Raw genomic sequence first — 56506 nt, forward strand, 5'->3', positions numbered from 1 at the left:
GCACGGTTTCCGGGCCAAGGCTCGGCATGTCCACGCGCATCTCCTGCCCCGCCTTCGGAGATTTGAAGAACACCCCGCGCGCGCCGCGTTTCAGATGCGCGGGCGTTTGCGCCACGAAAGAGAGCAGCGCGTCGGTGCCCTGAATGGTTTCGATACCAAGGCACTGGCCCGCCGCCACTACGCAGCCCTGCCCCACATCCACCGGCGAGAGCGCCGCGTGGATCGCGGCGGCGCGCGCGCCGTCTGTGAGATCGACCTTGCCGGGTTTGACACCTATCAGCATGCTGCGCTCCGGCGTCAGGCCGGGCACCAGTTCATGTGCCCCAACAACAGTAAAGCCTTCCGCTTCAAAGACTTGCACCACGAGGCTCAGCAGCGTGTCATCACCCCCGTTCATCGCCTTCAGCAGGCGCGGGGCGAGCGCGAGCATCTTGGTGTCAAAGCGGATCGGGTTCAGCGCCGGGCGCTGCATGGCCCCGGCAAGGCAGATACGCTCCACCCCTTCGGCGCGCAGCAGGCGGAACAGCCCGCCGATCTTCTCGAAACTGGCCTCACAGCCCGAAACGGAAGCCTCGACGCCCTTGAACGTCACCACCAGCGCGCCGGGGTTGGCCGCAAGCACCAGCGCCGGAAGAGCGCCGCTGCCCGCGAGGATTGCCAGACGGCCCGCCACAGGCTCAGCCCGGCGTCAGGAAATGGCGATCGCTTTCCCCGAGGATGAAATCCACGATCTGCTGCACATAGGCGCTTTCGGTTTCCTCGCCCAAGCGCCGGGCGCGCTCGGCAAAAGCGCCCTCGCCCTGCGCCAGCATCTGGAAGGCGGCCCGCAGCGCGGTGATATCCGCCCGGTCCACCCCGCGGCGTTTCAGCCCGACGAGGTTCAGCCCGTCCAGATTGCCGCGCGGGCCTTGCACAAGGCCGTAGGGGATCACATCATTGGTGACCATCGTCACCGCGCCGATGATGGCCCCCTGCCCGACGCGCACCCATTGGTGGATTCCCGAGAGCCCGCCGATGATCACGTCATCCTCGATCACGCAATGGCCCGCCAGAGCGCTCTGGTTGGCCATGATCAGGCGGTTGCCCACCTGAGCGTCATGGCCCACATGGGCGCCCGTCATGAAGAGACAATCATCGCCCACGCGGGTGATGCCGCCGCCGCCCTCGGTGCCGGTGTTCATCGTCACGCCTTCACGGATGCGATTGCGCTTGCCGACGATCAGCTTGGTGTGCTCGCCGGCAAATTTCAGATCCTGCGGGATCTCGCCGATGGAGGCGAAAGGGAAGATCACCGTTTCGTCGCCGATCTCGGTGTCGCCCGTCACAACGGCATGGCTTTTCAGCACGACGCCGCGCCCAAGGCGCACTTCGGGGCCAACCGTGCAGAACGGGCCGATCTGGCACTCGGGCCCGATCACAGCCCCTTCTTCCACGAAGGCGCTGGGGTGCACGGTGGCGGTGGCATGGATCGCCATGGCGCTTACTCCTGCGGCAGATCCATCATCGCGGTGAACTCGGCCTCGGCGGCCAGTTCGCCCTCAACAAAAGCCTCGCCGCGGAACTTGTAGATCTTGCGGCGCTCCTTGGTGACCTCGACATGCAACTCCAGCACGTCGCCCGGCACCACCTTGCGGCGGAATTTGCAGCCGTCGATCGACATGAAATAGACCAGCATGTTCTTGTCGGCGAGGCCCAGATGCGCCCCCACCATCACCGCGGCGGTCTGCGCCATGGCTTCCACGATCGTCACGCCCGGCATGATCGGCGCGCCGGGGAAATGGCCCTGGAAATGCGGCTCGTTGAAGGTGACGTTCTTGATACCGACAGCCGATTTGCCCTCCTTGATGTCGCGCACCTTGTCCACCAGCAGGAAGGGGTAGCGGTGGGGGATGATGCGCTGGATCAGCTCGAGATCGGCACTGGTTACCGGATCGGTCATGGCGTTCTTTCTCTTGTCTCTCTGCGGCTCTCTCTGCGGCGGGGCCGCGGCCTGTCTACCGGAGTATCAACTCGCCGCGAGGCGCACAAGCCGCAGGGGCCATGGCCTTCAGTCGCCGGCGGGGCTCTGCCCTGTGCCGCCTTCCGCGGGCGCGGCGGCTTCCCCTGCGCCGGGCGCTGCCGGACGAGGCTCCGGGGCCTGATCGCCGGGCGCAGCACTTTCGGTGCCATCGCCGATGTCGGCGTTAATCCGGGCCACCGCCTCGCGCGTGACGTCGATGGATTCAGCGCTCAAGAACACTGTGCCGATCTCCAGCACGGCCACCGCGTTGCGCTCGCGCACGATGTCCGACAGCGTGGGCAGCGCCCGTTGCAGGAAGGTCTGGCGGGCCAGTTCCACGCTGCGGGCAATCTCGCGCGATTTTTGATCCTGCAGCGCGCGGGTGTCCTGAACCTTGGTGTCAAAAGCATCCGCCAGAACCCGGAAGGCGGCGGGCTCCATCACCTTGCGCTGCTCGGTCAGGGCCTCTTCCTCGGCCTCTAGCTCCTGCTGGATCGCGAGGTTCTCCTCGCTCAGGACGCGCGCGGCCTCTTCGGCCTCCGCCTGCACCCGCCGCCCAAACAGCGAATTGGCAAACAGTGCTTCCTGATCAATGGTCAGAATGGCGCTGCTGCGCGGCTGCGCCAGAGGCGCATCGGCGGATTGCGCCAGCGCGGGCCCGCAAAACGCAAGCAGCGCCAGGACAGGCCCGGCGCTGCGCAGGAGTTTGGACACACCGGCCTTCATGCTCAGAACGTCGTGGAGATCGTCAGGTCGAAGGAACGGTCGTTGTCGTAGTCTTCTTTCTTCAGCGCATGGGTGAAGTTGAAGCGCAGCGGGCCGATCGGCGTGTCCCAGAACAGGGCAAACCCGATCACGGCACGCAGGTTCAGCGAGTCATCCACGGTACAATCCGTCACCGGGCAGGCCGCTGATTGTGGGCCGCCGGCGGTGTTGTCGAGGCTCCAGACCGAGCCGATGTCCATGAACAGACCACCGGACACGCCGTATTCCTCGGGCAGGCCGAGCGGGAAATCCGCCTCGAACCGCGCCAGCGCAAACATGTTGCCACCCAGCGCATCCTGGTTGTCGACGTTCAGATCGCGCGGGCCAAGGCCGTTGGTCTCAAAGCCGCGCATCCGGTTGAGGAAGAACCGGTCCGTCGCACGCGACACGCCTTTCTGCATGTCGATCCAGCCACCTTCCAGAATGGCACGCACCGTCACCTCTTCGTTGAGGATCTTGGTTTCCGCGCCCAGCAGGCCTTCTGTGCGCAGGTAGCGCGCGGAGCCGCCGAAGCCGGCCAGATCCTGTTTGAAGCGGAACACGATGCCCGTGTTGGGGTTCAGGCCGGAGCGGCGCGAGTCGTAGCTGTAAGTGTAGCCAAGTGCCGAGCGCGTCAGGTCCCCTTCTTCACCGAGCAGGATTTTGGACGAGTCCGCCGACACGTTGGAAATCCGTTCGTCCGAGTAGGTATAGCGCAGCGACAGACGCCCGTTTTCGCTGACGGGGAAGCCGATGTCCGGCGAGATCCCGGCGCGGCGGGTGTCATAGAAGGCGTTGTCGTAGTTGGATTCCTCGTAGAAGGCGCTGAAGCCAAGCGCCAGATCCCGCCCCAGCAGCGCCGGTTCGGCAAAGCGGAAGCTGGAGGAGACGTTGTCGGAGCCGCTGCCCACCTGGACAGCCAGAAGCTGGCCACGGCCGAGGAAGTTGGATTCGGAGAAGCCCAGCGTCAGGCCAAGGCCCGCGTCGATGCCGAAGCTCGCGCCCAGCGTCAGGGCGCCGGTGGGCTGTTCGATCACGTCCACATCCACGATCACGCGATCAGAGGCGGTGCCTTCGCGGGTGTTCACCTCGGCATCCTCGAAGAAGCCAAGCGCGCGGATGCGCTCCGCACTTTCGCGGATCTCACGTGGGTTGAAGGGATCGCCTTCCACCGTCTTGAACTGGCGGCGGATCACGCGGTCCAGCGTCGTGGTGTTGCCTTCGATGTCGATGCGTTCCACGAAAATGCGCGGGCCTTTGACGAGTGCCAGTTCGATGTCGAGCGTCAGATCCCGATCGTTGCGGATGACGCGGGGATCGACGCGAATGAAGTTCAGTCCCTTCTGGAGCGCCAAGTTTTCCAGCCGACGCACGGAGTTATCAAGGCGCGCAGGCGAATAGGTCTGGCCGGTACGCAGCTTGTTGGCGGAGAGGAACTCGGCCGCATCGATCTCAGGCAGATCGGACACAACCGTCACTTCGCCGATGTCAAAGCTCTGGCCTTCGCGGATGTTGAAGGTCACGAAATAGCCGTCGCGCTCGCGGGAGACTTCGCTCGTCACCGAGAGCACCTGAAAATCCACGAAGCCGCGGGCCTGGTAGAAATCGCTCAGCAGTTGCTTGTCGAGCTCGATGCGGTCCTGCACGAAGCTGTCTTGGCGGATGAAGCGGCGCAGGTAGCCGGCCTGTTTGGTTTCCAGCACGCGGCGCAGGCGGCGGTCGGAGAAGGCGCGGTTGCCCACGAAAGTGAGGCGTTCGATCTCGGTTACGCCGCCCTCAGCGATCTCGAAAACGATATCCACGCGGTTGTCGGAGCGTTCGATGATCTTGGGTGTCACCGAGGCGGCCGTGCGGCCTGCGATGTTATAGGCCTGCGTGAGGGTCTGGGCGTCGGCTTCCACGGTGGCCGGGCTATAAACGCGGCGCGGCTGGGACGTGACGGCGGTGAGCAGATCTTCATCCTTCAGGCGCTTGTTGCCTTCGATGGAGATGCGGTTGATCGTCGGGTATTCATCCACCTCAATAAAGAGCGTGGAGCCGCGCGGCTCAAGCACGACGGTTTCGAACAGGCCGGAGGCAAGAATCCGCTGATAGGCGTCGTTCAGCTCGGCCACATCCACCGGCTGGCCGGCAGCGATTCCCGCGTATGTCTGGATCGTGGCGCTCTCGATCCGCTGGTTGCCTTCAACCTGGATCGTGTTGAACTGATAAGTCTGGGCAGAGGCCTGCCCCGGAACCAGAAGAAAAACAAAAGAAAAAACTGTAAGAATGCATGCCGCTGCCTGGCGTGTCACATTCGCAAACCGGCCGGTCCGGCCGTTTTTGGCGCTGCCCATTTTCCCTCGTTCCGTTTTTCTGGTTCCCTCTCCCCAACGGATTACTGACTCCGGGCCGCTATGTCAAAAGGCAGAAAACCCCCGCTGCGGAATCCGCGGCGGGGGTTTTGCAGCAGGAAATCCTGCCGGGTGTTTTTGCGGCGCGCCAAAGCAGTGCGCGGCGATAAGCTACAAGATCAAGGGGCCGGGAACGCCAGAGACCCAAGATAGGCCCCAACGAAGAGCGCCAGCACGATCGTGGCCGGGTAGAGAATACGATCCCAGTTGATGTTCAGGATCAGAGCAAGCCCGCGATATCCTTCGCGCACGGTGTCCATGACAGCCTCCAGTCAGCTCATTGCTTCTATAGTTGCTGTCACAGCTATCAGGGGATTGTGGCGCTATTAGGGCACTCTGCCCCAATCACGGGCAGAAGAGATCGTTCGACAGCGCAAAGAGCATGAGCGAGAGCATGATCGTCAGCCCCGCCGCCATCATCACCCTCAGCGCCTTGTCCGAAGGCGGACGGCCCGAGACGGCCTCATAGGCGTAAAACACGAGGTGGCCGCCATCGAGCACCGGGATCGGGAAGAGGTTCAGCAGGCCCACGGCCGTGGAAAGCACCGCGATGAAGAAAATGAAGCTGTTGAGCCCCTGGCTCGCCGCTGCGCCCGATGTCTCGGCAATGCCGATGGGGCCGGACAGGTTGCAGCTGCTGATAGCGCCGGTGATCACGTGATAGAGGCCGGACAGCGAGGAGCGGATAATGAAGCCGGTCTGCGACACGCCGTAATCCAGCGCCGAAAGCACGCCCCGCCCCACGGTCTGCGGCTCGAAGAACAGCCCGCCGGTGACACCGATAAGCCAGCGGGTTTCAAAGCCACCTTCCGCCAGCGGCAGATCCACCCGCTTGGGGGCGAGCGAAAGTTCAAGCTCCTCGCCGTCGCGCCAGATCGTGAGCGTCATTTCCGAGCCATCGGAGGCACCGACGATCTCGCGCATGTCCTCAAAGGCAAACACGGGCGCGCCGTCCACGGCGAGGACCACATCCCCCGCCAAAATGCCGGCAGCTTCCGCCGCCGACCCGGGCTGCACCGCCACCGCGTGGGAGGGATAGGGATAGGGGCCTGTCACCGTCTGCTCGGAGCCTTCACGGCGGATGGTGTACTCCATTTCCGGCGTGCGCGGCAGGGCGTCCACCGTGTCACGGAATTCGGACAGCTCGGCGATCTCGGTGCCCGCGATGGCGAGGATTTCGTCGCCGGGCTCAAAAACCGCTTCCGACACCGGGTGCGGCAGCATCTGATCCACAGTGAGTGGCTCGCGCACCTGCCCCTGCCAGAGGGCCAGCGCGGCGAACACAATGATAGAGAGCACGAAATTGAACACAGGGCCTGCCGCCACGGTGGCCGCCCGCGCCCAGAGGGGCGCGCCGGGCATGGTGTGGCGCAGGGCGTCCTTGTCGCCCTCTAGCCGGTCCATCGTCGCCTGATCCACATGGGCCGAGGCGGCATCCGCATCGCCAAGGAACTTCACGTAGCCGCCCAAGGGCAGCGCCGCGATCTGCCAGCGCGTGCCGCGCTTGTCATGGCGCGACCATAGGACGGGGCCGAATCCGATGGAAAACACCTCGGCATGGATCCCGCTCCAGCGGCCCACGATGTAATGGCCGTATTCATGGATCGCCACGATCACCGACAGCGCGATGACGAAGGCGGCGAGCGTGAAGATGACGTTGCCGAAAGACGGGATCAGGCCAAGAATATCCACTGTTGTTCCTTATGCGACCGCGCGGGCGATCGTTTCTGCTGCCGTTTGACGTGCGAGATGGTCCGCTGCGCGCACGTTATCAAGGCTGATCACGGCATTCTCAAGATCTTCGCGGGCCGAAACTGCGTCCAGCACCTGCTCCACCACCTGCGCCATCTGCAGAAAACCGATGCGGTTTTCGATGAAGGCGGTGAGCGCTTCTTCCTTGGCAGCGTTGAACACGGCACCGGAAAGCCCGCCCTGCTCCATCACCCGCCGCGCCAGCGCCAGCGCCGGGTAGCGCGCCGCCTCGGGGGAGCGGAAATTGAGCTGGCCGATGGCGGCGAAATCCAGACGCTCCACTGGCACCGCGCCGCGATCCGGCCAATGCAGCGCATAGCCGATGGCGTGGCGCATGTCGGGCGGGCCGATGTGGGCCATGAGCCCGCCATCGCAGAAGCCGACGAGCGCATGGACGAGCGATTCCGGGTGCACGAGCGCCTCGATCTTGGCCGGCGCGATCCCGAAAAACTCCTTGGCTTCAATGAGTTCAAGCGCCTTGTTGAACATAGAGGCGGAATCGATCGTGATCCTTTGCCCCATGTCCCAATTCGGGTGCGCGGAGGCCTGCGCCACGGTGGCGGTGGCGAGCTTCTCCAGCGGCCAATCGCGGAAAGCGCCCCCTGATGCGGTGATGATCAGCCGCTCCACGCGCGCCACATCCTCGCCCACCAGCGCCTGAAACACGGCGGAATGTTCGCTGTCCACCGGCAGGATCTCGGCCTTCGCCGCGCGGGCGCTGTCCATCAGCAGTGGCCCGGCGCAGACGAGGCTTTCCTTGTTGGCGAGCGCGAGCGTCGCCCCGGTTTTCACCGCCTCAAGCCCCGGCTCAAGCCCCGCCGCGCCCACGATGGCGCTCATCACCCAATCGGCAGGCCGGTTGGCGGCTTCGAGCAAGGCGGCAGGGCCTGCGGCGGCCTCCACCGCGCTGCCTGCAAGGGCTTCGCGCAAGTCAGCGAGCTTCTCCGGGTAGGCCGTCACGGCCACTTCGGCGTTTAACCGACGCGCATCCGCCGCGAGTTGCGCGATATTGGCCCCGCCGGTGAGCGCGACCACGCGGTAGCTGCCCTCGGGCGCGCGCGCGATCAGGTCAAGCGTGCTCTGCCCGATCGAGCCGGTGGCACCGAAAATAGAGATGCGGCGCATCAGAACCCCATGGGATTGGCGGGCAGCACGAGCGAGAGCAACAACACGAAGAGCGTCGCGCCAAGGACGGCGTCGAAACGGTCAAACAGCCCGCCGTGGCCGGGGATCAGGTTGGAGGAATCCTTCACCCCCATCCGCCGCTTCACGGCACTTTCGGCAATGTCGCCCATCTGGCCCGCGAAAGAGACAAGCATCGAGATCAGCACGAGGCCAAGCCCGGCTTCGGTGAACAGGCTGAACAGCAGGCCCACCACACCGGCGGCGACCCAGCCAGCGGCCGTGCCGGACCATGTTTTCTTGGGGCTGATTGCCGGCCAGAACTTCGGCCCGCCAAAAGTCTTGCCCGCGAAATACCCGGCCACATCGGTGGCGATCACCACCAGCAGGAGCCAGAGGATGAACCGGATGCCGCCGCTGTCGCGGAACTCCGAAAGCGCGTAGCAGGCCAGCCCGATGGCCAACGAAAAGGCAAAGAAAGCGGCCCTCTCGCGCGGCAGGCGCAATGCGCCGATGGCTGCAGGCACGCAGAGCAGCCCGAAGGCGGCGAGGCCCGGTAGCATCGTGGCGAACAGCACCGCCAGCGCCATCAGCCCGGCGAGTGCCAGCGCGAAAGTCTTTTCGGCGGGCGCGATCATGCGCGAAAGCTCCCAGACCATGCCCCCGCCGATGGCGGCGCAGAGCAGCAGGAACGGCAGGCCCCCAAGCACGATCTCCACCGCGCCGATCACCAGCATCACCACGGCCGAGATCACGCGCGGCGCAAGATCCTCCCAGCGGGCATTCGCGCTCATGCCTTCGCGCCCCCGAAGCGGCGATCCCGGTTGCCAAAGCCCGCCAGAACTTCCGCGAAGACGGCCTCGCTGAAATCCGGCCAGAGCGTGTCGATGAACTCGTATTCGGAATAGGCCGACTGCCAGAGCAGGAAGTTCGAGATCCGCGCCTCGCCGCTGGTGCGGATCACCAGATCCGGATCGGGCAAAACGTAAGTATCAAGGAACCTTGGCAGGGTTTCTTCATCGACATCTTCGGGTTTCAAACGCCCCGCCGCCACTTCTTCGGCCAAGCGCTGCGTGGCGCGGGCCACCTCGTCGCGGCCGCCGTAGTTGAGCGCGATGGTGAGATGGGTCTTGTCGTTGTCCTGCGTGAGCTCTTCCAGCTCGTCCATCAGATCGCGCAGCTTCTTGTCGAGCTTGATGCGATCGCCGATGAAGCGCACCCGGACGCCCTGCCGCTTCAGCTCGCGCGCTTCCTTGCGGATATACATCCGAAAGAGCGACATGAGCCCCGCGACTTCCGTCTGGGTGCGTTTCCAGTTCTCTGTCGAAAACCCGAAGATCGTCAGGTATTTGACACCGTATTTCGGACAGGCTTCCACGATCTCGCGCACGCGTTTGGCGCCTGCGTGGTGGCCGAAGAGCCGAGGCTTGCCCCGCTGCTTGGCCCAGCGCCCGTTGCCATCCATGATGATGGCAACATGGGTTGCCCTGCCCGCCGAATCCCCCGCCGAATCCACTGTCAAAATACGTTCCTTTCAAAAAAGATCGCGCAGCCCTCAGACCTGCATGATCTCCTCTTGCTTGGTCTCCAGCGCCTTGTCGACAGCCGCAATGGATTTGTCGGTCAGCTCCTGGATTTCGTCGGACCAGATCTTCTGTTCGTCTTCGCTCATACCGGCGGCTTTGGCCTTCTTGAGCTGATCCATCCCGTCCCGGCGCACGTTGCGCACGGCGACGCGGGCGCTTTCGGCATATTGCGCGGCGACGCGGGTCAGTTCGCGGCGGCGTTCCTCGTTCAGCTCCGGGATCGGCAGCATGATGATGGTGCCGTTGAGCTGCGGGTTGATGCCAAGGCCGCTTTCGCGGATCGCCTTTTCCACCTTGCCGACCATGGACTTATCCCAGACGTTGATCGTCACCATGCGCGGCTCGGGCACGTTCACGGTGCCCACCTGGTTGATCGGGGTGCGCTGGCCATAGGCCTCCACCATCACCGGCTCCAGCATGGAGGCAGAGGCGCGGCCGGTGCGCAGCGAGGCAAATTCGGTGCGCAGCGCGCCCATCGCGCCATCCATGCGGCGCTGCAGATCGTCGAGATCGATGTCTAGGTCATCTTCGGACATGGTTTTTCTTCTCTTTCGTGTCGTTCGGTCAGACCGCCCGCGTTCGGGCGGATGTTATGCTTAACCCTGCACCCTTGTATAGGTGCCCTGGCCGCGCAAGATCCCCTTGAACCCGCCCGGCTCGTCCAGCGAAAAGACGATGATCGGCAGGTTGTTGTCCCGCGCCAGCGCGATCGCGGAGGCGTCCATCACGCCCAGCCGCTTGGCCAGCACGTCATCGTAGCTCACCGTATCATAGCGCACGGCATCATCGTGTTTCACCGGGTCCTTGTCGTAGACGCCATCGACCTTGGTGCCCTTGAAGATGGCCTCGCAGCTCATCTCGTTGGCGCGCAGCGTGGCGGCGGTGTCGGTGGTGAAATAGGGGTTGCCGGTGCCGGCGGCGAAGATGCAGACGCGCTTCTTCTCAAGGTGGCGCACGGCGCGGCGGCGGATGTAGGGCTCGGCCACCTCATCCATGCGGATCGCGCTGATCACGCGGGTAAACACCCCCATACCCTCGAGCGCGCTCTGCATCGCAAGCGCGTTCATCACTGTGGCGAGCATGCCCATGTAATCGGCCGTGGTGCGTTCCATGCCCTGCGCCGAGCCCGCAAGACCGCGGAAGATATTACCGCCACCAATCACCATGCAAATCTCGACGCCCAACTCCTGCACGCTTTTGACCTCGCGGGCGATGCGCTGCACCGTGGGCGGATGCAGGCCGAAGCCCTGATCCCCCATAAGGGCCTCACCGGAGATTTTCAGCATGACGCGGTTGAAGGTCGGGGCGGGTGTGGGCGCGTTGTCGTCGCTCATTCGTCTGATCCACCGAATTCCTGATTGCCTTTGGCGCAAAATGTCGGAAAACAGCGTCAGGTTCAACGCACAAACGGACGCTGCAGGTGCGAAAGCACCGCGGCACGAAGGAATATGCAAGGCGCAATGCTCGATCATCTGCCCCCGGTGCCGCCCGAAAGACCGGTGCTGATCGCCGGGCCGACGGCCTCGGGCAAGAGCGCGCTGGCGCTGGAGATCGCGGAAAACAGCGGTGGCGTGGTGGTGAATGCCGATGCGCTGCAGGTCTACGATGGCTGGAACATCCTGACGGCCCGCCCCCCAGCGCAGGATCTGGCCCGTGCGCCCCATGCGCTCTACGGCCATGTGCCCTATGCGGCTGACTATTCCGTCGGCCACTGGCTGCGCGATGTCACGCCTTACCTGCAAGGCGGCGCGCGTCCGATCATCGTGGGCGGCACCGGGCTCTACTTTCAAGCGCTCACTCAGGGGCTTGCGGAGATCCCGGCCACGCCAGCAGCCGTGCGCGCCGAGGCCGACGCGCGCCGCTTGGCCGAGGGCCACGCCGGGCTGCTGGCGGAGCTGGACGCGGAAACAGCCGGCCAGATCGACACTCAAAACCCGATGCGCGTGCAGCGCGCCTGGGAGGTCTTGCGCGCCACGGGCCGGGGGCTGGTCGCGTGGCAGGCCGATACGCCGCCGCCCCTTTTGCCGATTGGCGAAGCCTTCCCCATCGTGATGCGCACCGATCCCGCCTGGCTCAACGCGCGGATCGACCTGCGCTTTGACATGATGATGAAACAGGGGGCCTTGACCGAGGCCGAGGCGATGCGGGCGGATTGGGATCCGGCGCGGCTCTCCTCCCGCGCCATCGGTGCGGCGGAGTTGATCGCCCATCTGAACGGCGAGATGACACGGGCCGAGGCCATAGCGGCGGCCAAGCTCGCCTCGCGCCAATACGCCAAGCGCCAGCGCACGTGGTTTCGCTCCAAGATGGGCGGCTGGCATCCGCTCGCGCTGCCCCTGCCCTAGCGGCTGCTTTCCATTTCCCAACATTTTGCACCGCCCGCCAAGCGACCTCCCCAAGGCCGCTTGCATTTTTTAGGCGATTTTTGGGGCAAACCGTGTATGGTGCCGCATCTTTTGACCAAAGCGCGTTGCCCGGATGGACTTGCCCCTGCAGAGACTGCCCGAGATCCGATTGACTCCGATCCCCCGCCTTGCCCAAGGCGGGCGCTGGCGCGTGGAGGCGATGCGCAGCTATTCGCGCGATCTGCTTCTGTGGTTCACCCGTGGGCAGGGCCGCATCACGCTGGCCGGGCAAACACGCGGATACGGGGCTCATAACGCGATCTTCATCCCGGCGGGCACAATGCATGGGTTCGAGGTGTCGGGCAGCGTCTTTGGCACCGCCATGTTCATCCCGCGTGAAAGCCTGCTGCCACTGCCCAGCGCACCGGTGCACCTGCGCATCCGCGATGCCGCATCGCAGACGGAGCTGAACGTTCTGCTCGACGGGCTGCACCGCGAGCTGGAAGGCACGCGGCCTGAGCGGCTGCGCGCCACCCATCACCATGCCGGGCTGATCGCCGTCTGGCTCAAGCGCCAGATCCTGTTGCACGAGGGCGAAGCCCCCTCGCCCGACGCAGCCGCCCGGCTCTTGCAGCGCTATACCGAGATGGTGGAGGCGGAGTTCCGCACCCACAAAAGCGTGGCCGATTACGCCGCCGCGCTTGGCGTGACCCCAACCCACCTGACGCGCGTCTGCAAGAAGGCCTGCGGGCGGCCCGCCCACGCGCTGCTCACCGATCGCATCCTCTTTGAGGCCCGCCGCCTGCTGGAAGAAACCGACACCCCGATCAAGGAGGTTGCCGCCACGCTTGGCTTTACCTCACCGGCCTATTTCACACGCGCGTTTCAACACCACACCGGTCGCACACCGTCCTCGTTCCGAAGCGCGCCGAAATAACCTCACCACCCGCCTTTTGCAGTCCTTCCCCGCTGCGCCCCATTTGGGGCACAGGACGAGCCCGTATCGAAACCGACGCAGACATGTCGCAAATGTTCTTTGTCGATGTCGTTTTTTTTACAGGATACGCCGATTGCGATGATTGACCTCAGCGCAATTCTGTTGCCGAATGGACCACCGGAAGGACCCGAAGTTTCGCCGGCCATCCACTCACGGCCGGTCAGGCACGCCACCGCGCGCCGGGTCACTCCCACGAAAAGCGCCTGCCAAAAGGCGCAACAACGACAAAGATGTGTCACAGGGAGAATAAGATGACGCAATCCACCCATACGACCAAGCCGATGCACCCGGCCGTCGAGATGTACGCCAAGGAATTCAAGGACGGCGATTTGAGCCGTCGTGAGTTCCTTGCGCGCTCCTCCGCCCTTGGTGTTTCGGCCACTGCCGCCTACGCCGCCATCGGCATGGTCGCGCCCAGCGAAGCCAAGGCCATGGCCCAGCCCGGCGGCACCCTGCGCGTGCAGATTGAAGTGCGCGCGCTGAAAGATCCGCGCACCTTCGACTGGACACAGATCGCGTGGTTCACCTCCGGCTGGCTCGAATACCTCGTGGAGTATAACTCCGACGGGACGTTCAAGGGCATGCTTCTGGAAAGCTGGGATGTGAATGACGACGCCACCGAGTACACGCTCAATGTGCGCAAGGGCGTGACGTGGAACAACGGCGATGAGTTCACCGCCGAGGACGTGGCCCGCAACATCGCGCTGTGGTGCGAGAAGGACGTGGAAGGCAACTCCATGGCCGGGCGCATGGCCTCGCTGATCGACAACGACACCGGTAAGGCCATCGAAGGCGCGATCCAGGTGGTGGACAGCCACACCGTGAAGCTGATGCTGCCGAACCCGGATATCTCCATCATCCCGGGCATGGCCGACTACCCGGCCGCTATCGTGCACAGCTCGCACAACCCCGACGACATGCTCTCCAACCCGGTGGGCACCGGGCCCTATCTGCCGGAATCGCTCGAAGTGGGCGTGAAGGGTGTGCTGGTGAAGAACACCGATCACGCCTGGTGGGGGGCCGACGCCATGGGCGGCGCCTATCTGGACCGTATCGAGATGATCGACTACGGCACCGATCCCTCTTCCTGGCTGGCGGCTGCCGAGTCCGAAGAAGTCGACATGCTCTATGAAACGGTGGGCGACTTCATCGACATCATGGACAGCATCGGCTGGGTGCGTTCCGAAATCGTGACCGGCGCCACCATCGTGGTGCGGCCCAACCAGCTGGCTGAAGTGGATGGGGTGAAGCCCTATGCCGACGCCCGCGTGCGCCGTGCGCTGGCGATGGCCTGTAACAACGCCGTCTGCCTTGAACTGGGCTACGGCGATCGCGGTGTCGTGGCCGAGAACCACCACGTCGCCCCGGTGCACCCGGAATATGCCGACATCGGCCAGCCGGTGTTTGACCCGGAAGGCGCTCTGGCACTGATGCAGGAAGCCGGCATGGCCGATTTCGAGCATGAGCTGATCTCCATCGACGACGACTGGCGCAAGAACACCACCGACGCCGTAGCCGCGCAGTTGCGCGACGCCGGCATCAACGTGAAGCGCACGATCCTGCCGGGCTCCACCTTCTGGAACGATTGGGTGAAATACCCCTTCTCCTCCACGAACTGGAACCACCGCCCGCTCGGCGTGCAGATCCTTGCGCTGGCCTACCGTTCCGGCGAGGCCTGGAACGAGACGGGCTTTGCCAATGAGGAATTCGACAGCCTGCTGAACGAAGCCCTCGCGCTGGCCGACGTTGAGAAGCGCCGTGAAGTGATGGCGAAGATCCAGCAGATCATGGTGGATGAAGGTGTGACGATCCAGCCTTACTGGCGCTCGCTCTACCGTCACCACAAAGAGGGCGTCGTGGGCGCAGACATGCACATCGCCTACCTGCCCCAGCTCTACAAGATCGGCTTCGCAGGCTGATCCGCATCACCGGCCTTCGGGCCGGGTTCAAGAGCGTCGGGCCGCTTCACGGTGGCCCGACGTGTAAGCCGCGGGCCGGGAGGCAGGGGCCTTCCCGCACCAAAGTCAGCTTCGAATGGCGCCCGCGCTCTGACAACAGGGATCTAAATGGGACTGTTCATCTTACGCCGTGTCGGGGTCATGATCCTGACGGCCCTTTGCCTGACCTTCGTGGTCTTCTTCCTGACGAACCTCTACCCGAACCTCGAAAAGCTCGCCAAAACCCAAGGCAACATGCGCATGACCGATGCGCAGGTGGAAAGCTGGCTGGGGGATCGGGGCTATCTGGAGCCGGTGCCGGTGAAATACGGCCAGTGGCTCGGGGTGCTGCCGGGTTTCGTCGCCACCAATGACGACGGCAAGACCTTCGGCCGCTGCATCCGCCCGGGTGTGGAGCCGGAAGAAGCCCCCACCTTCTGCGGGATCCTGCAGGGCGACTGGGGCTATTCCACCGTCTTCAAGGAAGATGTGGCCGGGATCGTGGGCAAGCGGCTCGCGCTCACCGGCAAGCTGATGTTCTGGGTCATGGTGCTGATGGTGCCCTCGGCCCTCATCATCGGGGTGCTGGCGGGGATGCGCGAGGGCAGCAAGCTTGACCGCACGCTCTCGACCTTCTCCATCGCCTCCACGGCGACGCCGGAATATGTCTCGGGCGTGATCCTGATCGCGGTCTTTGCCTCCTCGGCCTTCGGGCTCAAGTGGTTCAAGGGCACGGCGACGGCGGCCATGGAGAACGCGACGTTTGAGAATTTCTTCCTGCCCGTGGTGACGATCGCGCTCTACGGCGTGGGCTATATCGCCCGGATGACGCGGGCCTCGATGACGGAGGTGATGACGGCGCAATACATCCGCACCGCGCGGCTGAAAGGCGTGAGCTTCCCCAACATCGTGATGAAACACGCCCTGCGCAACGCGCTGATCGCGCCCTTCACGGTGATCATGCTGCAGTTCCCCTGGCTGCTGAACGGCGTGGTGATCGTGGAGACGCTCTTCAACTACAAGGGCTTCGGCTGGACGCTGGTTCAGGCCGCAGGCAACAACGACATCGAGCTCCTGCTGGGCTGCTCCGTTGTGGCCGTTTTCGTCGTGCTCGTCACGCAGCTGATCTCGGATATCGGCTACGTGTATCTCAACCCGCGCATCCGCGTATCTTAAGGGAGGACAGGATATGGAACCGCTTTCCTGGGGCCAGATCATCGGCCAGATGTTCATCCAGTTCACCCCGGTCTGGATCGCGCTTGTTGTGCTTTTCACCGGCTCGATCTTCTACAAACGCAAGCTTGGCCTTTACGGCAAGCTCTTTGACAGCCCCATCGGCATGATCGGCTTCGGCATCGTCATGTTCTGGGTCTTCACCGCGATCTTCTCGGATCTGATCATCACCCATGATCCGCTCACGCAGGTCTCAGGGATGAAGAACAAGGTACCGGGCACGGCCGTGCCCGATGGCACGGCGGGCTTCACCCATTACCTGCTGGGCGGTGACAACCTTGCGCGTGACGTGTTCAGCCGCATGGTGGCGGGCAGCCGCATCGTGGTGCAGATCGCGCCCTTCGCGACGCTCTTTGCCTTCATGGTGGGGATCACGCTGGGCCTGCCGGCGGGCTATTTCGGCGGGCGGCTGGATACGTTCCTGTCGTTCCTAGCGAACCTGATCCTCGCCTTCCCCGTGATCCTGCTCTTCTACCTGCTGGTGACGCCGGAAATCGTGGCGACTGGCTTGCCAACCTATATGGCGGCGGTGCTCTTCCTGTTCCCGATCATTTTCCTCGTGGTGCTGTGGAACTCGCGCTTCTTCACGCAGCCGCAGAAGCGCAACATCTTCGTGGCGATCACGGTGGTGTTGGGTGGCTGGATCTACCTCGGCACCGCCTGGGGGCTGGATCCGACGGGCATTTTTAACATGCAGGCGAACATCCTGATCGTCTTCGTGTCGGTCGTCTTCGTGAACTCGCCCACGGTGTTTCGCATCGTGCGAGGGCTGGCGCTGGACATCCAGACCCGCGACTACGTGGCCGCCGCCCAGACGCGGGGCGAAGGGCCGTGGTACATCATGCTCTGGGAGATCCTGCCCAACGCGCGCGGGCCGCTGATCGTCGATTTCTGCCTGCGCATCGGCTACACGACGATCCTTCTGGGCACGCTGGGCTTCTTCGGGCTGGGGCTTGAGCCCGAAAGCCCGGACTGGGGCACGACGATCAACGCGGGCCGGCGCCTGCTTTCGATCTTCCCCCACCCCGCCCTGGCCCCGGCGCTGGCCTTGATGAGCCTTGTCTTGGGCCTCAACCTGCTGGCCGACGGGCTGCGCGAAGAAAGCCTGAAGGACTAGGCAAGAAGGAGAAGGCCGGGGGCTCTGCCCCCGGACCCCCGGGATATTTCCGGTCAGAAGAAGGGCACGGCCCGCTGACCGCCTCCGAGAAAGGAGACAGAAGATGGCGAAATGGGATTATGACGGCCCGATCCTCGAGATCGAGAACCTGTCGATTTCCTTCTTTACCCGCCTGCGGGAGATCCCCGCGGTGATGGATTTTTCCTGCGTGGTGCAGCCCGGCGAGGCGATGGGCCTTGTTGGAGAATCCGGCTGCGGTAAATCCACCGTGGCGCTGGGGGTGATGCAGGATCTGGGCGTGAACGGGCGCATCGTGGGCGGCTCGATCAAGTTCAAGGGGCGCGACCTGAACCAGATGAGCGCCGAAGAGCTGCGCGACATTCGCGGCTCCGAGATCGCGATGATCTACCAGGAGCCGATGGCCTCGCTGAACCCGGCGATGAAGATCGGGCGTCAGCTGATGGAAGTGCCGATGATCCATGAGGGTGTCGGCAAGGAGGAAGCCTACAAGCGCGCGTTGGAGGTGGTGACCGATGTGCGCCTGCCAGACCCGCAGCGGATGCTGGAAAGCTATCCGCACCAGCTTTCCGGCGGCCAGCAGCAGCGCATCGTGATCGCCATGGCGCTGATGAGCAAGCCTTCGCTCTTGATCCTCGATGAGCCCACCACCGCGCTTGATGTGACGGTTGAGGCGGCCGTGGTGGATCTGGTGAAGGATCTGGGCAAGAAATACGGCACTTCGATGCTCTTCATCTCCCACAACCTCGGGCTAGTGCTCGAGACCTGCGACAGGCTTTGCGTGATGTATTCGGGCGAGGCGGTGGAGACGGGCTCGATCGAGGATGTCTTCGACAAGATGCAGCACCCCTATACGCAGGCGCTGTTCCGCTCGATCCCGCTGCCCGGGGCAGACAAGAACGCACGCCCGCTGGTGGCGATCCCAGGCAACTTCCCCCTGCCCCACGAGCGCCCGCCGGGCTGCAATTTCGGCCCGCGCTGTGACTATTTCGAGGAAGGGCGCTGCAATGGCGGCGACATCCCCATGCGCGAGATCGCGGGCGATGACCGCCACGCCAGCCGCTGCCTGAAGTTCGAGGAGATCGACTGGCATGCCCCGATCCAAGCGGGCGCCCAGACGGAGAAGGCAGAGATCGGCGATGTGGTTCTGAAGATCGACGATCTGAAGAAATACTACGAGGTCGCCGCCAATGCGATGTTTGGCGGCGGCAGCACCAAGGTGGTGAAGGCCAATGAGACGATCAGTTTCGAGGCGCGCGAATCCGAGACCCTCGCCATCGTGGGGGAATCGGGCTGCGGGAAATCCACCTTCGCCAAGGTGCTGATGGGGCTGGAGACGGCCACGGACGGCCATGTGGTGCTGAACAATTCCGCCATCCAGAACATCCCCATTCAGGAGCGAGACACGGAGACCGTTTCGACGGTGCAGATGGTGTTCCAGAACCCCTTTGACACGCTGAACCCCTCGATGACGGTGGGCCGGCAGATCATCCGGGCGCTGGAGATCTTCAAGGTCGGCAAGAACGAGGCCGACCGCAAGCAGCGGATGCTGGAGTTGCTGGACCTCGTGAAGCTGCCGCGCGCCTTTGCCGACCGCATGCCGCGCCAGCTGTCGGGCGGGCAGAAACAGCGTGTGGGCATTGCACGGGCCTTCGCGGGCGATGCGCAGATTGTGGTGGCCGATGAGCCTGTGTCGGCGCTGGACGTCTCGGTTCAGGCGGCGGTGACGGATCTGCTGATGGAGATCCAGCGCCAGAACAAGACAACGCTGCTGTTCATCTCCCATGATCTTTCGATCGTGCGCTATCTCTCGGACCGGGTGATGGTGATGTATCTGGGCCATGTGGTGGAGATCGGCACCACGGATCAGGTCTTCTCGCCGCCCTATCACCCCTATACCGAGGCGCTGCTCTCGGCGGTGCCGATTGCCGATACCTCGATCGAAAAGCAGCACATCGTGCTGGAGGGCGATATTCCGTCGGCGATGAACCCGCCCTCGGGCTGCCCCTTCCAGACGCGCTGCCGCTGGAAATCGGACGTGCCCGGCGGGCTGTGTGAGCGCGACGTGCCGCCGGTGAAGACACTGGCCGATGGTCACCAGATCAAGTGCCATCTGAGCGAGGAGATCCTTGCGCGCATGGAGCCGGTGATCAAGGTGGCGGCCGAATAGGCGCTGGCGCGGCTTGATCGCCAAGGACAAGGCCGGGCGTGCGCCCGGCCTTTTTCGTGGGCAGGTTGCAAATGCCGCGCGGGAGGGCTGGCCCGCGATCAGCGTTAAGAAAGTTTAACAAACCCCTGGTAGGGCAAACAAAAAGGGGGGTCTGCACACCCCCCTTTTCGGCGTTCGGTGCCCCGTGAGTAGTGGTGGCTTTGAACGCTGTCGACTCGTGGAGACGGCAGATTCTCAGCCATCTCTTGTGTCTTTATAACAGCTTGTGCCAAAAAGGCGCGCTTGACGCAACGTCAGCCTTGGCTCAACTGCCAAGAATTTTCTTCACGTAGTTGCGTGTCTCGCGGTACGGAGGCACCCCACCGTGTTTCAGCACCGCTTCCGGCCCCGCGTTATAGGCCGCCAGCGCCAGACGCCAGCTGCCGAAGCGGTTGTACTGGATGCGCAGGTAACGTGCGCCGCCGTCGAGATTCTGCTTGGGGTTGAGTGGGTCGACCTTCAGGCTGCGCGCGGTGGCAGGCATCAGCTGCGCCAGCCCCAGCGCACCCTTGTGGGATTTCGCCCGCGCGTTCCAGCCGCTTTCCTGCTGCACCAGCCGTAGGAAAAGATCCTCGGGCACGTTGTTCTTGCGGGCGGCGGCGCGGGCGAGCTCCATGTATTCGCCGCGATACTTGCCGCTGTAGCGCGGGATCGCGGTGTAGATGTTGCTGGTGATCGAATTGGGCAGCAGCCGAGAGGAGCCGGCGTATTGGGTGGAGGCGCGGCCGTCCAGCACGGAGAGCTGCGACTGGAACAAGGCCGAGCGGGATTTGGATTTGAGTGTCAGCGGCTCTGCGGCCAGCTGCGAAGAAATTGCAAATACAAAAATGGATACTGCGCCCAACGTGCGTTTCATTGCTCGCCTCACCTATACCTCGCCCGGCAATATACAGATTTTTAGCCATTGGGCCAGCCCGGGGAGGTTTTAGCCTTTTCTTAACCCTGCGCGGGTGGTGTAACGTCCATCCAACACTGAAAAAGGATTCGAAGGGGGTGCCATGGCAGGCTCGGTAAACAAGGTCATTCTGGTGGGCAATCTGGGGCGCGACCCCGAGGTGCGGACGTTCCAGAACGGCGGCAAGGTCTGCAACCTGCGCATCGCGACCTCGGAAAACTGGAAAGACCGCAACACCGGCGAGCGCCGCGAGCGCACCGAATGGCATTCGGTGGCGATCTTCTCCGAGCCGCTGGCCCGCATCGCGGAGCAATACCTGCGCAAAGGCTCCAAGGTCTATATCGAGGGCCAGCTGGAAACCCGCAAATGGCAGGATCAATCCGGGCAGGATCGCTACTCCACCGAGGTGGTGCTGCGCCCCTATCGCGGTGAGCTGACGCTGCTGGATGGCCGTGGCGAAGGCGGCGGCGGCGGTGGCGGCGGCGGCTACGGTGGCGGCGGTGGCCAGGCCGGCGGCGGCTATGGCGGCGGCCCCTCCGGTGGTGGAGGTGGCGGCGGCTACGGTGGCGGCCCCTCCGACATGGACGATGAGATCCCGTTCTGATCCGTCCACAAGTTTGCAACAAGAAACGCCCCGCAATCGCGGGGCGTTTCTTTGTTTGACTAACCCCCTTTTGCCAAGGATTGACCTAAGAACAGAGGGCTGCCCCAGACCGCCGGGTGGGGGCAAAGCCCCCGCCCGATGGGGGCGGTCGAGGGCTGCCCGGCGTGCCGCCGGGCGAAGGCGCAAATTCTCTCGACTCATGGAGCCATTGAAAGCCGCCTACCCTACCGGTACAGCAGCGAGTGCCCGTTGCTGAACAGATGCACCTTGGCCGGGTCGGCCTTGAGGTTCACCGTAGTGCCGCGCAGGCCGGGGTGGATGCCGGGTAGTTTGGCGATCACCGGGGCGGCGCCGCCTTCGGCTTTGAAGTAGAGCAGCGTCACCTCGCCGAGCGCTTCCGTGATCTCCACCGTGCCGGTGTAGAGCGGGGCTTCATCCGGGCCGCAGATCACCAGATCCTCCGGGCGCACGCCCAGATTGACCTTCAGATCCTTGTCCACCTCCGTCGTCGGATAGGCCGAAGCCGCCACGCCCCCACCCGCAAGCGCCACCTCCGTCTGCGCGCCGGCGCCGACAACGGTGCCGGGCAGCAGGTTCATTGCCGGGGAGCCGATGAACTGGGCGACGAACTCGTTCTGGGGGCGCTCGTAAAGCTCCAGCGGCGAGCCTACCTGCGCGATGCCCTTGTTGGCGAGCACCACGATGCGGCTGGCAAGCGTCATCGCTTCCACCTGATCGTGGGTCACGTAGATCATCGTCTTGTCGGGCATCGCCTCTTTCAGCTGGGCGATCTCGATCCGCGTGGCGACGCGCAGCGCCGCGTCGAGGTTGGAGAGCGGCTCGTCAAACAGGAAGACCTCGGGCTCGCGCACGATGGCGCGGCCGATGGCAACGCGCTGGCGCTGGCCACCGGAAAGCGCCTTGGGCAGGCGGTCGAGATATTGATCCAGCTGCAGGATACGCGCGGCCTTCTCCACGGCGGCGTCGATCTCGGCCTGGCTCTTCTTGGCGATCTTCAGCGCGAACTGCATGTTCTCGCGCACCGTCATATGCGGGTAGAGCGCATAGGACTGGAACACCATGGCGATGCCCCGCTGCGCGGGCGGCACGTCGTTCACCACTGTGCCGCCGATTTCCAGCGTGCCGCCGGTGATCTTCTCGAGCCCGGCGATCATCCGCAGAAGCGTGGACTTGCCGCAGCCGGACGGGCCGACGAAAACGATCAGTTCGCCTTCCTTGATGTCGAGATTGATGTTTTTCAGAACGTCGACGTCGCCATAGGATTTGGCCACGTCGGTGAGTTTGAGATCCGTCATTGTCCCCTCCCCCTTTCGCTTCAGCTTGCTTTGATGGCGAGGCAGCACTGCCAGCCGCCAAGGCTCAGGTTTCCTCCTGCCGGCAGGGCCACGGCCCCAAGCTCGGTGCCGATGGCCTCCCAGCGGCCCGTAGGCAGCACGACGCTGGCCGGATCGTCCGACAGGTTGAAGGCGCAGAAGATCTCCTCGCCCTCGTGCATACGGGTGAAGTAAACGACCGAGCCGTCCGCCTTCACCCCGTCGTGCTCGCCCTTGGCCAGCGCCATATGGGCGTGACGGAAGGCGATGGCCTTGCGGTAGTGGTGCAGGAGCGCTTCCGGGTCATCTTCCTGAGCGGCGGCATTGCTGGCCAGATGCTCAGGCGCCACGGGAAGCCAGGGGCGGCCTTCGGAGAAGCCCGCGTTCTGGTTGGAGGTTTCCCAGACCATCGGCGTGCGGCAGCCGTCACGGCCCTTGAACTCGGGCCAGAACTCGATGCCGTAGGGATCCTGCAGATCGTCAAAGGAGACATCGGCCTCCACCAGCCCCAGCTCCTCGCCCTGGTAGATGCAGGCCGAGCCGCGCAGGCACATCATCAGCGTCGTCATCAGCTTCTGGCCCTCGAGGCCCACGTTCCAGCGCGAGGCATGGCGGCGCACGTCGTGGTTGGAGTAGGCCCAGCAGGGCCAGCCCTCGGCGGCGACCTCGTCCACCCGGCCCATCACCTGCGCCACTTCCTGCGCGGTGGGGCGCTCGTTGGCGAGGAACTCGAAGGCATAGCACATGTGCATCAGGTCATCGCCGGCGGTGTATTCCCCGAGGATCTCCAGCCCCTTCTGGGCATCGCCCACCTCGCCCACGGCGGCGGCGTTGAACGGCTCCATCACCGCGCGCAGCTTGCGCAGGAAGGCAAGGTTCTCCGGCTGGTTCTTGTCGTAGAGGTGCTCCTGATGGTTATAGGGGTTCACCTGCGGCGCGATGGTGGCATTGCGCAGCTCGGGCGCGAGCGGCGGGTTGTCGCGCAGTTGCTTGTCGTGGACGTAGAAGTTGATCGTATCCAGCCGGAAGCCGTTCACCCCGCGCTCCAGCCAGAAGCGGGCCACATCGAGCAGCGCGGCCTGCACCGCCGGTTCATGGAAGTTCAGATCCGGCTGCTCGCGCAGGAAGTTGTGCAGGTAATACTGCTGGCGGCGGCCATCCCACTGCCAGGCCGAGCCGCCGAAGATCGACAGCCAGTTGTTGGGCGGGTTGCCATCGGGCTTGGGATCCGCCCAGACGTACCAATTGGCCTTGGCGTTGTCCTTGGAGACCCGGCTTTCCACAAACCACGGGTGTTCTTCGGAGGTGTGGCTAAGCACGAGGTCGATCAGCACTTTTACGCCGTGCTTGTGGGCCGTCTGGATCACCGCGTCGAAATCCTGGATCGAGCCGAACATCGGATCCACGTCGCAGTAGTTGCTCACGTCGTAGCCGAAATCCTTCATCGGCGAGGTGAAGAAGGGCGAAATCCAGATCGCGTCCACCCCAAGGCTGGCGATATAGGGGATGCGCTGCACGATGCCGCGCAGATCGCCGATCCCGTCGCCGTTGCTGTCCTGAAAGGAGCGCGGGTAGATCTGGTAGATCACCGCCCCGCGCCACCAGTCGTTATCAAGGGCGACATTGGCGTGCAGCGTGCCGCTTTGCATGTTCATTGCGATAGACATCCTATTTCACCGATCCGGCCAAGAGGCCGCGTACGAGGTAACGTTGCATTGCGAAGAAGACGGCAAGCGGCATGGCGATCGAGACGAAAGCCGCCGTTGCGAGGATTTCCCAGTTGCCGCCGCGCGTGCCCAGAAGTTCGACGATCTTGTTCGTCATCACCGTGGTTTCGCCGGATGCGTCGATCAGGAACACCTTGGCCACCAGCAGATCGTTCCATGTCCAGAGGAACTGGAAAATCGCGAAACTGGCAAGCGCGGGGAAGGACAGCGGCAGGATGATCTTGGTGAAGATCTGGAAATCCGACGCACCATCCACCTTGGCGTTCTCGATGATGTCGCGCGGCAGGCCGGCCATGTAGTTGCGCAAGAGGTAAATCGCCAAGGGCAAGCCAAAGCCCGTATGCGCCAGCCAGACCCCGAGGTAGCCCTTGCCGATCCCGATGTTGTTGTGGAATTTCAGGAGCGGAATAAGCGCCAGTTGCAGCGGCACCACCAGAAGGCCCACGACGATGGCGATCAGGATTGCCCTGCCCGGGAAATCCATCCACGCCAGCGCATAGGCTGCGAAGGCCGCGATCAGGATCGGGATCACCGTGGCCGGGATCGTCACCGTAAGCGTGTTGAAGAAGGCGCGTGCCATGCCTTCGCTGTTGTTGGGATCAAGCAGCATGGAGTGGTAGTTGGCGAGCGTGAATTCCGGCGGCGCAACAGCAGTGAGGAACACCCGCTGCCCCCGGCCCGTCATCTGCTCAGGCGCGGTGAGGCGGTAATCGCCGTTGGCCATGACGGTCAGGCTCTCACCATCGCCCAGATCGGCGGTGTCTCCGGCCTGATAGGCAGCAATCTCCCGCGAGGAGGTGCCCCAGACGCTCAGCTCGGCAGCGCTGCGGCCATCCAGCGCGAACAGGTTGCCCTCGATCACCCAGAGATCGCCATCCTGCACCTGAACGCCTTCATCGTCCGGGTCTGCGGCGCGGATCACGAGGTTCTGCTCAGACGGGAACATTGCCTTCCACCAACCGCTCGTGGCGATCTGGTCGGCCGTGCGGAAGGAGGAGACAAGCAGCCCCACCGTCGGGAACAGCCACAGAAGCACCAGCGCGATGACGGAAAGCTGCACCGCCCACTGAAGGGTGGATTTGGAACCGGCAATATTATCCATCAGCGCATCTCCTTGCGGGCGTTGCGGACGTTCCAGATCAGGATCGGCGTGACGAGCAGCATGATCACCATGGCGCTGGCCGATCCGATGCCCCAATCATTGGCGCGGAACAATTTGTCGAACATGTAGTTGGCGAGCACCTGCGTCTCCCACTGGCCGTTCGTCATCGCGAAGACGATGTCGAAGACCTTGAGCACGACGAGGGTGATCGTCGTCCAGACGACCATGATCGTGGACATGATCTGCGGCACCTTGATCTTGAAGAAGATCTGGAAGGGGTTGGCCCCGTCCACGATGGCCGCTTCCACGGTTTCCTCCGGGATACCGCGCAGGGCGGCGGAGAGGATCACCATGGCAAAGCCTGTCTGGATCCAGATCAGCACCACCATGAGGAAGAAGCTGTTCCAGAGCGGGATGGTGAGCCATGTCTGCGGCTCGGCACCAAAGCTCGTGATGATGGCGTTGAGGATGCCGATCTGCTCTTGGCCTTCCGGGCGGGCGTCGTAAACCAGCTTCCAGATCACCGAGGCGCCCACGAAGGAGATCGCCATCGGCATGAAGATCAGCGATTTCGCGACATTGCCCCAGCTGAGGCGGTCAGTGAGCTGCGCGGCCAGCAGGCCGAAGGCGGTGGAGAAGGCGGGCACCACGATCAGCCACAGCATGTTGTTGCGCATGGCTTCCCAGAACTTGGGCTCGGCCATCATCTTGGCGTAGTTCTCCCCCCCCACCCAGCGGTAATCATACTCGCCGGGGCCGCCACCGGGCACCGGCACGCGCTCGGTGAGCGACAGCCGAAGTGTCTCGATCACGGGATAGGCCAGGTAAAGCCCCAGCGCGATCATCGCGGGCAACAGGAAGAGCCACGGGCGCACCATATTGGCGCGGGTGATGTTACGGCCCGCGTTGGGCCCCTTCGCCGGGAAGATGAAGCGATCGAGGATCAGGTTGGAAAAGTAGAAGTATCCGATACAGCCGCTGACGCCGATGAAAATGGTCAGCAGGCCCTGCAAAGCCGGGTGCATGGGGGGCCTCCGCCGTGAAGATGTTGGGCTTGGGGAAAAAGGAGCGCGCAGATCGCCCGCGCGCTCCGTCAGTTGGGGAGGATGCGCCTTACTTCAGCGCGTCCCAGCTGGCCTGGATGTCGGCGGCCACAGCCGCTGCATCCTTGCCGCCGGCGTAATCCACCATGCCGGTCCAGAAGGAGCCTGCACCCACACCGCCCGGCATCAGGTCGGAGCCGTCAAAGCGGAAGGTGGTGGCGCTCAGCAGGATGTCGTTCATCTTCTTCAGCGTCGGATCGGAGAAGACGGAGGTGTCCACGCCCTTGTGCGGGGTCAGGAAGCCTTGCAGCGCCATCCAGATCTCATGCGCTTCCGGATCTTGCAGGTAAGCGATCAGATCGTGGGCGGCCTCGTTCTCGTTGGTGATGGCCCAAACGGTGCCAGCGCCCAGAACCGGGGAGCCCAGATCCTTCTCGGCATAGGCCGGGAAGTAGAAGAAGTCGGCATCTTCACCCACCACGGTGCCTTCCGGGAAGAAGGCCGGGATGAAGCTCGCCTGACGGTGCATGTAGCACTGCGGCGGCGAGGAGAAGAGGCCCTTGGGGCTGTCGCGGAAGTCGGTGGAGGCCACGGCCCCTGCCCCGCCGGCCACGAGGGCGTCGTTGCGGGCAAATGCGCCGAATTCCTCGATCGCGGCCACCACGCGCTCATCGGTGAAGGGGATCTCGTTGGCAACCCACTGGTCGTAGACGTCGGGCGTCTGCGTGCGCAGCATCATGTCCTCGACCCAGTCCGTCGCCGGCCAGCCGGTTGCGCCACCGGAGCCGAGCCCGATGCACCAGGGCGTGCCGCCATCGGCCACGATCTGCTCGGAGAGGGCTTTCAGCTCTTCCATGGTTTCCGGCACTTCATAGCCGGCATCCTCAAAGTTCTCCGGTACGAACCACACGAGGGATTTCACATCCACCTTGTAGAAGAAGCCATAGAGATTGTCGGCGCCATCGGCCCCGGCATAGGTGCCCAGATCGACCCAGGACTGGCCAGCGGCGTAGTTTTCACGGATCCAGTCGCCGGTGCCGTCTTTCAGCGGGGTCAGGAACCCACGGCTGGCGAAATCGGCGGCAAGGCCGGGCTGCGGGAAGACCGCGATGTTGGGGGCGGAGCCGGCTTCGGCGTCCACGAGGATCTGCTGCTCGAAGCTGTCAGAGCCGACGTAGCGCACGTCATGGCCGGATTTCTCGGCGAAGGCGGCGAGTACTTTTTCAACGTTTTCCTGGTCCGGGCCGAGCCAGGGGCCGAAGACGGTGAGCTGCTCGGCCTGAGCGACGCCTGCCGTCAGGGCCATCGAAGCCACGCCTGCGTAGAGTGCGAATTTCATAAGGATATCCTCCCGTGTTCCCTATTGAACTGCATGATACCGGGCCAACCCCGGCCTCAACCGCCCCGGATCTCTCGTCAGGCCAATCGGTGATCCTGCCTGCAAATTCCAAAGCGCTTTGAACGCTTTCAAAAACGCATATTGCTTGAGCAGAGTCAACGATTCACTTCGGAAAAATTCTTGCGTTTGCAGAATATTCTTTGCCCTCGCAGCATATTTCTGCGCTGCAAAAGGCAGCGCCTGCCTTGCAAACAGGCCACCTGAGCCCTTGCAGAACTCAAAGCGCTTTGGCATTGTCCGCCCATGAACCTCAAGGAACTCTCCCGCCTGCTTGGCCTTTCGCAGACAACCGTCAGCCGCGCGCTGAACGGCTACCCCGAGGTGAGCGAAGCCACGCGCCAGAAGGTGGTAGCGGCCGCCAAGAAGCACAATTACGCACCCTCCAGCCGCGCCCGCAGCCTGGCGACGGGGCGGTCCATGGCCATCGGCCACGTGATCCCGATCTCTTCCAAACACGAGATGGTCAACCCGATCTTCGCTGATTTCATCGCAGGCGCCGGGGAAACCTACTCCCGCTCGGGCTACGACATGCTGCTGTCGGTGGTGAACGACGAGGACGAGGAAGACGCCTACCGCGAGATGGCCACCAAGGGCTCGGTGGATGGGCTGATCGTGCACGGCCCGCGAGAAAACGATCCGCGAATCGCGCTCCTGATGGAGATCGGCCTGCCTTTCGTCGTTCATGGCCGGGCCGGCAATGATTCGCGGCCCTACTCCTGGGTCGACATCAACAACGGCCACTCCTTCCGCCGCGCCACGGACTTCCTGCTTGATCTCGGCCACCAACGCATCGCGCTGATCAACGGGATCGAGAGCATGGATTTCGCCCGCCGCCGCCGGCTGGGCTACGAGGCCGCCTTGCGCGAGCGGCAGGTCACCCCGCGCGCCGATCACATGGCCTCGCAGGAGATGACGGAGCAGAACGCCTACCACACGGCCCGAGACATGCTCGCCCTGCCCGAGCCCCCCACGGCCTTCCTCGTCTCCTCCTATATTTCCGCCATCGGGGTGCGCCGCGCGGTGGCGCTTTCGGGGCTGAAGATCGGGCAGGATGTCTCCGTGATTACCCATGACGACGATCTCTCCTACCTGCGCAACGGCGATGACATCCCGATGTTCACCGCGACGAAATCCTCCGTGCGCGCCGCGGGCCGCCGCTGCGCCGAGATCGTGCTCGATCACATCGCCAACCCGGATCTCCCCCCCGTTCAGGAACTGTGGGAAACCGATCTGACACTGGGCCTCTCCACCGGTCCGGCCGCCAAGGAACTGACATGAGCCTCACCATAAAACGCACTGATTTCCCGGAAGGTTTTCTTTTCGGGGCTGCCACGTCGAGCTATCAGATCGAGGGCCACGCCTTCGGTGGCGCAGGCTCCACCCACTGGGACACATTCGCCGCCACGCCGGGCAATGTGGCGCGTGCCGAAAACGGCGCGCGCGCGGTGGATCACTACCACCGATACCCGGAAGACATCGCCTTGATGAAGGACGCGGGCTTTGACATGTACCGCTTCTCCACCAGCTGGGCGCGGGTGATGCCCGAGGGGCGCGGCGCGGTGAATGCCGAAGGGCTCGATTTCTACGACCGCCTCACCGATGCCGTGCTGGAGGCGGGCCTGAAGCCCTGCGCCACGCTCTACCACTGGGAGCTTCCCAGCGCGCTGGCCGATCTGGGTGGCTGGACGAACCGCGACATCGCCCACTGGCTCGGCGATTTCGCCGAAGTCATCATGGGCCGCATCGGCGACCGGATGCATTCCGTCGCGCCGATCAACGAGCCATGGTGCGTGGCCTGGCTGAGCCATTTCCACGGCCTCCACGCCCCCGGCCTGCGCGATATCCGCGCCGCTGCCCGTGCGATGCACCATGTGAACTTCGCCCATGGCACCGCCATCGAACGGCTGCGCGCCATGGGGATCAAGAACCTCGGCTGCGTCTTCAACGCCGAATACGCCCTGCCTGCCAATGAGAGCGAGAGCAGCAAGCGCGCCGCCGCGCGCTATGATGCGATCTTTAACCGCTTCTTCATCTCCGGCGTGTTCAAAGGGGAATACCCCGAACTGGTGCTCGAAGGCCTCGAGCCGCATCTGCCCAAGGGCTGGCAGGACGATTTCGCCACCATCACCGCGCCGCTGGATTGGTGCGGGCTGAACTACTACACGCGCAAGCTGCTGCGCGAGACGGATGCGCCGTGGCCCTCCTACGCGGAGGTGCCCGGCCCGCTGCCCAAGACCTCCATCGGCTGGGAAATCTTCCCGGAAGGGCTCCACCACTTCCTGAAGATGTTCAACGACGAATATTCCAAGGGCCTGCCGATTTTCGTCACGGAAAATGGCACCGCTGGCTTCGATCCAATCGAAAACGGCCGCGTGCAGGACGATCACCGCATTTCTTACATCGATAAGCACTTGCATCAGGCAGCGTTAGCGCTATCAGAAGGTGTGCCCCTGCAGGGCTATTTCCTGTGGTCGCTGCTTGATAACTACGAGTGGGCGGAAGGCTATGATCAGCGCTTTGGCCTCATCCATGTGGATTACGAGAGCTTGCAGCGCACGCCGAAAGCCTCGTATGAGGCCCTGAAAGCGGCTCTGGCCGCGTAAGAGAAAAGAGGATGGCCGCCGTGAACGCACCTTCCGGATACAGCCTCGTTGCCGATATCGGCGGCACCAACACCCGCGTTGCCCTTGCCAAAGGGCAGGTGCTGCAGCAAGGCAGCATCAAGCGCTTCCGCAACGCCGATTTCCCGGGGTTGGAGACGATCCTGCGCACCTATCTGGAAGGCGAAGGCATTGCCGCCTGCGCCGGGGCCTGCGTGGCCGCAGCCGGCCCGGTGCATGACGGCGTCGCCACGATGACGAACCTCGACTGGACGATCGACAAGCCGATGCTCACCCGCGCCACCGGCGCTGGCACGGCGGCGATCCTAAACGATCTGCAGGCGCAGGGCCATGCGATCGGCCATCTCGCGCCGGATGTGCTGCGCCCGGTGATCGCCGCTCATGGCGAGGCCAACGCGCCCGGCCCCAATGCCGCCAAGCTGGTGATCGGCGTGGGCACGGGCTTCAACCTTGCCGCCGTCTACGACACCGCGCAGGGCCGCCTCGTGACGCCTTCTGAATCCGGCCACGCGAGCCTTCCGGCCCGCACCGAAGAGGATCTCCGCCTCTGCACCTATCTTGAGACGATCCACGGATTTCCCTCCGTGGAAGATGCGATCTCGGGCCGGGGGCTCGAGCGGATTTACGACTGGCTCGGGCAGGAAGCCGGGGATCCGGCAGAGAAATCCGCCGCCGATATCATGGCTGGTGCAAACGAAGGCTCTGATGCGCGCGGTGTGAAGGCCGTGGCTACCTTCACGCGGCTGCTGGGCTCCGTGGCGGGCAACATGGCGCTGATCCACCTGCCCTTCGGCGGGATCTACCTTGTCGGCGGTGTCTCGCGCGCCTTTGCGCCGCATTTTGCCGCCCATGGCTTCACCGAAGCCTTCCGCGACAAGGGGCGTTTTGCAGGTTTCATGCAGAATTTCGATGTCACCGTGATCGAAGACGATTACGCCGCCCTCACCGGCTGCGCCCATCACCTTGCGGCACTGATGGACGGCGCTGGAGCGCTCTAAGAGAGACTCTTCTGGGCAAAGAAATTGCCCAACAGGCACTGTTGGGCCGCGCCGTCCCGCCCCCACGGGGCGGCGCGATTGCGCCTCCCCTCGGGACGGCGCTACCGTCTCTCATAGTTGCTTGTGCGGCCTATCAAAAAACACCCCTACCCCAGCAACCGCATCGCATGGCGGGCAATCACGCCCTCCTCGTCGGTCGGGATCACGAAAGCCCGCTTCGCGCAGCCCTCAGCCGTAATTTCCGGCCCCTTCGCCGCATTGCGCGCCGCATCCGGCGTGAATCCGAGCCACGCGCAGCCCTCTAGAATGGCCTGCCGGATCGGCGCGGAATGCTCCCCGATCCCGGCGGTGAAGACCAACGCGTCGATCCCGCCGAGCGCGGCAGCCATCTCCGCCACGCAAGCCACGGCGCGATAGACGAAAAGATCCACCGCCTCGCGCGCCTCAGGGGCCTCGCTTGCCAGCAGATCGCGCATGTCGCTTGAAAGCCCCGACACGCCCAGCAGGCCCGACTGACTGCCCAGCAGCGTCTCCAGCGTGCCCGGCCCGTAACCCTTCTCGCGCATCAGGTGCAGCAAAACGCCCGGATCGATGGACCCGCAGCGCTTGCCCATGACGAGCCCGTCCAGCGCGGTGAACCCCATGCTGGTGGCATGGCTCCGGCCCTTCAGCAGCGCACAGGCCGAAGCCCCGTGCCCGAGGTGCAGCACCACGGCGCGCTCCACGGGTTTCCCTGCAACCTCAGGCAGTTGCGCGGCGATATGCTCGTAAGACAGCCCGTGGAACCCATAACGAAGGATGCCCTCAGCAGTTAGTTCGCGCGGGATCGCGAAGAGCTGGGCGAGCCGGGGCTGGCTGCGGTGGAAAGCGGTGTCGAAACAACCCACTTGAACGGCTTGCGGCAAGGCCGCCTGCGCCGCGCGCACCCCCGCCAGATTGTGCGGCTGATGGGCGGGCGCGAGCGGCACCAACGCTTCGAGCCGGGCCATGTCCTCCGGCCCCAGCACGCAAGGCGCGGCATAGTCGCGCCCGCCGTGGACGATGCGATGGCCCACGGCCACGATCTCCAGATCCGCCCCGCGCGCCAGAAGCGCCTCGATCACCCAGTTCAGCACGGCGCCGTGGCCCGCCTCGATGGGCAGGCCCGTCTCCTGGTCTTCTCCCGCCAGCACCACTTTCGGCCCGCTGCCGATGCGCTCTGCGAGGCCAGAGAGGATTTCCTTACCAGTATCAGCCGCATAGAGGCCGAACTTCAGGGAGGACGAACCCGCGTTCAGAACAAGGATCGCCGCGCTCATGCCACACCTCCTGCCGCTCTGCGGCGCACGAAAAGCTGCGCCATGGCGGCAGAGGCCACGCGCGAGATCTCTCCATCGGCGCGGCTGGTGAGCATGATCGGCACCCGCGCGCCCAGCACCAGCCCGGCGCTGGCCGCCCCGGCCAGATACATCAACTGCTTGGCGATCATGTTCCCGGCCTCCAAATCCGGTGCGACGAGGATGTCGGCCTGCCCTGCCACGGGCGAGACGATCCCCTTTGTCTGCGCCGCCGCGAGCGAAATAGCGTTGTCAAAGGCCAGCGGTCCGTCCAGTACCCCACCGGTGATCTGGCCGCGATCGGCCATTTTGCAAAGGGCCGAAGCTTCCACCGTGGAGGGGATGTTGGGCATGATCGTCTCGACGGCGGAGAGGATCGCCACCTTCGGCACCTCCACCCCCATGCAGCGCACCAGTTCGATGGCGTTTTGCACGATGTCGGCCTTTACGGCGAGATCGGGGAAGATGTTGATCGCCGCGTCGGTGATGAAGAGCGGCTTCGGGTAGCTCGGCACATCCATCGCGAAAACATGGCTCATCCGCCGCTCGGTGCGCAGCCCCTTGGCGCGATCCACCACCGCGCTCATCACCTCGTCAGTGTGCAGCGCCCCTTTCATCAGCGCCTCGGCCTTGCCCGCGCGCACCAGCGCCACGGCCTCTTCCGCAGACGCATGGCTGTGGGCGCTGTCCACCAGATCGACGCCCGCAAGCGAAAGCCCCTCGGCTTCGGCCACGGCACGGATGCGCGTTTCCGGCCCCACGAGCACCGGCGTGATCAGCCCCATCTCCGCCGCCTGCAGCGCGCCCGCGAGCGAGACAGCATCGCAAGGATGCACGACGGCCGTGCGGATCGGCTCGAGATCATCGGTCGCCCGGATCAGCGCCTCATAGGCCCCGCCCCGGCGGCGCAGGTGCACCTCGGGCAGATCCACTTTCGCGCGGCGGATCTTCTCGGTGGGCGCGGTGACTTCGGCCTCACCGGTGATCAGCGGCGTGCCATCGGCTCCTGCGCAGAGGCAATCGAAGATCACCCGATGGCCATCGGCGTGTTTTTCACGCACCGTGACGCGCACCGTCACCGTATCGCCAAGCCCCATGGGCCCGTGAAAGCGCAGCGACTGGCCGAGGTAGATCGTGCCCGCGCCGGGCAGTTCGGTGCCGAGCAGGGTGGAAAACAGCGCCCCGCCCCACATGCCGTGGCCCACGATGCGGTGAAACGAATCCTCGGCCGCAAATTCGGCGTCCATATGCGAGGGGTTCACATCGCCGGACATCACCGCGAAGAGATCGATGTCGCGCGTGGTGAGCGTGCGGCTGAGCGTGGCGCTGTCGCCCGGCGAAATCTCGTCGAAGGTGCGGTTTTCCAACGTGTCCATCAAGGCCTCCGGTTTGCCCGCGCCTTCAGCATGCGCGGCGTTCTCTTCGCTCTACCACATCCCGCGCTGCTCTGCGCCCGTGGCGTTTTCAAATTGCCGGGATCGGGTGGCGCGCCCATGACAGAGGTCAAGCCTTCCGCGTGACGTAGCGGCACCGGGCTTGGGCAGAAATTTCCACGCAATCGCAAAAGGCTGGACGGATGTCTTCAGTGCGATACTGTGGCGGCAATCTTGCTTCCGACGGAGACCGATGGAATGGTTAAAATGATGATTTCGGCCGCGTTCACGACGCTGGCCAACGCGGTGGGGCTGCTCTTGGCCTGGCTGCTGCTGCCGAATTTCTCGATCGATTTCGTGTCCTTCGTGATCGTGGTGCTGCTGTTCACCGTGATCACGGTGGTCGCGGGGCCGCTCTTGACGAAAATGTCGCTCAAGAACCTGCCCGCGCTTCAGGGCGGCGTGGCGCTTGTGACGGTGTTCGTGGGGCTGGTGATCACCAACCTGATCCTGCCGGGCCTGACCATTGGCGGCATCGCGAACCTGCTGGCGGCCACGCTGCTGGTGTGGCTGGGCTCGCTGATCGCGGCCATCGTGCTGCCGATGTATCTGTTCAAGGAAACGCTGGAAAAGCATAACGCGAAGTAAGCACTCGCAACAAAGTGCAGGCGTCGTGCATTAGAGCAAAGCGCCTGCCCGGGTGGGCGCGAAACGCGCCCGCCATGGGGCGGGCGGGCGCGTGCCCGCCACTAGCGTGACGGGCAGAATTAGCCCTCCGACACCCCAGCTTCCGCGAAGGTCGCCATGCCCGAATGGCAGGCGACGGCCCCTTTCAGCACCTGAATGGCCAGCGCACCGCCTGAGGCCTCGCCCAGACGCATCCCCAGATCCAGCAGCGGCACCATGCCGAGCTTGGCCAGCGCCGCACCATGGGCCTGTTCGGCAGAGCCATGCCCCGCCACCACGTGATCCAGCGCATCAGCACTTTCGCGGGCGAGGCAGGAAAGCGCGGCAGTGCAGACGAAACCGTCCATGATCACCGGGATAGACAGCAGGCGCGCGCGCACCACCGCGCCCGCCATGGCCGCAAGTTCGCGCCCGCCGAGGCCAGCGAGGATCTCAAGCCCGCCCTGCCCCGGATTGGCCGCCACGCCATCGGCCACCACTTGCGCCTTCAGCGGCAGGGCCTCCTCGCTGATGCCGGTGCCAAGCCCCGTCCAGTCCAGCGCGCTGCCGCCGTAGAGCGCCAGGTAGATCGCCGCGGCGGATGTGGTGTTGGCGATGCCCATCTCGCCGACGACGAGCAGATCGGCCTGCGGATCCACCGCGTTCCAGCCCGCCGCGAGCGCTTCGAGCATGTCCGCGTCCGAAAGCGCGGGGCCTTGGGTGAAATCGGCCGTAGGCGTGTCCAGCGCGAGCGGGATCACCGACAGCGTGGCACCTGCGGCCTTGCAGAGCTGGTTGATCGCCGCGCCGCCGTGTTCGAAGTTGGCCACCATCTGTACGGTCACCTCGCCCGGAAAGGCCGAAACGCCGCGCGCGGCCACGCCATGAATTCCTGCGAAAACAATGACCTGCGGGCGCTCCACCGACGGCTTTTCGGTGCCGCGCCAGCCGGCATACCAGATCGCCAGCTCTTCCAGCCGTCCAAGCGCGCCGGGGGGCTTTGTCAGCACGCCATTGCGTGCGCGCGCCGCTTGAGCGGCTGCGGCATCGGCCTGCGGCAGGGTCTTCAGCAGGGCAGACCACTCCTGCAGGGTTTTAGGCAGGGACGCGGCCGAGGACGCGGGCTGTGCTTGGCTCATGATATGGGCTCTCCTTCTTTCGCTCTCGCCTGCCTGTGTAGCGGTGCGCAGGCCGCGCGCCTAGCGGCAAAGGCGGCGCTTTGGTGGGCAACAACGCCGCGTCAGCCGCGCCACAGGTCGGCGCAGAAGCACGGGCAGCCGCGCGGCACGCATTGCCGCGGCAGCGCCAAACCGCTACGGCTCCCAACAGCCGCCCGGACCACGTGAAGGACGCCCCAATGGCCCCAACATCGCATCGCCCCCTTGCCCCTTGCCTGCTGATGCTAGCCTGCTGCGCGGCCTCCGGTGCGGCGGCCAACAACGTGATCACAAATGCCACGCAGGACGCGGTGGACGTCGCGGCCACGGACACCGGTCTGCGCAGCGGCAATCTCATCGTTGCCCCGATCCCCTTCAGCAACGACACCATTGGCAGCGGCCTCGTGCTGGGCGCGGGCTACCTGTTCACCCTGCCCGGCTCCCGCCCCTCCGGCGTGGGGCTTGGCGGCTTCAAGACAGACAACGGCAGCGAAGCTTACCTGCTGGGCGGCAGCGTGGTGTTCGACGAAAACCGCTGGACGCTGGGCGCGTTGCTTGGGGAGGGCGACATCAATTACGATCTTCCGGTGGTCGGCGATCTGGTGCTGCCGCTCAGCCAGCAGGTCGCCGGGGGCGCGGTGCGGCTGGAATATGGCTTCAGCGATCAGCTGAAGGCCGGGGGCGCAATTGCCTATCTCGATTCTTCCATCACGCTGGGCCCCGGCATCGACATCCCGGAGGTCCTGCGCCCGGATCTGGACGTCGATCTGCTCCGGCTTTCCTTCGACGTGGTGCACGACACCCGCGATGATACGTTTTACCCGACGCAGGGCACCTATCTGAACCTCTCGCTGGGCTTTGGCCACATTGAAGACGCGCTGTTTGAAGGCAAGCTCAAGATCAGCGATCGTGATTACCCAAAGATCGTGGGCAAGGGCTCGGCCTTCTGGGGCGTTGGGCAGAACGCGGTGTTCGGCGCGAACGCGACACTCTGCGGCACCAGTTCGGATGCGCCCTTCTTTGACACTTGCGGCGTGGGATTCGCGGATGGCCTGCGCGGCTTCTCCTCGCTCGGCGCGCTGGCGAATTACTCGGCCTCCGCGCAAGTAGAATACCGGGGCCGCCTGACGGAGCGCTTCGGCTATGTCGTCTTTGCCGGGGCCGGTGCCGGAGGCGATGAAATCGGGGATCTCTCCTTCGACAACGGCGGGCTGGCCGGGGGTGTGGGCTTGCGGATCCGGCTTTCCAAGGATTTCGGGCTGGATTACGCCATCGACTACGCCCGCAACCTCGACGACGAGGAATTCCTCTACCTCTCGCTTGGGCAGAAGTTCTAGGCCGGTTTTACGCCCATTTACAAAAGCGCAGGGCGCGTCGGCGGTCCCCTCAACCGAATACCGCTGCGTGCTATTGCAAGCGTGGGCAGGCGAGAGAACCGCCGCAGGAGCCGCGGTTAGCCGACGTCAGGCATGTCGTAAAACGCGGCGGGCGTGATGATCTGGTTGACCTGCGACACCAGATTCCCGGCCTCGGCGCTCAGCTTGAGGAAGGCCTGCCATTCCGGATCCGCAGCCATCGCGCTGCGCCGGGCCGCCCGGTCTGCGGCGTCCTTGTAAACCCAGACGTGGACATAGGAATTGACGTCCCCTGTTTCGACCTGCCCGTAGAGCAGCGGCTTGCCCAGATGGCGGCTTTGGGCAGCATATCCATGCTCGGCATAAAGCTTGAGGTGCTTTTTGATCGTGCCGGGGCGGCAGGTGTAGGTGCGATGATCAAAGATCATGAGAGGTCTCCAAAGCTGGGGGTCCAAGAACGAGGCGGATCAAATCCGCGAGGGAATACATCAGCATCACCGCGCCCGAGAGCGGGATGGCGAGGTAGAAGAGCCGGACGGGCAAATCGAGGATCGGCGTCAGCGCAGTGGCCTTGAGGGTGAGCTGCAGCCCGTACCATGTCATCGCCGCGAGGAAGCCGAGGGACAGCAGGCCCGTCAGGATCTGCAAGGCCCGCCGCCGCGCTGGCGGCAGCGCCATCGGCAGCCAATCCACCTGGAAGTGATCCTTCTCGCGCCAAAGCGCTGCCGCGCCGGAGAAGACCATCCAGGCAAAGAGCCCCTGCACGATCTCATCGAACCAGGCGAACCCGGCCAGTTTGAACAGCCGCGCAATGACGTTGACAAGCAGCAGCATGAAGAGCGCGGAAAGGCAGAGGATGGGCAGCCCGCGCAGCACGCGGCCAAGGATGCGGTCGGTTTGAGCAAGCACTGTCATGGGCCCATCACCAGATTGGGGAGCCAGACAGAGACAGCAGGCACCGTCACCACCAGCAGCAGAACGAAGGCGATCCCGAGCAGATAGGGCATCAGCGCCTTGGACAGCCGCCCGACGCTCAGCCCGGCCACCGAGGACACAGCGAAGAGCACCATGCCCACGGGCGGGGTCAGCAGGCCGACCATAGAGCACATGATCATGATCACTCCGAACTGGACCGGATCGACTCCGATTTCCGTCATGACCGGCAGGAAGAGCGGCACGGTGAGCACGATCACGGCGATGCCTTCCAGAAACAGCCCGAGGATCAGCAGGACAAGCACGACGATGGCCATCAGCACCGCCGGGTTCTCCGACAGCTCCAGCATCGAGGTGACAAGCTGGTTGGGCACACGCTGGTGCACCAGCATCCAGCCAAAGAAGCCCGCCGCCGCGATAACGAACATCACCCGGATCGTGTGCTGCAGAGTCTCCCAGAGGATCCGCGGCAGCTGGCTGGGCTTGATCTCGCGGTAGATGAACATGGAGAGCACAAGGGCGTAGGCGCTCGCGGCCACACCGGCCTCTGTCGGGGTGAAGAGGCCACCGAAAATCCCGGCGATGATGATGATCGGCGTCAGAAGCGAAAGCGCTGCGTCCAGAAAGCTCGCGCCGATCTCGCGCCAGGCGATGTGATCGCGGCGCGGCATCTTGTGCAGCCAGGCCACGATCCAGACAGCCGCCATCAGCGCAAGCGCCATCAGCAGGCCGGGCACGACGCCGGCAAGAAAGAGCTTGGACACCGAAACGCCGGTGATCGACGAATAGAGCACGAAGGGGATGGAAGGCGGGAAGACCGGCCCGATGGTGGAGGAGGCCGCCGTGATGGCTGCCGAGAAATCCGGGTCATAGCCCTTGTCGGCCATGGCCTTCAGCTCGACCTGCCCAAGGCCCGCCGCATCGGCAACCGCCGCGCCGGACATGCCGGAGAACAGCAGGGAGGCCAGCACGTTGACCTGCCCCAGCCCGCCCCGCACATGCCCCACACAGGCATCGGCAAAGCGGAAGATGCGGTGGGTGATGCCGCCGGTGTTCATCAGGTTGCCCGCAAGGATGAAGAAGGGAATTGCCAGCAGGGTGAAGCCCGTGGTGGCCGAGAACATGCGCTGCGGCAGCATGGACAGGATCCGCATATCGCCCTGAAGGGCGTAGAATCCGACCGCGGTCAGACCGAGCGACACGGCCACAGGCAGGCCAAGCCCGATCAACAGCACGAGAACGAGCAGAATAAGAAAGGTGATCATAGGGGGTCCGCCAGATGGGGGCCCGCGCGTTTGGGCGCGCGAGCCCCGTGGAGGTTGTTCGGAGAGGTTATTTCAGGAAGCTCAGGAAGGTTTCCATGTTCTCCGCGCCGCTGTATTCGGCGACCCGTGCCCGTGCCGGGCCCATCATCTCGGCGAAGGGGGCAAGATCCGGCCGGGTGACCGTCATACCGGCGGCTTCAAGCGCGGCGATCTCTTCCTCTTCCTGCGCGATAACCGCTTCGCGCATCATCGCACCGGCCGCGAGGCTCTCTTCGCGCAGGATTTGCTGCTGCTCTTCGGTGAGCCCGTCAAACACGTCCTTGTTGATGACATGCACCATTGAGTTGTAGACGTGCCGCGTCAGTGCGAGGTTCTCCTGAAACTCGTTGAGCTTGAAGTGGTAGATCACGCCGATCGGGTTTTCCTGCCCATCCACAACGCCCTGGTTGAGCGCGTTCGGCAGCTCCGGGAAGGCGATCTGGGTGGTGGCCGCGCCAAGCCCTTCCATGGCGGCGACGATCTGAAGCTCGGGCGGGGTGCGCAGCTTGAGGCCCTCCACATCCGCCGGGGTATTGATCGGGCGCACAGAGTTCGTGATGTTGCGGAAGCCGTATTCCCAGTTGGACAGCATCACCAGCCCCTGCTCTTCCAGCTTCGGCCCGGCCCAATCGGTGAAGGGCCCGTCCAGCACGGCATGCGCCTGCTCGTAGCTTGAGAAGGCGAAGGGCGTCATCACCGTCCCGAAGGCTTTCTCGTATTTGTCGAGCGCACCCTGCGTCGGCAGGTTCATCTCGATGGCGCCAAGGATGGTCTGCTCCAGCTGCTCGGGCGGCGAGCCCAGTTCGTTGGCCGGGTACAGCTCCACCGCAATCGCGCCGCCGGTGCGCTCGGACACGCGCTCGGCAAATTGCACGGCGGCAAGATGGCCCGGATGGGTGTCGGCGGCGAAATGCGCCAGACGCAGCGTGACGTCCTGGGCAAGCGCGGCACCGGCCGCGATGGTGGTGATCACCGTGGTTGTCAGAAGTGTTTTCAGCATGGTTTCCTCCCAGAGATGCTGTGTGTCCTGCCCCCGTTCAGGGGAAGGCTGTTGATCGAAGTCAGGTGTCGGCTGTGTCTGGCAGGCTTGCCTCCACGCCTGTCAGTTGCTCGTAGGCCTTGATGACGGCCGTGCAGCCTTCGTCGCCGTGGCCCATGATTGAGGCCAGCGCGTAGGTCTGGTTGACGGATTGCGCGAGGAAGGCCGGCAGGCCCGCGCGCTCCAGCCATTCGGCGTAGTAGCGGACGTCCTTCTGCGCGTTGGAGAGCGACATATGCGGGGTGAAATCCCGGCGCAGGGTCAGCTCGCCATAGAGATCCATCATCCCCGATTTGCCACCGGCCGCAGAGATGATCCCGATCACCTTGGACATATCGAGCCCTTCCTTGGCGGCGAGCGCGAAGCCCTCGCACCAGGCGGCGACATTGGCAAAGGCGATATAATTGTGGATGAGCTTCAGCCGGATCGCGTGGCCCGCCGGGCCGACGTGGAAGATGTTCTCGGCATAGGCGTCAAAGACGGGCCGCAGCCGCTCCAGCAACGCCTCTTCGCCGCCGAAGAGGATGTTCACCTCGCCGCGATCCGCATGGGCCGGGGTGCGCGTCATCGGCGCTTCGGCGTAGGCGACGCCGGCCGCGGCGCAGGCATCGCGCATGATGTCCACGTGGTCGGCGGAAACGGTCGTATGGTCGAGGAACACCGCGCCATCCTTCAGCGCGGCAATCGCGCCCTCCGGCCCAAGGGCAAGCGCGCGCACCGCTTCGGCGGTGGTGATGCAGACGGCAAGAATATCCACCTGAGCCGCCATCTCGACAGGATCGGCACATTCGGTGGCCCCCTGCGCAACCGCAACAGCGACCTTCTCCGGGTCGAGATCCGCAACAAGCAGATCCGCGCCATGTTTGAGCAGGTTCTTAGCAAGGCCACGGCCCATGCCGCCCAAACCAATCAGCCCAATCCGTTCCTGAGACATTCCTCTGTCCTCCCTGCGTTGCAGCCAAACACATTTCCAGTTGTCTGACAACCTGTTTAATGAAGATTCATCCCGAGGCAAATCCGGTGGCCGATGGCCTGCGTTCGCTAAGGATGAATCTGTGCGGCAAATCCCGCGCAACCGGGCGCAGACGCCAGGCGCTCACGTCACCGCCCGCGCCGCCCCGTGGCGGCGCAATGGCCCATCAAGGCCCCATCAAGGTACGGTTAGAGGCGCTCGGCCACGAGCCGCGTCTGTTGATAGGCCGCAAGGCCCTCGATCCCGCCTTCATGCCCGTAGCCGGAGTGATCGACCCCGCCAAAGGGCGTTTCCGGCAGCGAAATCATGGCAGTATTGATCCCTGTCATGCCCGCCCTCACCTCACGCCTGAGCCGCGCTGCGATCCCGGCGTCCTTGGTATAGGCAAAGGCCGCCAGACCGACGTTCAGGCGGTTCGCTCGCGCAAACATCTCGTCTGGCCCCGACACGGGCGAGACCGGCGCGAGCGGCCCGAAGGGTTCTTCGTTCATGATCGCCGCCGTGTCGGGCACATCGGCCAGCACGGTGGGCGCGTAGAACGATCCGACATTGCCGATGCGATGGCCGCCCGTCGTCACCCGCGCGCCATGGGCAACCGCATCATCCACAAGCGCCTGCATCACATCGATGCGGCGTTCTGCCACGAGCGGGCCCATCGTGGTGGCCGCATCCATGCCGTTTCCAACCACCTGCGATTCGGCAAAGGCGGTGAGCGCCTCCACGAACTGCGGATAGACGGCCTCCTCGACGAGAAAACGCGTCGGCGACACGCAGACCTGCCCGGCATTGCGGAACTTCGCCCCGCCAAACATTTTGGCCGCCTCCTCGACGTCGGCATCCGCGAAGATCATCACCGGCGCATGGCCGCCAAGCTCCATCGTCGTGCGCTTCAGCGTATCCGCCGCCTGTTTGACAAGGAGCTTGCCCACGGGGATCGAGCCAGTAACGGAGACTTTCTTGAGGATCGGAGAGGCCAGCAGATGGCTCGACACCTCCGGCGGATTGCCAAACACGATCTGCAGCGCCCCGGCAGGCACGCCTGCATCATGGAAAGCCGCCGCGATCCCCATCGCCGTCGCCGGTGTCTCCTCGGAGGGTTTCAGCAGCATCGAACACCCCGCCCCGAGGGCATGGGCGATCTTGCGGATCACGTTGGTGCCGGGGAAGTTCCACGCCGCGAAGCCGCAGGCCGGGCCGACGGGCTCCACGAGCGCCAGATACTGGTGATCTGCCGCGCGGCCCGGAATGACGCGGCCATAGGCGCGCCGCCCCTCCTCGCCGCACCAGCGGATCACGCCGATGACGAAATCCATCTCGGCCATGCTCTCGGCCAAGGGCTTGCCCATTTCCAGCGTGCACCAAGCGGCAATCTCGACCTTGCGCGCTTCGAGGTTGCGGGCCGCGCCCTCCATCACCTGCTGGCGCGCATGGGGCGACATGCCCGACCATTCCCGAAAGCCCCGTTCGGCGGCGTCAAGCGCGCGATCCAGATCAGCCGCCGAGGCATGCGGCGTCCGGCCAATCACCTCGCCGGTTGCCGGGTTGAAGATCGGCTCATCGCCGCCGGTGCCCTTTGTCCAGGCCCCGTCGATCAGCATGTTCACATCCGTGTAGATCATCTGAGTGGCTCTCCGCTCTGGCCGGTGTCAGCCGGGTATCGTTTCAAGCTCGACCATCGGGCCAAGCGCCTGAGGCGAGATCTGCAGCTCGATGATGGCCGGCTTGCCCGCCGCCCGCGCCTGGGCAAAGGCCGCTTCGAACTCGGCGTTCGTTGCCGCCACCGCGCCGAAGGCGCCATAGCTGCGCGCCAGCGCGGCGAAATCGGGGTTGAACAGATCCGTCCCGCTGGGGCGGCGCGGGTATTTCTTCTGCTGGTGCAGACGAATGGTGCCATACATCCCGTTGTTGGAGATCAGCACGATGAGGTTGGCCCCATGCTCGCAGGCCACGCCGAACTCCTGCATCGTCATCTGGAAGCAGCCATCCCCCGCAAGGCAGATCACCTCCTGCTCCGGGCGCTCGATCTTTGCCGCCACGGCAGCGGGCAGCCCGTAGCCCATGGAGCCGCTTGTCGGCGCAAGCTGGGTGCGGAAATTGCGATAGCGGTAGTAGCGATGCAGCCAGGCCGAGTAGTTGCCCGCGCCATTCGTCACGATGGCATCGTCTGGCAGGGCAGCGTTGAGATGCGCAATCACCTGCTCCATCTTCAGTTCGCCCGGCGTTTCGCGGGGCTGTTGCCACGCATCGTACTCCGCACGCGCCTCTTTCACCCAAGGCCCGGCGGGCCGCGCCGCACGCCCGGCCAGCGCCTCGGCCATGCTCTGGGCGAACTTCCCGGCATCCGCCGCCACGGCCAGCGTGGGATGATATACCCGGCCAAGCTCGTTCGGATCTGCATGGACATGCAGCAGCCGCTGCGCCGGAACCGGCGGCGTGAGCAGGGTGTAGCCGCTGGTCGTCATTTCCCCCAGCCGCGCCCCGAGGCAGAGGATCACATCGGCCGCGCGGACGCGCTGCGCCAGCTTGGGGTTCACGCCAATGCCGATGTCGCCGATGTAATGCGGGTGCCGGTTGTCGAGGAAATCCTGACACCGGAAGGACGCCCCCACCGGCAGGTCCAGCACCTCGGCCACGGTGGCGATGGCCTTCGCCGCCGCGGCCGACCAGTTGCCGCCGCCCAGCATGACAAGCGGCCGCTCCGCCGCCTCAAGCTGCGCAATCACTTCGGCCACATCCGACGCCGCCGCAAGGCCAGAGGGCAGCACGGCAGCCGGAACCGGCGGCGCGTCGCATGCCGAAGACAGCATATCCTCAGGGAGCGCCAGAACCACAGGGCCGGGTCGGCCCGATTGCGCCACCTGAAACGCCCGCGCGACATATTCCGGGATCCGGTCTGTCCGGTCGATCTCGGCCACCCATTTGGCAAGCGGGCCAAACATCGCGCGATAATCGACTTCCTGAAACGCTTCCCTGTCGCGCTGATCGCTGGCCACCTGCCCCACGAAAAGGATCATCGGCGTGGAATCCTGAAACGCCACATGGACACCGGAGGACGCATTCGTCGCGCCCGGGCCGCGCGTCACGAAGGCAACGCCGGGCCGCCCCGTCAGCTTGCCATAGGCCTCGGCCATCATCGCCGCGCCGCCTTCCTGCCGCGCCACCACGTTGTCGATCCCGGACTCGTAAAGCCCGTCCAATGCCGCCAGAAAGCTTTCTCCGGGGATGCTGAATACCCGCGCAACGCCCTGCTCCCGCAGGGACGCGATCAGCGCGTCGCCGCCATGCCGTGTCATAGTGCCTCTTTTCTGCTGGGTCTTAGGTCAGGCGAAGTCTTTGCGCTCGGCAAGACTTGTCGCCGCGTTGGCAAACCTGCGCCGTGTCGCCGTGCGTGCCTTCTCCGGATCGCCTGCGGCGATCGCGTCCAGCACCGCGCGATGCTCTTCGATGACGGAGTCCTTGAACTCGCACGCGGCGGTGTTCTTGAGGAAAGCGGAGCGCAGATGCGTCTGGATGTTGGCCTCGATCATGCTGACAACGTCGCAGAAATAGGAGTTGTCGGAGGCTTCGGTGATCAGCCGGTAAAGCCGCAGCTCCGCGTCCACACGCTCCGCCACGGCCTCCTTGGGCCCCCGGCGGTTGGCGTTCAGGAGCTCTTCAAACGTCGCCGCAATCACCTCAAGCTGATCGTCGCTGCGAAATTCCGCGGCCAGCGCCGCCGCCCCGGATTGCACCGAGGTGCGCAGCTGGAGCAGTTTCACGATCTCCTGCCGTTTCTGGAAACAGGCCGGGCTGATCCGAAACGACGTCCGCTCGCTGCGGTCCGCCACGAAGGCCCCGACCCCGCGTTTGGCGTCCACCACCCCGTCGAACTTCAGCAGCGACACCGCCTCCCGCACCACCGTGCGCGCCACGCCGAAGCGCTCCGACATCTCGGTTTCGCTGGGAAGCTTGTCGCCGATCTTCAGCTCACCGGAGGAAATCGCCGTCATGATGGTCTGGGCAATCTCATCCGGAAGCCGCCTCGGGCGCTCAATGGTTCCAAAAATCGCAGAATTGTCCATTCAGCGGCCTTCCTATGATTGGATCTCGCAAACCCCGTATAGACGGAATCCCGGTTTCGGGACAGATAAACACATCGCAAGTTGTCTGACAACTGCTTTATGAATCACCTTTGTCGTTCTCCCCGCCGCTCGACCGGAATCTGCGCGGCAGCCCCGAATACTCCGGACGTTTGCAGGGACCATGGGAAACAACTGACCGTGGCGACCAGCTTTCAGAGCGCCGGTTACACAGTCCGGCCCCACGCCCGACGCGCAGAAGCAGCGCGCGGTTGTCCAAAAGAAAGGTTCAGCTTGCGCCACGGACGGAGTGAAAAGCTGTTCCAACGACACGCGCCAGGTGGCAGCCAAGACGCAACTTACTGCATGTTAGGTGAGCTTCCTAACGATCTGCACTTGAAACTGGGCCAAGTAAAAACGCCCCATCTCGGGAGTTTTTGGTGCGGTCGAGAAGACTCGAACTTCCACGGGAGTTACCCCACAGCGACCTCAACGCTGCGCGTCTACCAATTCCGCCACGACCGCACGTGATCAGGTAGGTGAGGCGCTACTTAGCCCCTGCTTTTGGGGATGTGAAGCGGAAAAAACCGGATTTCGAAAATTTTTTCAGAGCTCGCCAGATGACCTTTGGGAAGGCCCGCCGCGGCCCCGTCACTGGACAAGCCCGCCCCCCTTCGCTACCGACAGCACGGACCGATTGGGAAAGGCGCAGGCCATGGTGGAATGGATCGCCCGCGAGGGCTTGCTGGACTACGCAGAGGCCGTGGCCTTCATGGAAGCCCGCGCCGCCGCCATTGCCGCCGGCGAGGCCGAGGAGCTGATCTGGCTCGTCGAACACCCGCCGCTCTATACCGCTGGCACCTCTGCAAAGATCGAGGATCTGACGGACCCGGAGCGCTTCCCCGTCTATGAGAGCGCGCGCGGCGGGCAATATACCTACCACGGGCCGGGGCAGCGGGTTGTTTACGTGATGCTCGATGTGGGCAAGCGCGGGCGCGACGTGCGCCGCTTCGTGCAGCAGCTTGAGGAATGGGTGATCGCGACGCTCGAGGCCTTCAACGTGAAGGGCGAGATCCGCGAAGGGCGCGTGGGCGTCTGGGTGCAGCGCCCCGACAGGCCGCTGACGGCCACCGGCGCTGTGCGCGAAGACAAGATCGCCGCCATCGGCATCCGCCTGCGAAAATGGGTCAGCTTCCACGGCATCTCGATCAACGTGGAGCCGGATCTGGAGCATTTCACCGGGATCGTTCCTTGCGGAATCACCGAACACGGGGTGACGAGCCTTGTGGATCTGGGCCTTCCCGTCACGATGGACGACTTGGATGTCGCCCTGCGCGCCAGTTTCGAAGAGACCTTCGGCACGTAAGGCCGCCTTGGCGGCTTGTGCGACAATTCCGACGTTTCCCGACCGCTGAATTGGGCTATCCTCCCGCAGGAACGCGTAAGATTTGTGAGGCACGTATGAAAACCCAACGGATTCTGACCCTGCTCGCCGCCACCCTGCTCACCGCCCCGGCTTTTGCGGAAGGCGATGTGGCCGCAGGCGAAGCGGACTTCAAGAAATGCAAGGCCTGTCACATGATCGCCGACGGCGACAACGTGATCTTCAAGGGCGGCAAAACCGGCCCCAACCTGTTTGGAATCGTCGGCAAGCAGGCCGGCACGGTGGAAGGCTACCGCTACGGCGCCGATCTGGTGGCCGCTGGTGAAGCCGGGCTCGTCTGGGACGAGGCGAATCTGGCCGAATACCTGAAGGATCCGAAGAAATTCCTGCAGGAAACGCTGGGCGATGGTGGCGCGAAATCCAAGATGGCCTTCAAGCTGTCCAAGGGCAGCGAAGACGTTGCCGCATACCTCGCTACCTTCGCAGCGGCGCAATAAGATAAAAAATTGCGCTGCGGCGCTCTGATACATTGTCTCCGCCCTTTTCGATGCTTAAGAGAGGGGCGGAACGCGCCGCGGGAGGAGACTCCCGGTGCGCCTGTAATGAACTAGGGACCGGGAGGCACTTACATGGCGGACGCAGCCATTCAAGGCCATGACGAACACCATGACGAGCGCGGGTTTTTCACGCGCTGGTTCATGTCGACTAACCACAAAGATATCGGCATCCTTTATCTCTTCACCGCTGGGATCGTAGGCTTCATCTCCGTTGCCTTCACCGTTTACATGCGGCTCGAGCTGATGGATCCGGGCGTGCAATACATGTGCCTTGAAGGCGCACGGTTCTTCGCATCCGACGAAGTCTGCACCCCCAACGGCCACCTCTGGAACGTGATGATCACCTATCACGGCGTGCTGATGATGTTCTTCGTCGTCATTCCCGCCCTGTTCGGTGGCTTCGGCAACTACTTCATGCCGCTGCAGATCGGCGCGCCGGACATGGCCTTCCCGCGCCTGAACAACCTGTCGTACTGGATGTATGTCTGCGGTGTGGCGCTCGGCGTGGCTTCCATGCTCTCGCCCGGCGGCAACGATCAGCTCGGCTCCGGTGTGGGCTGGGTGCTCTACCCTCCGCTTTCCACCAACGAAGGCGGCATGTCGATGGATCTGGCGATCTTCGCCGTGCACGTTTCCGGTGCTTCCTCGATCCTCGGCGCGATCAACATGATCACCACCTTCCTGAACATGCGTGCCCCCGGCATGACCCTGTTCAAGGTGCCGCTCTTCGGCTGGTCGATCTTCGTCACGTCCTGGCTCATCCTGCTGTCGCTGCCCGTTCTGGCCGGCGCCATCACCATGCTGCTGACGGACCGCAACTTCGGGACCACCTTCTTCGACCCTGCCGGTGGCGGTGATCCGATCCTCTACCAGCACATCCTGTGGTTCTTCGGCCACCCGGAAGTCTACATCATCATCGTGCCGGGCTTCGGCATCATCTCGCAGGTGATCGCGACCTTCGCGCGCAAGCCGATCTTCGGCTACCTGCCGATGGTCTGGGCCATGATCGCGATCGGTGTTCTGGGCTTCGTCGTCTGGGCGCACCACATGTACACCGTCGGCATGAGCCTGACGCAGCAGTCCTACTTCATGCTCGCCACCATGGTGATCGCGGTGCCCACCGGCATTAAGATCTTCTCCTGGATCGCGACGATGTGGGGCGGCTCCGTTGAGTTCAAAACCCCGATGCTCTGGGCCTTCGGCTTCCTCTTCCTCTTCACCGTGGGCGGTGTGACGGGCGTTGTGCTCTCCCAGGCCGCCGTGGACCGCGCCTACCACGACACCTACTACGTCGTTGCGCACTTCCACTACGTGATGAGCCTTGGTGCCGTGTTCTGTATCTTCGCCGGTATCTACTACTGGATCGGCAAGATGAGCGGCCGCCAGTACCCGGAATGGGCCGGCAAGCTGCACTTCTGGACGATGTTCATCGGTGCCAACCTGACGTTCTTCCCCCAGCACTTCCTGGGCCGTCAGGGCATGCCCCGCCGTTACATCGACTACCCGGAAGCCTTCGCGTTCTGGAACGCCGTTTCCAGCTGGGGTGCCTTCCTGTCGTTTGCCTCCTTCCTCTTCTTCATCGGCGTGGTGTACTACACCCTGACGCGCGGCAAGAAGATCGAAGAAGACAACTACTGGAACGAGCATGCCGACACGCTGGAGTGGACGCTGCCCTGCCCGCCGCCGGAGCACACCTTCGAAACGCTGCCCAAGCAGTCTGACTGGGACAAGGGACACGCCCACTAAGGGCGCCCTGATCCAAGCATCGAAGATGCCGGCCACATGGCTTGAATATCCTGAAGGGGCTCCGGAGCAATCCGGGGCCCCTTCGCATGAGGGGCGCACCCTGCCCCGCGTACAGCTTTTGATGGAGCCGCACCAGTCGCTCACGCCGCGCGGCTTCGTGATCTTCATCGGGGTGACGGCGGCGCTCTTCCTGCTGCCCCTGCTGGCGGTTCTGGGCTCGCCCGTGCTGTGGGGGCTCTTGCCCTTCTTTGGGCTGGCGGTAGCCGGGGTCTGGTATGCGATCCGCCGCAACCAGCGCGACGCGCAGATCACCGAAGAGCTCACCCTCTGGCCCGACCGCGCGCTGCTGCGCCACATGGCGGCGCGCGGGCCGGAACAAACCTGGGAAGCCAACCCTTACTGGATCACCGTGGAGCTTCTGCAAAAGGGTGGCCCGGTGCCAAACTATATCGTGCTGAAAGGCGGCCCCCGCCCGGTGGAGATCGGCCGTTTCCTAAGCGAAGAAGAACGTGTGGAGCTGGCGGCGGATCTGCGCCTCTGGCTCGGGCGTCTGGGGAACTGACCCAAGCCAGAGGCACATGAAGAAGGCTGGTGCCCTCCCCGTTTCATCACATGCGCCGATGGCGGGACACCAGGAACAGAGCGGGCGCTGGCCACCCCCAGGGGATGGGGGGCTGGCACGGGCCCGCAAAGGCCATCCATCGCATGTGTCGCGTTTCGAAAGAAAGTTCTGCTCGCACGCTCCGCGAAACCAGAGGCCCCCTGCCCCAAAAAAGAGGCAAGCGTTGGAAGGTGGTGGGCCTTGGCCGCACGGGCCGTACCTTTTTCTCGAAACAGCGCCCGCCGGGCGGGAATGTTACCCGGCGAAAGCGCGTACGATTTGGATACTCCTCCGCCTGTCAAACGAGCGTTAGCTCACTGCAGCGGCAGCGTTAACCCTTTAGCGCCCTTCGCCTTTGGCCCACGCAACGGGGAGACATGGACCCGCGGCACCGGGGCCCGCCGCCGCGCCCGGCGTCGGCAACAGGCGGGGAGCGGCCTCCGGCACGCGGCGTGCGCCTGGACACCCTTATAGGCACGGGCCGAACGCCCCATCCGCACGGCAATGGCCAGCAGGCCGAGGCTGATCCAGAACAGCTGGATCAGGGCAGAGGCGAAATTGAACTCCCGGCTGAGGCTGATCAGCACACAGCTGGCCGCCAGCGTGTTGACGAGGAAATAGCCAACCGCGCGGCTGTCCACCCGATTGAGCGCAATCAGGACGTAATTTCCGATGTAGAGCCCCACCCCGAGGATCCCCAAGCCGGCGGAGAAACCGGCAGGAAAGATCTGCAATGCCTGCACGAAGGTCTGAATAGCCGTCATGACACCAACCCACATTTCAAAAGGAACCGAAAACCAAAAGGCGTGATGAATGGGGCCAGCATGGCGCAAGGCCCATCGGCGCGGCGTGAGGGCCGCGTTAACCTTTGGTGTGGAAACTGTCAGAGGCAGGCGTCAGCAGCGCAGCAAAAAGCCCGGCCCCCTTCCAAGGGCCGGGCTTTTGAAATCAGAATTCCGGGAAAGGATCAGCCCGGAAGGCCGGTCACGCCCAGGGTTTTGGAGACAACGTCATGGCCCATCCAGTAGGCGGCGCTGTCGGCTGTCCAGCTCTGGTGCAGCATGATGTGGCCGCAGGCGGTGAAGACGATCTGGCTCAGGTAGCTCGTCATCAGATCGTCGCTGTCCTTGTGCATGGCGCGCAACTCGGCGGAGCTGCCCAGCATGATGTTCATCTGCTCGGGCGTGTTGTGCTGCGGCCAATCAGCAAAGACGCGCATGTACTGCGTGGACGGGTCGGCGTGGTAGGTGTCGAGGATCTCCTGCACGCGGGCCAGCGCGGCCTCGCCATCGGTCAGCTTGGCGGCGCAATTGGCCTTCACGGTGGCGGAGAACGGGGCACTTTCGGCCTCGTGATCCAGCGCGTTCAGCAAGCGGTAGAGCGGCAGCTCGACGCCGACGAAGACACCCGAAGAGTTCGTCAGGATTTCCGGCGCGTTGTAGACGGAGACATTTGCCCCCGTGGCGCGCGCTTCGGCGGCGAGATCCTCAAGCCGCATCTTGGCAAAGCCCTGCAGGTAGGGCGCATAGGTCTGCCACTGGTAGCTGCCATCGATGAGGCATTCAGTGCCGTGGTAGCCATAGGCCACATAGTTCACACGTCCGCCCTTGGCCTCCACCTCGGCGCGTAGATCGGCGGAGCCTTCCACCAGATGCGTCAGCGTGCGTGCCGTCACCTCTTCGAAGGAGATTTCGCAGGCGCGGCCAATGGGGCTGTCCCAATAGGTCTTGGACGACAGGTAGCGTGCATCCATCCCCTTGAAGACGCGGTTGGACACCGACAGCACCCGCTTGGAAGCCGGAATGCCGCCCGCCATCGTGTGGGCAAAAAGCACATTCGCACCTTCGGGCAGATGCGGCTTCAGCGCGGCCATGAAATCGGCCACGCTGGCTTTGAAGCGGGCCTCGCCTTTCAGGCGGGCTTCTTCGATAGCGGCCAGATCAAGGCTGCCCTCTTCCCAATCCTTGCCCAGCGCGTTGAGGCGATCAGACAGCGTCAGCCCGTCCGAGGCCTTCTCCTTGTCAAAGCCAGCCTCCAGCGGCACATTGATGATCGGCCCATGGCCCTTGGCGGCCAGTTCTTCCTCGGTGAGCGGGCGCAAGGAACCTTCGGCGTCGCGGCGGCCCACCGTGCCGTAAAGCACCGTCATCCCGGCCTTTTCCGCCGCATCGATCAGCCCGTTCACATAGCCGCGGCCAAAGACCTCGCCAAAAATGACAAGCACATCGCCTGCGCCGTAACCGGCGGGGGCGGGAACGCTGCGGATGGGGTTCAGAGGGGTCATGGTTGAAAACCTTCGCTCATGAGGACGTCGTTATGTGCCGTGGGGGAAACCACGGTCTTTCTTGTTCTCACCTGCAATGCCGCGCGGCTGCCGTCAAGCGCGGTTGCACGCCCTTGCGGCATCTGTGGCACGGGTGAAACGCCCCTTTGGGGGCGCAAAAGCGGCGCTGCGCCGTCAGCCGAGGCGCTCTTTCAGCAGGCCGCCGACCTGCCCGAAATCCATCTGGCCGGTGTATTTGGCCTTCAAGGCCCCCATCACCTTGCCCATGTCACGGATCGACTCGGCCCCGGTTTCGGAGATTGCCGTGTCGATGGCGGCGGTGATTTCATCGCCCGACAGCTGGCGCGGCAGGAAATCCTCGATCACGGTGATCTCGGCGCGTTCCTTCTCGGCCAGTTCCAGCCGTCCGCCCTCTTCATAGGCGCGCGCGCTTTCCTGACGCTGCTTCACCATTTTCCCAAGGATTCCAAGGATGTCAGCGTCAGAGACCTGCCCTTCCCCGGTTTCGCCCCTGAGCGCGATGTCCTTGTCCTTGATGGCGGCGTTGATCAGCCGCAACGTGGAGAGCCTGTCCATGTCCTTGGCTTTCATGGCGGCCTTCAGCGACGTGCTGATCTCGTTTCTCATGTTCATCGGTCTGGCTATCCCCTAGCGGTCCGAAGTTTCCCCAAAGCCTGAACCTTAGCCAAAACACCGCGCCAAGACAATGGGGCGCAATATGATCAAGTCATTGATATTGAACGGTTTTCAAATTTCAGGTTTCGACTTGACCATTGCCCTCCCTGCCCCTAGTTTCCCGACAATTTTGTGCCGAGGAGTCCTGTGATGTCTGCCGCTGCCAGCGCCCTTTTCACCCCCCAGAAGCCCACCGCCTGCCTCGCGCTCGCGGATGGCACCCTGTTCTACGGCTACGGCTTCGGGGCGGAAGGCACCACGCAGGCCGAGCTGTGTTTCAACACCGCGATGACGGGCTATCAGGAGATCATGACGGACCCGTCCTACGCGGGCCAGATCGTCACTTTCACCTTCCCCCACATCGGCAACACCGGCGTAAACCCGGAAGACGACGAAACCACCGATCCGGTGGCCGACGGCATGGTGGTGAAATGGGATCCCACCGAGCCCTCCAACTGGCGCAGCACTGAAGAACTGGGCGCATGGCTCGCCAAGCGCGGCCGCATCGGCATCGGCGGCGTCGACACCCGTCGCCTGACCCGCGCCATCCGCCAGCAGGGCGCGCCCCATGTGGCGCTCGCCCATGATGCGGAAGGCAACTTCGACATCGAGGCGCTGGTGGCCAAGGCCCGCGCCTTCAACGGGCTCGAAGGGCTCGACCTCGCCAAGGACGTGACCTGCGCGCAATCCTACAAATGGGATGAAATGCGGTGGGCCTGGCCGGAAGGCTACAGCAAGCGCAGCACGCCGGGCCACAAGGTGGTGGCGCTGGATTTCGGCGCCAAGCGCAACATTCTGCGTTGCCTCGCCTCTGCCGGCTGTGACGTGACAGTCCTGCCCGCGACCGCCACGGCGGAAGAGGTGCTGGCGCATAACCCCGATGGGGTGTTCCTCTCCAACGGCCCCGGCGATCCCGCGGCGACGGGGGAATATGCCGTGCCGATGATCCGCGACGTGCTGGAAAAGACGGATCTGCCGGTCTTCGGCATCTGCCTAGGCCACCAGATGCTGGCGCTGGCGCTCGGCGCGACGACGATCAAGATGAACCACGGCCACCACGGTGCGAACCACCCGGTGAAGGATCTGGAAACCGGTAAGGTGGAGATCACCTCGATGAACCACGGCTTCACCGTGGACAGCCAGACCCTCCCCGAAGGCGTGATAGAAACCCATGTCTCGCTGTTTGACGGCTCCAACTGCGGCATCCGCATGGAAACGCGCCCGGTCTTCTCGGTGCAGTACCACCCCGAGGCCAGCCCCGGCCCGCAGGACAGCTACTACCTGTTCGAGCGCTTCGCCGAGGCAATGGCCGCGCGCGCCAACCTGCAGGCCTGAGCCGAAAAGCTTAACCGGGCATTAACCCCCCGCGCCTATCCTGCGGCGGCGGCCAGTGCGGGCCGCACAACCGCTTGCAGGTGGCGCGATGGCCTCATCCTCTCTGGCTCCAGCCTCGCTGGCCCCTCCAAGCCTGCGCCTTGTCCAGACGGAAGCGCACGGAACCGAGGAGCAAGGCCACGAAGGCGCATATACCCCGCGGCGGGCGCTTTCGGCCTGCCTTGTGGAGATCGGCGGCGTTGATCCCGGCGACCTGGCCCGCGCCACGGCGCTGCATCAGCGCGAAGAGGCGCCATTGCAGGATATCCTCCTCGCAAATGGCTGGATCACCGAACCCCGTCTGATCAAGGCCATGGCCCGGCGCTGGGGCTGTACCGAGGTCGATCTGGCGGCCGAGCCCCCTGATCCGACGCTGCTTCGCCTGATCGGTGCGCCCTTCTGCCTGAAACACGGGCTGGTGCCCTGGCGGCGGCATGGCGCGGGTGTTGTCATTGCCACCACACGGCCCGAAAGCTTTAACGCCCTGCGCCCGCGCCTGCCGCCCTCTTTTGGCCCTGTGCATATGGTTCTGGCACCGCAGGCCGCCATTCGCCATGCCGTGGCCCGCTGCGCGAAAGGGGAACTGGTGGACAGTGCGGAGGCCCGCGTCATGGTGCGTGACAGCTGCCGCCGCTTCGGCACCCTGACGCAGGGCGCGCTGGTGGTGGCGGCGGTGCTGCTCGTCGCCGCCCTGCTGCACCCTACCGTGGCGCTTGCCACGCTGTTCCTGCTGGCCTGTCTCGGGCTCTTTGCGCTGACCGGCCTCAAGGCCGCCGCCGCGCTGGCCCATGGCCCACGCGCCCTGCGCGCGCGGCCGGTGCCCGGGCTGTCTCCCCCCGAAGAGCCGCCCCCCAGCATTGCCCGCCTGCCCGTGGTGTCGATCCTCGTGCCGCTGTACAAGGAACGGCGCATCGCCGAGCACCTGCTCGCCCGCCTGCGCGCGCTGGATTACCCGCGCGAACTGCTGGATGTGATCCTCGTGCTGGAGGCCGATGACGTCACGACCCGCGCCACGCTCGCGGCCACGGAGCTTCCGCCGTGGATCAGCGTCGTGCCCGTGCCCACGGGCCGCGTGCGCACCAAGCCCCGCGCGATGAACTACGCGCTGGATTTCTGCCGGGGCAGCCTGATCGGCATCTATGATGCGGAGGACGCCCCTGCGCCGGGGCAGATCCACGCCGTGGTGCGCCGCTTTCAGGAGCGCGGGCCGGAGGTCGCCTGCCTGCAGGGCATCCTCGATTTTTACAACGCCGAGCGCAACTGGCTCGCCCGCTGCTTCACCATCGAATATGCCACGTGGTTTCGCCTGATCCTGCCCGGCCTCGCCCGCCTCGGCCTCGTGATCCCGCTCGGAGGCACCACGCTGTTCTTCCGCCGCGCCGCGCTGGAAGAGCTGGGCGGCTGGGACGCCCATAACGTCACCGAGGATGCCGACTTGGGCCTGCGGCTGGCGCGCCGGGGCTATCGGGCCGAAACAATCGAAACCGTCACCCGCGAAGAGGCCAACTGCCGCGCGCTGCCCTGGGTCAAGCAGCGCTCGCGCTGGATCAAGGGCTACGCGATCACCTATGCCGTCCACATGCGCCACCCGGCCGCACTCTGGCAGGATCTGGGGGCGTGGCGGTTTTTCGGGGTGCAGGTGCTCTTTGCCGGCTCCATCCTGCAGGTGCTGCTCGCGCCTTTGCTCTGGAGCTGCTGGCTGATGTTCTTCGGCCTCTGGCACCCGATCGCCGGCGTCTTCCCGCCCGCTGTCATCTGGGCTGCCATCGGGCTGTTTCTCACGAGCGAGGTCGTCACCATTTTGACGGGCATGGCGGCGGCGGTGCAGAAGGGCGAAGGCTGGCTCGTCAAATGGGTGCCGACGCTGCACTTTTACCACCCGCTGGGCACGCTCGCCGCCTATAAGGCCATGTATGAGCTCGTCCGCAGCCCCTTTTACTGGGACAAAACCGATCACGGCACGCTCGGCGGCGCTTAACGCTCCTTCTTGGCGTCCTGCTTGAGGCGGGTTTCGAACGCGCGCGACAGATGGGTGCGCAGCGCTGCATAGGCCGCATCGCCCTCCCCAGCGGCAATGGCCTCCACGATGGCGCTATGTTCCGACAGCGCCGTTTCCCCACGCCCCTCCGCCGCGAGCGAGGTGGTGGCCATCAGCGCCATGGTGCGGTGCACCAGATCGAGCTGCTGCACGAGGTAGCGGTTGTGGCTGGCGAGGTGGATCTGCTTGTGAAACCGCCGGTTGGCGCGCGACAGCGCGTCCGGATCGCCGACAAAGGCCTGATCCTCTTCGACCATGTCGCGCAGCACCTTGATTTCCTCGGGCGTCGCATGGCGCGCCGCCAGCCGCGCGGCCAGCCCCTCAAGCTCGCTGCGCACCGCGTAAAGCTCGGCCATCTGGTTGTGATCGAGCGAGGCCACGATCAGCGAACGCCCGTCACGCGAGAGCAGAGATTGCGTCTCCAGCCGCTGCAGCGCCTCCCGGATCGGGGTGCGCGACACGCCGAAACGCTCGGCCAACTCGCTTTCCACCAGCCTG

Annotated in this window: 52 protein-coding genes and 1 tRNA gene (2 of these 53 only partly in view); 18 read left to right on the forward strand and 35 right to left on the reverse strand. The window is 64.3% G+C overall.

From position 1 onward, the window contains the following. The 12 genes from KVX96_RS12360 to pyrH all read right to left on the reverse strand — a co-directional run. Positions 1–673: the 5' portion of an LpxI family protein gene (locus tag KVX96_RS12360; RefSeq protein WP_261194794.1), read on the reverse strand. It extends 131 nt beyond the left edge of the window; the window shows 673 of its 804 coding nt (coding positions 1–673); its start codon is at positions 671–673; its stop codon lies beyond the left edge, outside the window. 4 nt (positions 674–677) lie between these two features. Next, positions 678–1475, reverse strand: a complete 798-nt coding sequence (gene lpxA / locus KVX96_RS12365; protein WP_261194795.1) for an acyl-ACP--UDP-N-acetylglucosamine O-acyltransferase — start codon at positions 1473–1475, stop codon at positions 678–680. 5 nt (positions 1476–1480) lie between these two features. Continuing rightward, entirely contained in the window at positions 1481–1939 is a 459-nt protein-coding gene (gene fabZ / locus KVX96_RS12370) for a 3-hydroxyacyl-ACP dehydratase FabZ (RefSeq protein ID WP_261194796.1), read from the reverse strand. A gap of 108 nt (positions 1940–2047) precedes the next feature. Beyond that, a complete protein-coding gene (locus KVX96_RS12375; RefSeq protein WP_261194797.1) occupies positions 2048–2713 on the reverse strand; it encodes an OmpH family outer membrane protein in 666 nt (221 codons plus the stop codon). 14 nt (positions 2714–2727) lie between these two features. Then, a complete protein-coding gene (bamA, locus tag KVX96_RS12380) occupies positions 2728–5079 on the reverse strand; it encodes an outer membrane protein assembly factor BamA (protein ID WP_409977107.1) in 2352 nt (783 codons plus the stop codon). 176 nt (positions 5080–5255) lie between these two features. Continuing rightward, entirely contained in the window at positions 5256–5396 is a 141-nt protein-coding gene (locus KVX96_RS12385; protein WP_261194798.1) for a hypothetical protein, read from the reverse strand. Positions 5397–5481: 85 nt separating this feature from the next. Then, complete coding sequence (rseP, locus tag KVX96_RS12390; RefSeq protein ID WP_261194799.1) at positions 5482–6828, reverse strand: RIP metalloprotease RseP; 1347 nt, start codon at positions 6826–6828, stop codon at positions 5482–5484. A 9-nt stretch (positions 6829–6837) separates the two neighbouring features. Further along, positions 6838–8013 (reverse strand): 1-deoxy-D-xylulose-5-phosphate reductoisomerase, encoded by a 1176-nt coding sequence (gene dxr / locus KVX96_RS12395; protein WP_261194800.1) that lies wholly within the window; start codon positions 8011–8013, stop codon positions 6838–6840. Then, complete coding sequence (locus KVX96_RS12400) at positions 8013–8804, reverse strand: phosphatidate cytidylyltransferase (protein WP_261194801.1); 792 nt, start codon at positions 8802–8804, stop codon at positions 8013–8015. Before KVX96_RS12400 ends, dxr begins: the two co-directional genes overlap by 1 nt. Then, complete coding sequence (gene uppS / locus KVX96_RS12405; protein WP_261194802.1) at positions 8801–9532, reverse strand: polyprenyl diphosphate synthase; 732 nt, start codon at positions 9530–9532, stop codon at positions 8801–8803. The genes KVX96_RS12400 and uppS overlap by 4 nt, the downstream gene beginning before the upstream one ends. A gap of 33 nt (positions 9533–9565) precedes the next feature. Next, positions 9566–10132 (reverse strand): ribosome recycling factor, encoded by a 567-nt coding sequence (frr, locus tag KVX96_RS12410; RefSeq protein WP_261194803.1) that lies wholly within the window; start codon positions 10130–10132, stop codon positions 9566–9568. A 60-nt stretch (positions 10133–10192) separates the two neighbouring features. Beyond that, on the reverse strand, positions 10193–10930 hold the full coding sequence (gene pyrH / locus KVX96_RS12415) for a UMP kinase (RefSeq protein ID WP_261194804.1): 738 nt from the start codon (positions 10928–10930) through the stop codon (positions 10193–10195). 126 nt (positions 10931–11056) lie between these two features. On the opposite strand from pyrH, the gene miaA reads away from it, so the two are divergent. From miaA to KVX96_RS12445, 6 genes are all read left to right on the forward strand, one after another. After that, positions 11057–11941, forward strand: coding sequence for a tRNA (adenosine(37)-N6)-dimethylallyltransferase MiaA (gene miaA / locus KVX96_RS12420; protein WP_261194806.1), 885 nt, complete (start codon positions 11057–11059; stop codon positions 11939–11941). Between the two features lie 139 nt (positions 11942–12080). Further along, positions 12081–12878 (forward strand): AraC family transcriptional regulator, encoded by a 798-nt coding sequence (locus KVX96_RS12425; protein ID WP_261194807.1) that lies wholly within the window; start codon positions 12081–12083, stop codon positions 12876–12878. Between the two features lie 311 nt (positions 12879–13189). Next, on the forward strand, positions 13190–14857 hold the full coding sequence (locus KVX96_RS12430; protein ID WP_261194809.1) for an ABC transporter substrate-binding protein: 1668 nt from the start codon (positions 13190–13192) through the stop codon (positions 14855–14857). Positions 14858–15004: 147 nt separating this feature from the next. Continuing rightward, positions 15005–16051 (forward strand): ABC transporter permease, encoded by a 1047-nt coding sequence (locus tag KVX96_RS12435; protein ID WP_261194811.1) that lies wholly within the window; start codon positions 15005–15007, stop codon positions 16049–16051. A 13-nt stretch (positions 16052–16064) separates the two neighbouring features. Next, entirely contained in the window at positions 16065–17225 is a 1161-nt protein-coding gene (locus KVX96_RS12440; RefSeq protein ID WP_261194812.1) for an ABC transporter permease, read from the forward strand. 103 nt (positions 17226–17328) lie between these two features. Beyond that, complete coding sequence (locus KVX96_RS12445; protein WP_261194813.1) at positions 17329–19413, forward strand: ABC transporter ATP-binding protein; 2085 nt, start codon at positions 17329–17331, stop codon at positions 19411–19413. A gap of 304 nt (positions 19414–19717) precedes the next feature. Here KVX96_RS12445 and KVX96_RS12450 read toward each other — a convergent pair whose 3' ends face one another. Then, positions 19718–20308 carry a lytic transglycosylase domain-containing protein gene (locus KVX96_RS12450; protein ID WP_261194814.1) on the reverse strand — a complete coding sequence of 197 codons (591 nt, stop codon included), beginning with the start codon at positions 20306–20308 and terminating at the stop codon, positions 19718–19720. Positions 20309–20450: 142 nt separating this feature from the next. On the opposite strand from KVX96_RS12450, the gene ssb reads away from it, so the two are divergent. Beyond that, positions 20451–20951, forward strand: a complete 501-nt coding sequence (gene ssb, locus KVX96_RS12455) for a single-stranded DNA-binding protein (RefSeq protein WP_261194815.1) — start codon at positions 20451–20453, stop codon at positions 20949–20951. A 224-nt stretch (positions 20952–21175) separates the two neighbouring features. Here the strand turns inward: ssb and KVX96_RS12460 are convergent, their stop codons facing one another. The 6 genes from KVX96_RS12460 to KVX96_RS12485 form a co-directional block, all read right to left on the reverse strand. Next, positions 21176–22267 (reverse strand): ABC transporter ATP-binding protein, encoded by a 1092-nt coding sequence (locus KVX96_RS12460; RefSeq protein WP_261194816.1) that lies wholly within the window; start codon positions 22265–22267, stop codon positions 21176–21178. Between the two features lie 20 nt (positions 22268–22287). Continuing rightward, positions 22288–23940 (reverse strand): alpha-amylase family glycosyl hydrolase, encoded by a 1653-nt coding sequence (locus KVX96_RS12465; RefSeq protein ID WP_409977108.1) that lies wholly within the window; start codon positions 23938–23940, stop codon positions 22288–22290. Positions 23941–23953: 13 nt separating this feature from the next. Beyond that, positions 23954–25114 (reverse strand): carbohydrate ABC transporter permease, encoded by a 1161-nt coding sequence (locus KVX96_RS12470; RefSeq protein ID WP_261194817.1) that lies wholly within the window; start codon positions 25112–25114, stop codon positions 23954–23956. After that, positions 25114–26139 (reverse strand): carbohydrate ABC transporter permease, encoded by a 1026-nt coding sequence (locus tag KVX96_RS12475; RefSeq protein WP_261194818.1) that lies wholly within the window; start codon positions 26137–26139, stop codon positions 25114–25116. The genes KVX96_RS12470 and KVX96_RS12475 overlap by 1 nt, the downstream gene beginning before the upstream one ends. 88 nt (positions 26140–26227) lie before the next feature. Continuing rightward, positions 26228–27496, reverse strand: coding sequence for an ABC transporter substrate-binding protein (locus KVX96_RS12480; RefSeq protein WP_261194819.1), 1269 nt, complete (start codon positions 27494–27496; stop codon positions 26228–26230). A 21-nt stretch (positions 27497–27517) separates the two neighbouring features. Further along, positions 27518–27790 (reverse strand): hypothetical protein, encoded by a 273-nt coding sequence (locus KVX96_RS12485; protein ID WP_261194820.1) that lies wholly within the window; start codon positions 27788–27790, stop codon positions 27518–27520. Positions 27791–27799: 9 nt separating this feature from the next. Between KVX96_RS12485 and KVX96_RS12490 the strand changes: the two genes are divergently transcribed. From KVX96_RS12490 to KVX96_RS12500, 3 genes are read left to right on the forward strand one after another with little or no spacing between them, the layout of a single operon-like run. Further along, positions 27800–28834, forward strand: a complete 1035-nt coding sequence (locus KVX96_RS12490) for a substrate-binding domain-containing protein (protein WP_261194821.1) — start codon at positions 27800–27802, stop codon at positions 28832–28834. Then, the gene (locus KVX96_RS12495; protein WP_261194822.1) at positions 28831–30159 is read left to right on the forward strand and encodes a GH1 family beta-glucosidase; all 1329 of its coding nucleotides are present in this window, start codon (positions 28831–28833) and stop codon (positions 30157–30159) included. The genes KVX96_RS12490 and KVX96_RS12495 overlap by 4 nt, the downstream gene beginning before the upstream one ends. 11 nt (positions 30160–30170) lie before the next feature. Continuing rightward, positions 30171–31175, forward strand: coding sequence for a glucokinase (locus tag KVX96_RS12500; protein ID WP_261194823.1), 1005 nt, complete (start codon positions 30171–30173; stop codon positions 31173–31175). Positions 31176–31321: 146 nt separating this feature from the next. Here KVX96_RS12500 and KVX96_RS12505 read toward each other — a convergent pair whose 3' ends face one another. Both KVX96_RS12505 and KVX96_RS12510 read right to left on the reverse strand, forming a co-directional pair. Continuing rightward, positions 31322–32473 (reverse strand): acetate/propionate family kinase, encoded by a 1152-nt coding sequence (locus KVX96_RS12505; protein WP_261194824.1) that lies wholly within the window; start codon positions 32471–32473, stop codon positions 31322–31324. Further along, on the reverse strand, positions 32470–33867 hold the full coding sequence (locus tag KVX96_RS12510; protein ID WP_261194825.1) for a bifunctional enoyl-CoA hydratase/phosphate acetyltransferase: 1398 nt from the start codon (positions 33865–33867) through the stop codon (positions 32470–32472). The genes KVX96_RS12505 and KVX96_RS12510 overlap by 4 nt, the downstream gene beginning before the upstream one ends. 255 nt (positions 33868–34122) lie before the next feature. Between KVX96_RS12510 and KVX96_RS12515 the strand changes: the two genes are divergently transcribed. Continuing rightward, a complete protein-coding gene (locus KVX96_RS12515) occupies positions 34123–34512 on the forward strand; it encodes a hypothetical protein (RefSeq protein ID WP_261194826.1) in 390 nt (129 codons plus the stop codon). 119 nt (positions 34513–34631) lie between these two features. Here the strand turns inward: KVX96_RS12515 and cobT are convergent, their stop codons facing one another. Beyond that, complete coding sequence (cobT, locus tag KVX96_RS12520; protein WP_261194827.1) at positions 34632–35669, reverse strand: nicotinate-nucleotide--dimethylbenzimidazole phosphoribosyltransferase; 1038 nt, start codon at positions 35667–35669, stop codon at positions 34632–34634. Between the two features lie 218 nt (positions 35670–35887). Between cobT and KVX96_RS12525 the strand changes: the two genes are divergently transcribed. Then, positions 35888–37024, forward strand: coding sequence for a BamA/TamA family outer membrane protein (locus tag KVX96_RS12525; RefSeq protein ID WP_261194828.1), 1137 nt, complete (start codon positions 35888–35890; stop codon positions 37022–37024). Positions 37025–37140: 116 nt separating this feature from the next. On the opposite strand, the gene KVX96_RS12530 is transcribed toward KVX96_RS12525, so the two are convergent. The 9 genes from KVX96_RS12530 to KVX96_RS12570 all read right to left on the reverse strand — a co-directional run bounded on the left by KVX96_RS12530 (position 37141) and on the right by KVX96_RS12570 (position 45874). Beyond that, on the reverse strand, positions 37141–37470 hold the full coding sequence (locus KVX96_RS12530; protein WP_261194829.1) for an NIPSNAP family protein: 330 nt from the start codon (positions 37468–37470) through the stop codon (positions 37141–37143). Then, positions 37460–37957 (reverse strand): TRAP transporter small permease, encoded by a 498-nt coding sequence (locus KVX96_RS12535; RefSeq protein ID WP_261194830.1) that lies wholly within the window; start codon positions 37955–37957, stop codon positions 37460–37462. Before KVX96_RS12535 ends, KVX96_RS12530 begins: the two co-directional genes overlap by 11 nt. Then, on the reverse strand, positions 37954–39240 hold the full coding sequence (locus tag KVX96_RS12540; protein ID WP_261194831.1) for a TRAP transporter large permease: 1287 nt from the start codon (positions 39238–39240) through the stop codon (positions 37954–37956). Before KVX96_RS12540 ends, KVX96_RS12535 begins: the two co-directional genes overlap by 4 nt. A gap of 67 nt (positions 39241–39307) precedes the next feature. Continuing rightward, the gene (locus tag KVX96_RS12545) at positions 39308–40279 is read right to left on the reverse strand and encodes a TRAP transporter substrate-binding protein (protein ID WP_261194832.1); all 972 of its coding nucleotides are present in this window, start codon (positions 40277–40279) and stop codon (positions 39308–39310) included. Positions 40280–40340: 61 nt separating this feature from the next. Continuing rightward, a complete protein-coding gene (locus tag KVX96_RS12550) occupies positions 40341–41393 on the reverse strand; it encodes an NAD(P)-dependent oxidoreductase (RefSeq protein ID WP_314733121.1) in 1053 nt (350 codons plus the stop codon). Positions 41394–41479: 86 nt separating this feature from the next. Next, on the reverse strand, positions 41480–42910 hold the full coding sequence (locus KVX96_RS12555) for an NAD-dependent succinate-semialdehyde dehydrogenase (RefSeq protein ID WP_261194834.1): 1431 nt from the start codon (positions 42908–42910) through the stop codon (positions 41480–41482). Between the two features lie 27 nt (positions 42911–42937). Beyond that, entirely contained in the window at positions 42938–44584 is a 1647-nt protein-coding gene (locus KVX96_RS12560) for a thiamine pyrophosphate-binding protein (RefSeq protein ID WP_261194835.1), read from the reverse strand. Between the two features lie 27 nt (positions 44585–44611). Further along, complete coding sequence (locus KVX96_RS12565) at positions 44612–45352, reverse strand: FadR/GntR family transcriptional regulator (RefSeq protein WP_261194836.1); 741 nt, start codon at positions 45350–45352, stop codon at positions 44612–44614. A 435-nt stretch (positions 45353–45787) separates the two neighbouring features. Continuing rightward, positions 45788–45874: transfer RNA gene (locus KVX96_RS12570), tRNA-Leu, on the reverse strand. A gap of 190 nt (positions 45875–46064) precedes the next feature. Between KVX96_RS12570 and lipB the strand changes: the two genes are divergently transcribed. The 4 genes from lipB (at position 46065) to KVX96_RS12590 (ending at position 49598) form a co-directional block, all read left to right on the forward strand. Next, positions 46065–46715 carry a lipoyl(octanoyl) transferase LipB gene (gene lipB, locus KVX96_RS12575; protein ID WP_261194837.1) on the forward strand — a complete coding sequence of 217 codons (651 nt, stop codon included), beginning with the start codon at positions 46065–46067 and terminating at the stop codon, positions 46713–46715. 95 nt (positions 46716–46810) lie between these two features. Continuing rightward, positions 46811–47230, forward strand: a complete 420-nt coding sequence (locus tag KVX96_RS12580) for a c-type cytochrome (protein WP_261194838.1) — start codon at positions 46811–46813, stop codon at positions 47228–47230. Between the two features lie 132 nt (positions 47231–47362). Next, positions 47363–49036, forward strand: a complete 1674-nt coding sequence (gene ctaD, locus KVX96_RS12585; protein WP_261194839.1) for a cytochrome c oxidase subunit I — start codon at positions 47363–47365, stop codon at positions 49034–49036. 25 nt (positions 49037–49061) lie between these two features. Next, a complete protein-coding gene (locus KVX96_RS12590; protein ID WP_261194840.1) occupies positions 49062–49598 on the forward strand; it encodes a DUF2244 domain-containing protein in 537 nt (178 codons plus the stop codon). Positions 49599–49951: 353 nt separating this feature from the next. Here KVX96_RS12590 and KVX96_RS12595 read toward each other — a convergent pair whose 3' ends face one another. The 3 genes from KVX96_RS12595 to KVX96_RS12605 all read right to left on the reverse strand — a co-directional run bounded on the left by KVX96_RS12595 (position 49952) and on the right by KVX96_RS12605 (position 52554). Then, the gene (locus KVX96_RS12595; protein ID WP_261194842.1) at positions 49952–50401 is read right to left on the reverse strand and encodes a CBU_0592 family membrane protein; all 450 of its coding nucleotides are present in this window, start codon (positions 50399–50401) and stop codon (positions 49952–49954) included. Between the two features lie 203 nt (positions 50402–50604). Beyond that, the gene (locus tag KVX96_RS12600; protein ID WP_261194843.1) at positions 50605–51921 is read right to left on the reverse strand and encodes an enoyl-acyl carrier protein reductase FabMG; all 1317 of its coding nucleotides are present in this window, start codon (positions 51919–51921) and stop codon (positions 50605–50607) included. 174 nt (positions 51922–52095) lie between these two features. Beyond that, complete coding sequence (locus tag KVX96_RS12605; protein ID WP_261194844.1) at positions 52096–52554, reverse strand: GatB/YqeY domain-containing protein; 459 nt, start codon at positions 52552–52554, stop codon at positions 52096–52098. A 192-nt stretch (positions 52555–52746) separates the two neighbouring features. Here KVX96_RS12605 and carA point away from each other — a divergent pair, with 192 nt between their 5' ends. Then, positions 52747–53931, forward strand: coding sequence for a glutamine-hydrolyzing carbamoyl-phosphate synthase small subunit (carA, locus tag KVX96_RS12610; RefSeq protein WP_261194845.1), 1185 nt, complete (start codon positions 52747–52749; stop codon positions 53929–53931). 88 nt (positions 53932–54019) lie between these two features. Beyond that, the gene (locus KVX96_RS12615; RefSeq protein WP_261194846.1) at positions 54020–55948 is read left to right on the forward strand and encodes a glycosyltransferase family 2 protein; all 1929 of its coding nucleotides are present in this window, start codon (positions 54020–54022) and stop codon (positions 55946–55948) included. On the opposite strand, the gene KVX96_RS12620 is transcribed toward KVX96_RS12615, so the two are convergent. Beyond that, a protein-coding gene (locus KVX96_RS12620; protein ID WP_261194847.1) for a GntR family transcriptional regulator crosses the window boundary here: on the reverse strand, positions 55945–56506 show its 3' portion. It continues 83 nt past the right edge of the window; only the last 562 of its 645 coding nucleotides appear in the window; its start codon lies off the right edge, out of view — the gene reads right to left on this strand; its stop codon occupies positions 55945–55947. The genes KVX96_RS12615 and KVX96_RS12620 overlap by 4 nt on opposite strands.

It is taken from the genome of Pseudoruegeria sp. SHC-113 (assembly GCF_025376885.1).
In the GTDB taxonomy this organism is placed as follows: domain Bacteria; phylum Pseudomonadota; class Alphaproteobacteria; order Rhodobacterales; family Rhodobacteraceae; genus Pseudoruegeria.

Excerpts from the sequence above, each read along its gene's own strand:
- lpxA (WP_261194795.1), bottom strand. The coding sequence starts at position 1,475 with ATGGCGATCCATGCCACCGCCACCGTGCACCCCAGCGCCTTCGTGGAA.
- fabZ (WP_261194796.1), bottom strand. The coding sequence starts at position 1,939 with ATGACCGATCCGGTAACCAGTGCCGATCTCGAGCTGATCCAGCGCATC.
- bamA (WP_409977107.1), bottom strand. The coding sequence starts at position 5,079 with ATGGGCAGCGCCAAAAACGGCCGGACCGGCCGGTTTGCGAATGTGACA.
- KVX96_RS12385 (WP_261194798.1), bottom strand. The coding sequence starts at position 5,396 with ATGGACACCGTGCGCGAAGGATATCGCGGGCTTGCTCTGATCCTGAAC.
- dxr (WP_261194800.1), bottom strand. The coding sequence starts at position 8,013 with ATGCGCCGCATCTCTATTTTCGGTGCCACCGGCTCGATCGGGCAGAGC.
- KVX96_RS12400 (WP_261194801.1), bottom strand. The coding sequence starts at position 8,804 with ATGAGCGCGAATGCCCGCTGGGAGGATCTTGCGCCGCGCGTGATCTCG.
- frr (WP_261194803.1), bottom strand. The coding sequence starts at position 10,132 with ATGTCCGAAGATGACCTAGACATCGATCTCGACGATCTGCAGCGCCGC.
- pyrH (WP_261194804.1), bottom strand. The coding sequence starts at position 10,930 with ATGAGCGACGACAACGCGCCCACACCCGCCCCGACCTTCAACCGCGTC.
- miaA (WP_261194806.1), top strand. The coding sequence starts at position 11,057 with ATGCTCGATCATCTGCCCCCGGTGCCGCCCGAAAGACCGGTGCTGATC.
- KVX96_RS12430 (WP_261194809.1), top strand. The coding sequence starts at position 13,190 with ATGACGCAATCCACCCATACGACCAAGCCGATGCACCCGGCCGTCGAG.
- KVX96_RS12435 (WP_261194811.1), top strand. The coding sequence starts at position 15,005 with ATGGGACTGTTCATCTTACGCCGTGTCGGGGTCATGATCCTGACGGCC.
- KVX96_RS12440 (WP_261194812.1), top strand. The coding sequence starts at position 16,065 with ATGGAACCGCTTTCCTGGGGCCAGATCATCGGCCAGATGTTCATCCAG.
- KVX96_RS12445 (WP_261194813.1), top strand. The coding sequence starts at position 17,329 with ATGGCGAAATGGGATTATGACGGCCCGATCCTCGAGATCGAGAACCTG.
- KVX96_RS12450 (WP_261194814.1), bottom strand. The coding sequence starts at position 20,308 with ATGAAACGCACGTTGGGCGCAGTATCCATTTTTGTATTTGCAATTTCT.
- ssb (WP_261194815.1), top strand. The coding sequence starts at position 20,451 with ATGGCAGGCTCGGTAAACAAGGTCATTCTGGTGGGCAATCTGGGGCGC.
- KVX96_RS12460 (WP_261194816.1), bottom strand. The coding sequence starts at position 22,267 with ATGACGGATCTCAAACTCACCGACGTGGCCAAATCCTATGGCGACGTC.
- KVX96_RS12465 (WP_409977108.1), bottom strand. The coding sequence starts at position 23,940 with ATGAACATGCAAAGCGGCACGCTGCACGCCAATGTCGCCCTTGATAAC.
- KVX96_RS12470 (WP_261194817.1), bottom strand. The coding sequence starts at position 25,114 with ATGGATAATATTGCCGGTTCCAAATCCACCCTTCAGTGGGCGGTGCAG.
- KVX96_RS12475 (WP_261194818.1), bottom strand. The coding sequence starts at position 26,139 with ATGCACCCGGCTTTGCAGGGCCTGCTGACCATTTTCATCGGCGTCAGC.
- KVX96_RS12480 (WP_261194819.1), bottom strand. The coding sequence starts at position 27,496 with ATGAAATTCGCACTCTACGCAGGCGTGGCTTCGATGGCCCTGACGGCA.
- KVX96_RS12485 (WP_261194820.1), bottom strand. The coding sequence starts at position 27,790 with ATGCCAAAGCGCTTTGAGTTCTGCAAGGGCTCAGGTGGCCTGTTTGCA.
- KVX96_RS12490 (WP_261194821.1), top strand. The coding sequence starts at position 27,800 with ATGAACCTCAAGGAACTCTCCCGCCTGCTTGGCCTTTCGCAGACAACC.
- KVX96_RS12495 (WP_261194822.1), top strand. The coding sequence starts at position 28,831 with ATGAGCCTCACCATAAAACGCACTGATTTCCCGGAAGGTTTTCTTTTC.
- KVX96_RS12500 (WP_261194823.1), top strand. The coding sequence starts at position 30,171 with ATGGCCGCCGTGAACGCACCTTCCGGATACAGCCTCGTTGCCGATATC.
- KVX96_RS12505 (WP_261194824.1), bottom strand. The coding sequence starts at position 32,473 with ATGAGCGCGGCGATCCTTGTTCTGAACGCGGGTTCGTCCTCCCTGAAG.
- KVX96_RS12510 (WP_261194825.1), bottom strand. The coding sequence starts at position 33,867 with ATGGACACGTTGGAAAACCGCACCTTCGACGAGATTTCGCCGGGCGAC.
- KVX96_RS12515 (WP_261194826.1), top strand. The coding sequence starts at position 34,123 with ATGGTTAAAATGATGATTTCGGCCGCGTTCACGACGCTGGCCAACGCG.
- cobT (WP_261194827.1), bottom strand. The coding sequence starts at position 35,669 with ATGAGCCAAGCACAGCCCGCGTCCTCGGCCGCGTCCCTGCCTAAAACC.
- KVX96_RS12525 (WP_261194828.1), top strand. The coding sequence starts at position 35,888 with ATGGCCCCAACATCGCATCGCCCCCTTGCCCCTTGCCTGCTGATGCTA.
- KVX96_RS12530 (WP_261194829.1), bottom strand. The coding sequence starts at position 37,470 with ATGATCTTTGATCATCGCACCTACACCTGCCGCCCCGGCACGATCAAA.
- KVX96_RS12535 (WP_261194830.1), bottom strand. The coding sequence starts at position 37,957 with ATGACAGTGCTTGCTCAAACCGACCGCATCCTTGGCCGCGTGCTGCGC.
- KVX96_RS12540 (WP_261194831.1), bottom strand. The coding sequence starts at position 39,240 with ATGATCACCTTTCTTATTCTGCTCGTTCTCGTGCTGTTGATCGGGCTT.
- KVX96_RS12545 (WP_261194832.1), bottom strand. The coding sequence starts at position 40,279 with ATGCTGAAAACACTTCTGACAACCACGGTGATCACCACCATCGCGGCC.
- KVX96_RS12555 (WP_261194834.1), bottom strand. The coding sequence starts at position 42,910 with ATGATCTACACGGATGTGAACATGCTGATCGACGGGGCCTGGACAAAG.
- KVX96_RS12560 (WP_261194835.1), bottom strand. The coding sequence starts at position 44,584 with ATGACACGGCATGGCGGCGACGCGCTGATCGCGTCCCTGCGGGAGCAG.
- KVX96_RS12565 (WP_261194836.1), bottom strand. The coding sequence starts at position 45,352 with ATGGACAATTCTGCGATTTTTGGAACCATTGAGCGCCCGAGGCGGCTT.
- lipB (WP_261194837.1), top strand. The coding sequence starts at position 46,065 with ATGGTGGAATGGATCGCCCGCGAGGGCTTGCTGGACTACGCAGAGGCC.
- KVX96_RS12580 (WP_261194838.1), top strand. The coding sequence starts at position 46,811 with ATGAAAACCCAACGGATTCTGACCCTGCTCGCCGCCACCCTGCTCACC.
- ctaD (WP_261194839.1), top strand. The coding sequence starts at position 47,363 with ATGGCGGACGCAGCCATTCAAGGCCATGACGAACACCATGACGAGCGC.
- KVX96_RS12590 (WP_261194840.1), top strand. The coding sequence starts at position 49,062 with ATGCCGGCCACATGGCTTGAATATCCTGAAGGGGCTCCGGAGCAATCC.
- KVX96_RS12595 (WP_261194842.1), bottom strand. The coding sequence starts at position 50,401 with ATGACGGCTATTCAGACCTTCGTGCAGGCATTGCAGATCTTTCCTGCC.
- KVX96_RS12600 (WP_261194843.1), bottom strand. The coding sequence starts at position 51,921 with ATGACCCCTCTGAACCCCATCCGCAGCGTTCCCGCCCCCGCCGGTTAC.
- KVX96_RS12605 (WP_261194844.1), bottom strand. The coding sequence starts at position 52,554 with ATGAACATGAGAAACGAGATCAGCACGTCGCTGAAGGCCGCCATGAAA.
- carA (WP_261194845.1), top strand. The coding sequence starts at position 52,747 with ATGTCTGCCGCTGCCAGCGCCCTTTTCACCCCCCAGAAGCCCACCGCC.
- KVX96_RS12615 (WP_261194846.1), top strand. The coding sequence starts at position 54,020 with ATGGCCTCATCCTCTCTGGCTCCAGCCTCGCTGGCCCCTCCAAGCCTG.